46 protein-coding genes (2 of these 46 cut by a window edge) are annotated in these 57671 nt (G+C 54.1%); 15 read left to right on the top strand and 31 right to left on the bottom strand.

All coding sequences use genetic code 11. The features are described 5' to 3' along the window. The 3 genes in view from ppk1 to tehB are tightly spaced (at most 23 nt apart) and all read left to right on the top strand, a layout consistent with a single transcriptional unit that may run on beyond the window. Positions 1-1295: the 3' portion of a polyphosphate kinase 1 gene (ppk1, locus tag FY046_RS18110; protein WP_133845893.1), read on the top strand. The gene continues 766 nt to the left of window position 1, outside the view; the window shows 1295 of its 2061 coding nt (coding positions 767-2061); its start codon lies beyond the left edge, outside the window; its stop codon occupies positions 1293-1295. Positions 1296-1300: 5 nt separating this feature from the next. After that, positions 1301-2827, top strand: a complete 1527-nt coding sequence (gene ppx / locus FY046_RS18105; protein ID WP_133845892.1) for an exopolyphosphatase — start codon at positions 1301-1303, stop codon at positions 2825-2827. A 23-nt stretch (positions 2828-2850) separates the two neighbouring features. Then, a complete protein-coding gene (gene tehB / locus FY046_RS18100) occupies positions 2851-3537 on the top strand; it encodes a tellurite resistance methyltransferase TehB (RefSeq protein ID WP_133845891.1) in 687 nt (228 codons plus the stop codon). On the opposite strand, the gene FY046_RS18095 is transcribed toward tehB, so the two are convergent. Next, positions 3527-5773 (bottom strand): EAL domain-containing protein, encoded by a 2247-nt coding sequence (locus tag FY046_RS18095; protein WP_133845890.1) that lies wholly within the window; start codon positions 5771-5773, stop codon positions 3527-3529. The genes tehB and FY046_RS18095 overlap by 11 nt on opposite strands. A 314-nt stretch (positions 5774-6087) precedes the next feature. On the opposite strand from FY046_RS18095, the gene FY046_RS18090 reads away from it, so the two are divergent. The 4 genes from FY046_RS18090 (at position 6088) to denD (ending at position 10376) form a co-directional block, all read left to right on the top strand. Continuing rightward, positions 6088-6270 carry a YfgG family protein gene (locus FY046_RS18090; protein WP_133845889.1) on the top strand — a complete coding sequence of 61 codons (183 nt, stop codon included), beginning with the start codon at positions 6088-6090 and terminating at the stop codon, positions 6268-6270. 123 nt (positions 6271-6393) lie between these two features. Continuing rightward, positions 6394-7830, top strand: a complete 1437-nt coding sequence (gene mgtE, locus FY046_RS18085; RefSeq protein ID WP_133845888.1) for a magnesium transporter — start codon at positions 6394-6396, stop codon at positions 7828-7830. 222 nt (positions 7831-8052) lie between these two features. Further along, positions 8053-9372 carry an MFS transporter gene (locus FY046_RS18080; protein ID WP_133845887.1) on the top strand — a complete coding sequence of 440 codons (1320 nt, stop codon included), beginning with the start codon at positions 8053-8055 and terminating at the stop codon, positions 9370-9372. A gap of 17 nt (positions 9373-9389) precedes the next feature. Then, complete coding sequence (gene denD, locus FY046_RS18075) at positions 9390-10376, top strand: D-erythronate dehydrogenase (RefSeq protein WP_167864718.1); 987 nt, start codon at positions 9390-9392, stop codon at positions 10374-10376. On the opposite strand, the gene FY046_RS18070 is transcribed toward denD, so the two are convergent. Then, on the bottom strand, positions 10330-10839 hold the full coding sequence (locus tag FY046_RS18070; protein ID WP_159338048.1) for a helix-turn-helix transcriptional regulator: 510 nt from the start codon (positions 10837-10839) through the stop codon (positions 10330-10332). The genes denD and FY046_RS18070 overlap by 47 nt on opposite strands. Before the next feature lie 485 nt (positions 10840-11324). Next, on the bottom strand, positions 11325-12101 hold the full coding sequence (locus FY046_RS18065; RefSeq protein ID WP_167864717.1) for a DUF3750 domain-containing protein: 777 nt from the start codon (positions 12099-12101) through the stop codon (positions 11325-11327). 139 nt (positions 12102-12240) lie between these two features. Between FY046_RS18065 and FY046_RS18060 the strand changes: the two genes are divergently transcribed. From FY046_RS18060 to FY046_RS18050, 3 genes are read left to right on the top strand one after another with little or no spacing between them, the layout of a single operon-like run. Next, positions 12241-13173 (top strand): hypothetical protein, encoded by a 933-nt coding sequence (locus FY046_RS18060; RefSeq protein ID WP_446186338.1) that lies wholly within the window; start codon positions 12241-12243, stop codon positions 13171-13173. Continuing rightward, positions 13170-13742, top strand: a complete 573-nt coding sequence (locus FY046_RS18055; protein ID WP_446186337.1) for a hypothetical protein — start codon at positions 13170-13172, stop codon at positions 13740-13742. Before FY046_RS18060 ends, FY046_RS18055 begins: the two co-directional genes overlap by 4 nt. 22 nt (positions 13743-13764) lie before the next feature. Next, the gene (locus tag FY046_RS18050; RefSeq protein ID WP_167864714.1) at positions 13765-14391 is read left to right on the top strand and encodes an SMI1/KNR4 family protein; all 627 of its coding nucleotides are present in this window, start codon (positions 13765-13767) and stop codon (positions 14389-14391) included. Between the two features lie 96 nt (positions 14392-14487). On the opposite strand, the gene guaA is transcribed toward FY046_RS18050, so the two are convergent. After that, positions 14488-16068 carry a glutamine-hydrolyzing GMP synthase gene (guaA, locus tag FY046_RS18045; RefSeq protein ID WP_133845877.1) on the bottom strand — a complete coding sequence of 527 codons (1581 nt, stop codon included), beginning with the start codon at positions 16066-16068 and terminating at the stop codon, positions 14488-14490. An 84-nt stretch (positions 16069-16152) separates the two neighbouring features. Continuing rightward, a complete protein-coding gene (guaB, locus tag FY046_RS18040) occupies positions 16153-17619 on the bottom strand; it encodes an IMP dehydrogenase (RefSeq protein WP_133845876.1) in 1467 nt (488 codons plus the stop codon). Positions 17620-17789: 170 nt separating this feature from the next. On the opposite strand from guaB, the gene xseA reads away from it, so the two are divergent. After that, the gene (gene xseA / locus FY046_RS18035; RefSeq protein WP_446186336.1) at positions 17790-19175 is read left to right on the top strand and encodes an exodeoxyribonuclease VII large subunit; all 1386 of its coding nucleotides are present in this window, start codon (positions 17790-17792) and stop codon (positions 19173-19175) included. Positions 19176-19236: 61 nt separating this feature from the next. Here the strand turns inward: xseA and FY046_RS18030 are convergent, their stop codons facing one another. The 14 genes from FY046_RS18030 to FY046_RS17965 form a co-directional block, all read right to left on the bottom strand. Beyond that, a complete protein-coding gene (locus FY046_RS18030) occupies positions 19237-19770 on the bottom strand; it encodes a hypothetical protein (RefSeq protein ID WP_167864711.1) in 534 nt (177 codons plus the stop codon). A 224-nt stretch (positions 19771-19994) separates the two neighbouring features. Beyond that, the gene (locus tag FY046_RS18025; protein WP_167864710.1) at positions 19995-22421 is read right to left on the bottom strand and encodes a glucose/quinate/shikimate family membrane-bound PQQ-dependent dehydrogenase; all 2427 of its coding nucleotides are present in this window, start codon (positions 22419-22421) and stop codon (positions 19995-19997) included. Between the two features lie 261 nt (positions 22422-22682). After that, on the bottom strand, positions 22683-22901 hold the full coding sequence (locus tag FY046_RS18020; RefSeq protein ID WP_133845872.1) for a zinc ribbon domain-containing protein: 219 nt from the start codon (positions 22899-22901) through the stop codon (positions 22683-22685). A gap of 65 nt (positions 22902-22966) precedes the next feature. Further along, positions 22967-24466, bottom strand: coding sequence for a ribosome biogenesis GTPase Der (gene der / locus FY046_RS18015; RefSeq protein WP_133845871.1), 1500 nt, complete (start codon positions 24464-24466; stop codon positions 22967-22969). 219 nt (positions 24467-24685) lie between these two features. Beyond that, the gene (gene bamB, locus FY046_RS18010; protein ID WP_133845870.1) at positions 24686-25867 is read right to left on the bottom strand and encodes an outer membrane protein assembly factor BamB; all 1182 of its coding nucleotides are present in this window, start codon (positions 25865-25867) and stop codon (positions 24686-24688) included. A gap of 44 nt (positions 25868-25911) precedes the next feature. Beyond that, on the bottom strand, positions 25912-26532 hold the full coding sequence (locus tag FY046_RS18005; RefSeq protein ID WP_133845869.1) for a YfgM family protein: 621 nt from the start codon (positions 26530-26532) through the stop codon (positions 25912-25914). Positions 26533-26569: 37 nt separating this feature from the next. After that, a complete protein-coding gene (gene hisS / locus FY046_RS18000) occupies positions 26570-27847 on the bottom strand; it encodes a histidine--tRNA ligase (protein WP_446186335.1) in 1278 nt (425 codons plus the stop codon). 64 nt (positions 27848-27911) lie between these two features. Beyond that, positions 27912-29033, bottom strand: a complete 1122-nt coding sequence (ispG, locus tag FY046_RS17995; protein WP_133845867.1) for a flavodoxin-dependent (E)-4-hydroxy-3-methylbut-2-enyl-diphosphate synthase — start codon at positions 29031-29033, stop codon at positions 27912-27914. Positions 29034-29073: 40 nt separating this feature from the next. Then, entirely contained in the window at positions 29074-30057 is a 984-nt protein-coding gene (gene rodZ / locus FY046_RS17990; protein WP_133845866.1) for a cytoskeleton protein RodZ, read from the bottom strand. After that, a complete protein-coding gene (gene pilW, locus FY046_RS17985; RefSeq protein WP_133845865.1) occupies positions 30047-30778 on the bottom strand; it encodes a type IV pilus biogenesis/stability protein PilW in 732 nt (243 codons plus the stop codon). Before pilW ends, rodZ begins: the two co-directional genes overlap by 11 nt. An 87-nt stretch (positions 30779-30865) precedes the next feature. Next, positions 30866-32035: a bifunctional tRNA (adenosine(37)-C2)-methyltransferase TrmG/ribosomal RNA large subunit methyltransferase RlmN gene (locus tag FY046_RS17980; RefSeq protein ID WP_133845864.1), complete on the bottom strand. Its 1170-nt coding sequence runs from the start codon at positions 32033-32035 to the stop codon at positions 30866-30868. A 169-nt stretch (positions 32036-32204) separates the two neighbouring features. Then, positions 32205-32636, bottom strand: a complete 432-nt coding sequence (gene ndk, locus FY046_RS17975; RefSeq protein ID WP_062744669.1) for a nucleoside-diphosphate kinase — start codon at positions 32634-32636, stop codon at positions 32205-32207. Between the two features lie 219 nt (positions 32637-32855). Next, positions 32856-35171: a penicillin-binding protein 1C gene (gene pbpC / locus FY046_RS17970; protein WP_167864708.1), complete on the bottom strand. Its 2316-nt coding sequence runs from the start codon at positions 35169-35171 to the stop codon at positions 32856-32858. 24 nt (positions 35172-35195) lie between these two features. Further along, the gene (locus FY046_RS17965; RefSeq protein WP_167864707.1) at positions 35196-41150 is read right to left on the bottom strand and encodes an alpha-2-macroglobulin family protein; all 5955 of its coding nucleotides are present in this window, start codon (positions 41148-41150) and stop codon (positions 35196-35198) included. 182 nt (positions 41151-41332) lie between these two features. On the opposite strand from FY046_RS17965, the gene sseA reads away from it, so the two are divergent. Beyond that, a complete protein-coding gene (gene sseA, locus FY046_RS17960) occupies positions 41333-42187 on the top strand; it encodes a 3-mercaptopyruvate sulfurtransferase (protein WP_133845861.1) in 855 nt (284 codons plus the stop codon). Between the two features lie 86 nt (positions 42188-42273). On the opposite strand, the gene sseB is transcribed toward sseA, so the two are convergent. From sseB to trmJ, 5 genes are all read right to left on the bottom strand, one after another. Beyond that, a complete protein-coding gene (gene sseB, locus FY046_RS17955) occupies positions 42274-43053 on the bottom strand; it encodes an enhanced serine sensitivity protein SseB (RefSeq protein WP_133845860.1) in 780 nt (259 codons plus the stop codon). An 86-nt stretch (positions 43054-43139) separates the two neighbouring features. Next, entirely contained in the window at positions 43140-44429 is a 1290-nt protein-coding gene (gene pepB, locus FY046_RS17950) for an aminopeptidase PepB (RefSeq protein ID WP_133845859.1), read from the bottom strand. Positions 44430-44612: 183 nt separating this feature from the next. Next, on the bottom strand, positions 44613-45812 hold the full coding sequence (locus tag FY046_RS17945) for an IscS subfamily cysteine desulfurase (RefSeq protein ID WP_167864706.1): 1200 nt from the start codon (positions 45810-45812) through the stop codon (positions 44613-44615). A 141-nt stretch (positions 45813-45953) separates the two neighbouring features. Continuing rightward, positions 45954-46451, bottom strand: a complete 498-nt coding sequence (gene iscR / locus FY046_RS17940) for a Fe-S cluster assembly transcriptional regulator IscR (protein WP_133845857.1) — start codon at positions 46449-46451, stop codon at positions 45954-45956. A 168-nt stretch (positions 46452-46619) separates the two neighbouring features. Further along, positions 46620-47345: a tRNA (cytosine(32)/uridine(32)-2'-O)-methyltransferase TrmJ gene (gene trmJ, locus FY046_RS17935; RefSeq protein ID WP_133845856.1), complete on the bottom strand. Its 726-nt coding sequence runs from the start codon at positions 47343-47345 to the stop codon at positions 46620-46622. A 268-nt stretch (positions 47346-47613) separates the two neighbouring features. Between trmJ and suhB the strand changes: the two genes are divergently transcribed. Further along, positions 47614-48417: an inositol-1-monophosphatase gene (suhB, locus tag FY046_RS17930; RefSeq protein ID WP_133845855.1), complete on the top strand. Its 804-nt coding sequence runs from the start codon at positions 47614-47616 to the stop codon at positions 48415-48417. A 62-nt stretch (positions 48418-48479) separates the two neighbouring features. Here the strand turns inward: suhB and FY046_RS17925 are convergent, their stop codons facing one another. Beyond that, positions 48480-49481, bottom strand: a complete 1002-nt coding sequence (locus tag FY046_RS17925) for a nickel/cobalt transporter (RefSeq protein ID WP_446186334.1) — start codon at positions 49479-49481, stop codon at positions 48480-48482. Next, complete coding sequence (locus FY046_RS17920) at positions 49472-50050, bottom strand: DUF1007 family protein (RefSeq protein ID WP_446186333.1); 579 nt, start codon at positions 50048-50050, stop codon at positions 49472-49474. The genes FY046_RS17925 and FY046_RS17920 overlap by 10 nt, the downstream gene beginning before the upstream one ends. A gap of 201 nt (positions 50051-50251) precedes the next feature. On the opposite strand from FY046_RS17920, the gene csiE reads away from it, so the two are divergent. Further along, positions 50252-51520, top strand: coding sequence for a stationary phase inducible protein CsiE (gene csiE / locus FY046_RS17915; protein ID WP_133845852.1), 1269 nt, complete (start codon positions 50252-50254; stop codon positions 51518-51520). Here csiE and FY046_RS17910 read toward each other — a convergent pair whose 3' ends face one another. Beyond that, complete coding sequence (locus FY046_RS17910) at positions 51521-52657, bottom strand: 3-phenylpropionate MFS transporter (protein ID WP_133845851.1); 1137 nt, start codon at positions 52655-52657, stop codon at positions 51521-51523. A gap of 121 nt (positions 52658-52778) precedes the next feature. Then, the gene (gene glyA, locus FY046_RS17905; RefSeq protein WP_133845850.1) at positions 52779-54032 is read right to left on the bottom strand and encodes a serine hydroxymethyltransferase; all 1254 of its coding nucleotides are present in this window, start codon (positions 54030-54032) and stop codon (positions 52779-52781) included. A 332-nt stretch (positions 54033-54364) separates the two neighbouring features. Between glyA and hmpA the strand changes: the two genes are divergently transcribed. Beyond that, positions 54365-55549: an NO-inducible flavohemoprotein gene (gene hmpA, locus FY046_RS17900; RefSeq protein ID WP_446186332.1), complete on the top strand. Its 1185-nt coding sequence runs from the start codon at positions 54365-54367 to the stop codon at positions 55547-55549. 57 nt (positions 55550-55606) lie between these two features. On the opposite strand, the gene glnB is transcribed toward hmpA, so the two are convergent. The 3 genes from glnB to qseG form a co-directional block, all read right to left on the bottom strand. Then, entirely contained in the window at positions 55607-55945 is a 339-nt protein-coding gene (glnB, locus tag FY046_RS17895; protein ID WP_062744629.1) for a nitrogen regulatory protein P-II, read from the bottom strand. 176 nt (positions 55946-56121) lie between these two features. Beyond that, positions 56122-57456 (bottom strand): two-component system response regulator GlrR, encoded by a 1335-nt coding sequence (gene glrR, locus FY046_RS17890; protein WP_133845848.1) that lies wholly within the window; start codon positions 57454-57456, stop codon positions 56122-56124. Then, positions 57453-57671: the end of a two-component system QseEF-associated lipoprotein QseG gene (gene qseG / locus FY046_RS17885; RefSeq protein ID WP_133845847.1), read on the bottom strand. Its footprint extends 513 nt past the window's final position; 219 of the gene's 732 nt are visible here — the last part of the coding sequence; its start codon lies beyond the right edge, outside the window — the gene reads right to left on this strand; its stop codon occupies positions 57453-57455. The genes glrR and qseG overlap by 4 nt, the downstream gene beginning before the upstream one ends.

Genomic DNA, 57671 nt, shown 5'->3' with positions numbered 1-57671 from the left:
ATGCCGAGCCGGTACGGTTTGTTTATCAGCGCGATATGCCTGATGCCATGGTTGAACTGCTGCGTAAAAAGCTGAACATTTCCAATTACGACTCCATTGTGCCCGGCGGTCGTTACCATAACTTCAAAGACTTCATCAGCTTCCCGAACGTGGGCAAAGCGAATCTGGTCAACAAACCTCTGCCGCAGCTGCGCCATATCTGGTTTGATCGCTTCCGCAACGGCTTTGATGCGATCCGCAACCGTGACGTGCTGCTCTATTATCCGTATCACACCTTCGAGCATGTGCTTGAACTGCTGCGCCAGGCGTCATTTGACCCGGCGGTACTGGCAATAAAAATCAATATTTACCGCGTGGCGAAGAATTCACGCATCATCGATGCGATGATCCATGCCGCCTATAACGGTAAGAAAGTTACCGTGGTCGTCGAGCTGCAGGCGCGTTTCGATGAAGAAGCCAATATTCACTGGGCGAAACGCCTGACGGAAGCCGGCGTGCATGTAATTTTCTCCGCTCCCGGACTGAAGATTCACGCCAAGCTGTTCCTGATTTCGCGCCGTGAAAACGGAGAGATTGCCCGCTATGCGCACATCGGCACCGGTAACTTTAACGAGAAAACCGCGCGTATCTACACCGACTACTCGTTGCTGACCGCCGATGCGCGTATCACTAACGAAGTGCGCCGGGTGTTTAACTTTATCGAAAACCCGTATCGCCCGGTCAGCTTTGAGCACCTGATGGTGTCACCGCAGAACTCGCGCAAAATGCTGTACCAACTGATTGATGCCGAGATTGCCAATGCGCAAAAAGGAATTTCGGCGGGTATTACGCTGAAGATCAATAACCTGGTGGATAAGGGGCTGGTCGATCGGCTGTATACCGCCTCCAGCGTTGGCGTTAAGGTTAATCTGCTGGTGCGCGGCATGTGCTCCCTGATCCCCAATCTGGAAGGGATCAGCGATAATATTCGTGTGATCAGCATTGTTGACCGTTATCTTGAGCATGACAGGGTCTATATTTTTGATAACGGCGGCGACAAAAAAGTCTTCCTCTCCTCCGCAGACTGGATGACACGCAACATCGATTATCGTATCGAAGTGGCTGTCTCCATACTTGACCCCATTCTTAAACAGCGTGTGCTGGATATTATTGCCATCCTGTTAAGTGATACGCTGAAAGCACGTTACGTCGATAAAGAGTTAAGCAACCGATATGTTCCGCGCGGTAACCGCCGCAAGGTCCGGGCCCAGCTTGCAATTTACGATTACATTAAATCTCTCGAGCAACCTGATTAATCACTATGCCAATTTCCCATAAAAGTACGCCCAAACCGCAGGAATTTGCTGCCATTGACTTGGGTTCGAACAGTTTTCACATGGTGATTGCCCGCGTAGTTGACGGGGCGATGCAGGTGCTCGGACGCCTGAAACAACGCGTGCATCTGGCTGACGGGCTGGACAGCAATAACGTCCTGAGCGAAGAGGCTATTCAGCGCGGTTTAGGCTGTCTGGCGCTGTTTGCCGAACGTTTACAGGGTTTCAGCCCGGCCAACGTTACGATTGTCGGTACGCATACCCTGCGCCAGGCAATTAACGCGGAAGACTTCCTCCAGCGTGCAGCCGATGTGATCCCTTACCCGATTGAAGTGATTTCCGGCCATGAAGAAGCCCGTTTAATCTTTATGGGCGTAGAACATACCCAACCGGAAAAAGGCCGCAAGCTGGTAATTGACATCGGTGGCGGATCCACCGAGCTCGTTATAGGTGAAGACTTTGAACCCAAGCTGGTTGAAAGCCGCCGCATGGGCTGTGTGAGCTTTGCCAATATGTACTTCCCTGGCGGCGCCATCAGTAAAGAGAACTTTAACCGCGCCCGGCTGGCAGCAGTGCAAAAACTGGAAACCCTGGCGTGGCAGTATCGTCTGATGGGCTGGCAGTTTGCGCTGGGTGCTTCTGGCACGATTAAAGCAGCCTGCGAAGTACTGCTGGCGATGGGGGAGAAAGAAAAGCTGATCACCCCGGAGCGCCTTGAGTTGCTGTACAACGAGGTTATCAAGCACAAGTCGTTTGATGCACTCAGCCTGCCAGGCCTCTCTGACGAGCGTAAAGGCGTCTTTGTGCCTGGCCTTGCCATTCTCTGTGGCGTGTTTGATGCCCTGGCGATCCGCGAACTGCGCCTGTCAGACGGCGCACTGCGTGAAGGTGTGTTGTATGAAATGGAAGGCCGCTTCCGTCATCAGGATATTCGCAGCCGCACAGCCCAGAGCCTGGCGAACCATTATGCTATCGACAGCGATCAGGCGCGCAGAGTTCTGGAAACGACAGAGTTACTCTACGAGCAGTGGCGCGCACAGAATACCCGGCAGGCGAACCCGCAGCTTGCCGCTCTGTTGAAGTGGGCGGCGATGCTGCATGAGGTTGGGCTGACGATCAACCACAGCGGTATGCAGCGGCATTCCGCTTATATCCTGCAAAATACCAATCTCCCGGGGTTTAATCAGGATCAACAAACGCTGTTGGCCACGCTGGTACGCTACCACCGTAAAGGCGTGAAAGTGGAAGATATGCCGCGCCTTACGCTGTTTAAACGTAAGCAGTTCCTGCCGCTGGTTTTCCTGTTGCGTTTAGGGACATTGCTCAATAATCAGCGCCAGGCGACGACTAAACCGAGCGATCTTCAACTGCAAACCGATGATGGCAACTGGACCCTGACGTTCCCAGCCGGCTACTTCAGCCAGAACAACCTGGTTCAGCTGGATTTAGAACGTGAGCAGACGTACTGGAAAGATGTCACGGGCTGGCAACTGACCATTCAGGAAGAAAGCTAAGCGTTATCGGTAAACGGCCACTCATGCGCTTATCATCGCGCAGAGTGGCCTTATTTTTGGTCAGCCACCGGCATGACCCACTGGAAAATGATGAACTGATAATCATGACTCAACACCTGGAAAGAGATTTCAGCAAGCAATACGGGCTGACCGCGCCCCATTCTGAAGTGGTGGAAGCCTCACGTTATTTTGACGGCGGTAAAGCGCTGGATGTCGGCTGCGGCAGTGGACGAAATACGCTGTATCTGAACAGCAAAGGCTTTGATGTGACGGCATGGGACAAAAACCCGGCCAGCCTGGCACGGCTTGACCAGATTATCTCCGCAGAAAACCTGAGCGGTATTCATACCGCCGAGCAGGACCTCAACCAGCTGCGCTTTAACGGGGCTTATGACCTGGTGCTGTCCACGGTAGTGATGATGTTCCTGCAGCCCGAAACCATCCCACAGCTGATTGCGGATATGCAAGCCAGCACGGTGCGGGACGGTTATAACCTGATCGTCGCCGCCATGGACACCACCGACTATCCTTGCAACCAGGGCTTTCCGTTCGCCTTTAAATCAGGTGAACTGAGCCACTATTACCGTAACTGGCATATTGTTAAATACAATGAAGATGTCGGCCAACTGCACCGAATCGATGAAAATGGCCAACGTATTTCCCTGCGTTTTGCCACGTTGCTGGCACAGAAGTCGATGGTTAAAGTCTGACAGCCAGACTGGCCGCTGTCTGTGCAGAGGCCAGATCATATAATGGTATCGGCGGACCCACGATAGCCCCCTGCAAGTAATCCACGCCCAACTTACGCAGTGCTTCGGCAGTGTCATCGTTATCAACGCACTCAGCCACCACCTGCATCCGTTTCAGCCGTGCGACGGCGCAAATCGATTGTATAATCTGATAATCCAGGCTGTTATCCAGCATATTGTTCACAAAGCTGCCATCGATTTTCAGTATATCGGCCTGTATCAGTTTCAGGCGCGAATAGCTGGAATAACCTTTACCAAAATCGTCAATCGCCACCCGGCAGCCAAGCTGGCGCAGTTGAGCAATGGAACGATTTCCCCAGCTGTGATCGCTGAGAATCGGTGACTCTTCCACTTCAACAATCAACTGCCACGGCTCGATGTCATGCACTTTAAGACGTGATGCAATGTCTTCCACAAACTGTGGACGACACAACGTTGCCGCAAAAAAATTGACCGCAAGACGGATCCCCGGCAATTGTTCCCGATGGCGATGGATAAATGCCAGGGCCTGGTCAAGCATCATACTGTCCACTTCCCAGGTCAGACCGAACTCACGCACCACCGGCAGAAAATGCCAGGGTTTAATATGTTCACCCTGTGCATTTACCATAAACAGCAGGATTTCATAGTAATCGTCGCCGCGAATACCCTTTATCCTTTGCGCCATCAGATGAAAACCCCCGCTCTGTAACGCCTGCTGGATAGTGTGCAGCATCACCAGTTTTTCCGCGATGTGCCTTTGTACCGGCACATTTTGTGCCTGCTGCATATTTTCTGCGTGGCCGCTGCGCAATGACATTTGTGCCATGGCACTCATCTCACCCAAAAGCTCATACAGATGAAGTACTGGCGGAATAACCGAGCAATAGCTGATCCCGACATCAGGATGAATAGGCAGGCCATCCCAGCTCAAATGGTAATCCTTCAGGCGGGCTTCAATCCCTTCGATCCGTGACTGATGCCCTGCATGCTCAAGACGTAAAACCAGATCGAAACCGGGAAGTTGATAAACATCTTCTCCGGGAAGCAGACAGGGCTGGAGATGTACGGCAAGGCTGCGCTTATACTGGATACGCAGTTGCAGGCCATAGGTCCGGCTCAGTCGATCCAGATCGGGAATACACAAAAAACAGAGCACAGAGCTGGAGCTGACCGCCAGATCCTTACTGAGCGCACGCAAGTTCGGCAAACCGATGACCGGATCGGTGAGCGCCATTTCTCGGGCTTTAGCCAGCAGTCGACGCTGCCGGGTACTGATGGCGGACATCAGTAAAATCGTCAAGGTGAAAACCAGGAGATTAGCAGAAACAACCGCAAGGTCATGGGGTTTCACTGACGTATTCATAAATCGATCGTGATACTGGTAAAGCACCACCAGCAATATTCCCCAACTGAGGGAGGTAAAAAGATAACCAAAACGCAGGGCAGCCCAGAGCATCAGCGGCAATAAAAAAGGCACCCCGTACTCGGTGGTCAGCAAATTTTCCGGGCTGGATCGGAGCTGTGTCAGCATCATGAGTGACGTCATCAGCATCACCAGCCATATCAACCACTCATGGCGCGTTACCGAAGGGGAACATTGTCGTTTACAGCGGTCGATAAAAATGAATAAAAACCGGGGTGTACGCAAAATGCGAATCAAAAAATAGAACAGCTGCACCAGGGCAAGCGAGGCCAGCAGTGTCGATTGATAGTTGAGCAGGGTATGCACTGAAAAAGGGTCAGGGGCAAAAACAGAGTTACTTTTCGGTAAAATACCCAACGGCATCATCAGCTGATTCAGTAAAATAAATACCGTCGGCATAGCAAATGCCAGCCAGAAAAGACGCACCGTAGCCAGATGCAGTTCACCAAAACTGACACCCCAGCGCACTTTCTCTTGATTGCGATATCCCCACCAGCAGAACGTCAAAGTGACAAGGAAAATAGAGATGATCAACACTGCCTGCAAGTGGGTATAACGGAAAAAATAGTGGAAACATAACGCGATAAAAATGCCTGGCAGTGCCGCCCAGTCAAAAACCATTAACATTGCAATCATCATCGCCAGAGGCAGATAGATAAGATAGACATAGCCGCCAGGGATCCAGAGCCTGACGGATAGCGAGGACGACAATGGCATAAGCAACAAGGCCAGTATCAGAGGTAATCCCCACCAACGGTTGATGAAGCGCTTCAGAAGAGCCGCTTTTTTCATTGAGTCAGGATATTTTTTAAGTGGTGTTGTTACGTTTTTATTCAAAAATGCCAGCCATGGCGATACTTATGAACGAAAGTATCTTATGAAATGTTGCGATATTGTAGGAGTAACATCTCATGTTAAATTGATTCAAATCAATTTAATGGCAATTAATGCGCACGTAAAAGCACTGTATTTATCCGTATGTTAACTAAATGAATCTATTTACCGTATCCACGTTGTCATCGCGATCGCCTTCTCCCATTGACCTCAGTAGCCCGCTGTGCGTAAATTACTCATCGCCCTTTTGGGTTAATAACAGGAAATTTTGCGTGAATAGCGCTATGTCATTCAGAAAACGTCAGAAAACCGGACGCATGACCCGGGTCATTTTGCTGGTCAGCTTTATCATTCTATTAGGACGACTGATCTATGTCGTTCCCGGTGCTATCGAACATCACCAGCAGAAAAAGAACGCTCCTGCGATCCCCACAACCGTCGTAAACGATAAGTAGCCACAACCCGGTGGCGATGATAAGCAGACGCTTTTCGGAGCTTTTGCAGATTAGTTATGTCTGAAATCCGCTAGACTATAACCTCATTTCGTCTTCTTCGTTAGCCAGACAAAAGGATGTTGTATGTCTGTAGCACCTTCTCATGTTCAGCAGCTGGCCGAAATTCGTAGCCGTATCCTTAATCTCCTGCTGAATGATAGCGATCTTGTTGACACGTTACATGAACGCCCACTGCGTGAATCTCCCGCCGAAGCCGAAGCGCATCGTGAGCAGGTTGATGAGATTAAACGCACCCTTCCCCTGCTGCATGCTGCCGACATTGCTGACCTGCTGGAAGCGCTGCCGGAAGATGAACGCCTGGCACTGTGGCGACTGATTGGCAATGACCGCCGTGGTCAGGTGCTGGTAGAGGCGTCAGAAAACGTCTGGGAAAGCCTGATTGAGGAGATGAGTGACCGCGACCTGCTGCGCGCTATCGCACCGCTGGACATTGATGAACAGGCCTACCTTGCTAAATATCTGTCGCGCGACTTAACTGGCCGGCTGCTGACCTCCCTTGATCCGGAATTGCGTTCACGCGTACTGGACGTGATGCATTTCGACCGCGACCGCGTTGGTCGCATTATGGACTTCAAGCTGGTCACCGTGCGGGCCGATGTCACTCTGGCTACCGTGCAACGTTTCCTGCGCCGGAAAAAGTCCATTCCCGATGGCACCGATAAACTGTTTATCACCGATAAGAATAATCGCCTGCTTGGCGAACTGCCGTTGACGGAAATTCTGCTGAATACGCCGGACAAAAGGGTGCATGAGGTGATGAACGATCGCCCGACCACTTTTTTGATCGATGATAAAGCCGAAGATGCGGCCGGTTCCTTCGAACGTTATAACCTGATTTCTGCTGCCGTTATTGATGCCAAAGGCAAGCTGATGGGGCGCGTGACCATTGAGGATGTGATCGACCTGGTCAACGATGAGAACGACAGTAACATTCGTAAAATGGGGGGGGTGAACCCGGAGGAAGATGTCTTCGCGCCGGTAAGAAAATCAGTCCGCACTCGCTGGGCCTGGCTGGCGATCAATCTGTGCACAGCGTTTATCGCGTCACGCGTTATTGGCCTGTTTGAGCACACAATTTCACAACTGGTGGCACTGGCCGCACTCATGCCGATTGTCGCCGGGATTGGTGGCAACACCGGTAATCAGACCATCACCATGATTGTGCGCGCACTGGCGCTTCACCAGGTGGAACCGGGGAACTTTACGTTTCTTATTGGCCGTGAGCTTGGCGTGGCGCTGATTAACGGCCTGTTCTGGGGCGGCATTATGGGAGGGGTAACCTGGGCGATGTACGGCAACCCGGCGTTGGGTGGTGTGATGATGCTGGCGATGTTGCTTAACCTGCTGCTGGCCGCTCTGATGGGCGTCCTGATCCCGCTACTGATGATCAAAATGAAACGCGATCCGGCGGTCGGTTCCAGCGTGCTGATCACCGCGCTGACAGATACCGGCGGCTTCTTTATCTTCCTCGGTCTGGCGACGCTGTTCCTGTTGCACTGATGAATAAGATATTACGTATTTTGTTATAAAATGATAATTAATGGTTAATTATGTGATTCATTGCGCAGAAAATTTCCCCCCCACCGCCTAATCTAACAAAAAATAACAAACATTCTCGTCAATTCACCTTTCCGGGTCACAGGCTAGCCCTGTGCACCGGGAACAGGATGACTATTGCCTGAATAAAGCACATCTCCTACTCTATCCGACAAAGGAAACCCAATGAATTCATCGATATCGGCTCTCCCGCCACCCTCTGCGGTCAGCGATTTGGAAGAGAATGCCTGGAAACGCGCCGTCTGGCGTATCCTGCCGATTTTGACTGTCAGTTATATTTTCGCCTATCTCGACAGAATCAACGTCGGCATTGCCAAACTTCAAATGTCCAGCGATCTCGCCTTTTCCGAAACGGTTTACGGTCTCGGTGCTGGGATCTTCTTTATCGGCTTCTTCTTTTTTCAGGTGCCAAGCAATATGGCGCTGCACCGCTTTGGTGCCCGCCGTCTGCTGGCCGCACTGCTCGCCTCCTGGGCAGTGATTGCACCGCTTACCGCGCTGGTGTCGACACCTTTTCAGTTTTACGCCGTGCGTTTCCTGCTTGGCCTGACGGAATCCGGTTTTTACCCCGGGGTCATCCTTTATCTTTCGCTGTGGTTCCCCTCCTATCGGCGTGGGAAAATGTTTGCCCTGTTTGCAGCAGCGGTTCCCTTGTCAGGACTGATTGGCGGGCCACTATCCGGCTGGATTATGGACTATTTCCATAATGCCCACGGGATGGCAGGCTGGAAGTGGCTGTTTATCATTCAGGGAACCCCTTCTCTGCTGATCGGCATACTGGTGTTCTTTTTACTCCCCGACCGCATTGAAAATGCAAACTGGCTGAGTGCGGAAGAAAAGACCCTGCTGAATATCCGCCTGAAAGAAGATGCAGTGCAAGATTCCCCTGGTGCGCAGGCGACACTGGGTAGTGTATTGCGTAACGGCAAGCTGTGGTTGCTGACGTTTATCTACTTCTGCCTGATTGCCGGTTTTTATACCGTCAGCTTTTGGCTGCCGACGCTGGTACGCAATGCCGGGGTCGAGGATGTCTTCACCGTGGGCCTGCTGACGACCATCCCTTATGCCGCGGCGATTGTCACCATGATCGTGGCTTCGCGCAGCGCAGACCGTCACCGCGAACGCCGCTGGCACCTCGCCGTCATTGCCGTTATCAGCGGCGTGGGCATGGTGATTTCCGCTCTCTACAGCGACAACCTGTGGATCGCCATGTTCGGCCTGACACTGGGGGCGGCAGGTGGACTGAGTACTCTGCCACTGTTCTGGAGCCTGCCGACAGCCTTCCTGGGAGGCACGATGGCAGCCGTAGGTATCGCACTGATTAACTCCTTCGGTAACCTTGCCGGCTTTGTTGCGCCTTATCTGATGGGAATACTGACCGACCTCACGCACTCCACCCTGACCGGCATGATGATCATCTCCTGCACCCTGTTCGTGGGCGCTGCGGCTATCTTTTTGATCCCTGGTCGCATCGTCAACCGCTAACCTCAATGAGGCATATTATGAATATCGTTGTTACCGGCGCTGCCGGATTCCTGGGAAAAAAACTGGTTCAGGCACTGCTGGCAAAAGGTTCACTGCACGATGCAAACGGACAGCCACAGCCGATTAAACAGATTACGGCCATTGATATTGCGCCCCTCAGTGGCATTGATGACCGACGCCTGATCGTCCGCTGTGGGGATATCAGCAACCGTACCGAGCTGGAAACGCTGATTGATGCGCAAACAGACAGTGTTTTTCATCTGGCGGCGATCGTTTCAGGTCAGGCCGAACAGGATTTCGATCTGGGGATGAAAATCAACGTTGACGCTGCCCGTCAGGTTATGGAGCGACTGCGTGCATTGCCACAGTGCGTACGCCTGGTCACCACCAGTTCGGTGGCGGTGTTCGGCGGCAAGCTCCCCGAGAAAGTCCCTGACGACCAGGTCTGGATGCCGCAAAGTTCCTATGGCACTCAGAAAGCCATGAACGACCTGTTGCTGTCCGACTACAGCCGTAAGGGCTTCCTCGATGGGCGCAGCCTGCGTATGCCCACTATCGTTGTACGCCCGGGTAAGCCGAATGCAGCCGCCTCCAGCTTTGCCAGCGGTATTATTCGCGAACCCATCAACGGAGAGCGTGCGAACTGCCCGGTCAGCCTGGCCACGCGTCTGTGGTTAATGTCTCCAGCCCGGGCTGTACAGGCGCTGCTCCTTGGGCACGAACTGAACGGTGAAGATTTGGATCAGGGCCGCGTCATTAATCTGTGCGGCCTGTCGGTGACGGTAGAAGAGATGCTGGCTTCACTCAGGCGTATCAGCGGTGATGGAGTCTTATCACGAATCAGCCATCAGCCCGACCCGGCTATCGTTAAGATCGTTAACTCCTGGCCCGGTGATTTCCATGCCCACTATGCCAACCGCCTGGGTTTCCAGGCCAATGCCTCATTTGATGAAATGGTCAGAGAATATCTGGCTGAGAGCGATGCCGCTGAATCTCTTTGCTGAGATTGAGGTTTAGCGCAGCGGCAGCCGCTTCCTGAACATTCTCAGGAACGCGGTAACCGCCGCGTTTTTCCAGCCATGTCAGCACCTCGGCAAGGTGCCAGATCGTCGCAGTGCCTTCATGGATCGGTGCCGGAAAGGTATGATAATGCGCCAGCATCAGCTTGCGCATATTTTGCCGGGTAACACCTATCAGATCAGCGACATCCGTCAGGCCTACGTAATCCGGTGAAACTTCAAACAGTCGGGCATCCGGCAGTACGCTCCGGACCTGCTCCAGTGCGCTCTCCATCGCCTGCTGCGCTGACGATGCTTCACGGATAAACTCCAGCGCGATACGCCCTGGGATGCCCAGGCCAATCAGGGCATCATCACAACCCGCCTCAGCCAGCCGTTCAACGAGTGCATCGCCGTCTTCTTCTGTCTGGCCAACTAACTGATATTTTAGTGTAAAGGTGTATTCCATGGCGTCTTATTCCTTCCATTGCGTTCAAATCGTTGGCTCATCGTGCAGTGATCCACAACGCGCTTAAGCTGCCTGGCGTGATTCACTGCATTTTTTGGCGTACTCCATACACAACTGATGCAGAACTCTCCGCAACGGCACTGTGCGCTATTCCAGGGACAATATATTTTCCCCCAGGCATGACTGCCACCACAGACCACCCGCCAGCCTTGCTGCTCGGCATGTTTGAGGACTATTTCGATTTCCTTGATAGCATGAGTACGACGCGCCATATTTCCCCTCCAGTATCTATCGCCATATACCGGTTGTCAACTGACAACCTTAATGGAATGATGAGATAATGTCTCCGATAAAGGGAAAGTACCAGTGGTGTGGTAACTGACTGCGAAGCATGTCGGGAACTATTGCTTCGGGTTGCAGGCAGGGAAAAATATTTGCGTATCTGTTCGCAAATCGCGCCGTCTGCGAACAGGAAAATAACCGACTCAGATCCCCGAATTTTCTTTTTGCAAATTATCGTCACCCAGCCCGCCGATAAAAGGCAGGCGGAGCTGTAGCGGTGAGAAACCCAGTCCGAGGTTCAGCCCCAGTACGTTGATTTCAAATCCTTCTTCTGCGCCCAGTGTGACCGCTGCCACACCCAACACCGACACCTGTAATCCACGCCCGGAAGGCGGCAACCCGATCGGATTCAGCAGCGAACGATAATCTTTGCCAATCGCATTCGCGGGGAGATTCAGTTTCAATGCCGGGACTTCACGGCCAATATGGGCGAGAAAAGTGTTGCTGTTGGGTCCCGGCCAGGCGTGATAGGTTTGCGGCCAGGGATAAGAACCAATCGCCGCCACGATCCCAGGGATCATCGCTTCAGCTTCTGCTCCGCGATGATCCACCAGCAAGCGAGGACGCGAGCCATACCAGTACGCATCCGGAAGATTGCGGTTACGCCGCACTTTATCGTCGCTTCCCCAACTGATGACTTCATACCGGCTGTAGCGGGTTTCCCCTGCACGTTTAAAAATAATCCACGGATGCACTGCCACTGCCCCTTTCCAGCCGTAGGTGGGGGCCGCATAGACCTGCACAATCGCCATGTTGGCAAAACGCTGAGGATCGGGTGCCTGCCCGGAAGAATCACTCCGCGCCGTCGCCCAGCCCTGTGCACCCGCATCATTATGGCGCGTGGCCTGTGCCAGGCTTGCTCCCAGCGACAACAGCGTAATACAGAGCAAAATCAGGCTCAGGGCTTTCAGTGAGAACATAGCGGGGATTCCTGACAGGAGTGGATTTATCAGCATACCTGATTGCCCGGGGTTGCACAGCGCCGGGGCGTATCATCCCGTCGGGGTTTACACACATTTTCACTGCGCTAAGATAATTGGCATTCACAGGGAGGACAGAATGAATATCACCGTATCTGACTGTGTGGCGTTTGCGGCATTGGTTGTCTCGATGGTCAGTATGCGTTATGCAAAGCAACAGAATCAGCATTCCCGGATAGCCGCGCATAATGATTACCGTTCCTATCTCTCTGAACAGCACGCCCCCTATCGTAAAGCGTTAAAACAGATCCGCGATCGCCACAAAGACGACATTTCGCAGCTCAGCAGGCTGGCAGGGGAAACGCTGACCAACGTCGTGCATCAGTTCGATCGCTTTGATCTCAAGAACCACACGCCGCGTTATTTACGCCATCTGCTGCATGAAAGTTCCGAAATGGTTTTTTGGGCATTTCGCGAGCAGTTAGCCTGGCAAACCGCAGAAAATTTGACATGGAGACTGGCAGCGTTTATTCACATTGAAGACCACCTGAACGCCCTGGACAGCCACTCAGGTGATGCCGATTTCAGAGCGGTTTCACAACAAAAATATCTGGCCGATCCCAACCGTCTTCTTGAAAGCGATCTGAAGAACGATATCTATTTTTGCCATCTGGTATCCGAACTGAAATCACGCATCAACCCGGAACAAAATGCAGAGCTGTTATTAACCATGCAGCGCGAAATCGCCCCTTTCCGCGCTGAGCTGGAAAGGCTGCAACCTCAGTTTCAGGCAAGTGCAACGGTGCTGGATGACCTGATCGTCGAGGGCGTTACCGAGCACTTTTCACTGAAGGAGTCCGCGGAACTCTATCAGGCAATGAAAAAGAACAGGGCGATACTGAACACGTTAGGCCGACTTTATTTCCAGCCGATCAGTGAAAATTATGCCAGTAAATACTCAAATGCCGTTTCCCTGAGTATTCATACCTGCGCCATACTGCAGATGATCCAGGGCGTTTCAATGTGGGGCGTTGAGTTTAACAAGGGTAAAAATAACGGAGCAGCTGATTGATGCGCTATGAATTCGTTGAAGTCCTTAACGACCTGATTGATTACTTTTTGATTGGCGACCTTCGTCTGCTGAAAAAATTCAAGGACGACAACCTACTCAGTGACGATCTGGCCTCGGAATTTGCCAGCAATGACAGCGGTGACAGGGCTGTGCAGAACGGCATCGTCATCCCTTTAGCGGGCATTGAAAATTACCCGTACACGATTATTTTCAACCTTTCGAATGAGATGCCGGAGCTGCTTAAGCCGGAGAGCCGTTTACAGCATCGGCGCGGCGGCTACTTCCTGCGGATTGAAAACCAGCAGCTCCTGCTCTTCACATGGCGGATTCTGCAAAACTTCACCGATGCCGATATCCACTCACTGCAGGAACGCTATCGCCAGCCGGGACGGCCACAGATCGCGCTTGAGAATGGCCTGTATAATGTTGAAATCCTCGGCGGTGAAGTGCTCAGAGGTGAGGACTACGAACCCGCTTTTGAGTTCGTTTTAACGAAAACTGAACGCGCCGATATTACGTCTAAGGTCGATATCAACTATCGTTTCACCATCGACAGCAGCACTTATTAATTATCCTGAGGCAACGTCAGCTATGAATTCAGACACCCACTCGCCAGCCCCGGCCAGCGACCTTCCCCCTCTGGCCTGGCCAGAATTTGCCGATGATAACGCCCGGCTGGACTGGTGGCGTGTCTGCGCACTGGCCTGGCTCGACCAGTGGGATAATCCGTCTCCGCTGACGCCTGTTAAACCAGAAGATGTGGTCGCACTTGAACAGCGCCTGGGCTGCACCCTCCCTCCGTTACTGCGCACGTATCATGAGCAGATTGGCACGCTGGACCTGGCCGAAACGCTGTGTAGCGTGACACCTGCCAAATACGCCAGCATTGAACCACTGCATAACGCCTACCCCGGCATCAGTGACATTCTGGAAGATGCACCCGATGCCGACGCGCTTTGGGCGCTGGTCAGGCAACTGGTCGTCTTCGGTGACTATCTGGGCAACGGCAATATGTGGTGCTTTCATGTTGAGACCGGCGAGGTGTGGTATTTCGATCACGACAGCTCGCCGATGCTGACGCAAATCTTCAGCGACGTGGGCCAGTACCTCGACGTGCTGATGTTTATGTGCCTGCTGGCCGTTCACGGTGAGGAGGACAATGAGGAGCTGCTGCGTGAGCATCTGGGCGATGCTATCGTGGAGAAGTGGATGTATTGAGGTGACGGAAAATGCTGCCGGAATCCAATAAAAAAGCCCGCGAATGCGGGCTTCGTTCATTCAGTTATCTGTTAGTGATAACGAGAGGGAGAAAAATCATTCCCACTCAATCGTCGCCGGTGGTTTACCTGAAATATCGTAAACCACACGGGAAATCCCGTCGACTTCGTTGATGATGCGGTTGGATACGCGGCCGAGGAAATCATACGGCAGATGCGCCCAGTGTGCGGTCATAAAGTCGATGGTCTCGACAGCACGCAGGGAAACCACCCAGTCGTACTTACGGCCATCGCCCATCACGCCGACAGAACGGACGGGCAGGAAGACGGTAAAGGCCTGGCTGACTTTGTTGTACAGGTCGGCTTTATGCAGCTCTTCAATGAAGATCGCATCGGCACGACGCAGCAGGTCACAGTACTCTTTCTTCACTTCACCCAGTACGCGCACACCCAGGCCCGGGCCCGGGAACGGGTGACGGAACAGCATTGCGTGCGGCAGGCCCAGTTCCAGGCCGATTTTACGCACTTCGTCTTTAAACAGCTCACGCAGTGGTTCAACCAGGCCCATCTTCATTTCTTTCGGCAGACCACCCACGTTGTGGTGCGATTTGATCACGTGCGCTTTGCCAGTAGCAGAAGCGGCTGATTCAATCACATCAGGGTAGATAGTTCCCTGGGCCAGCCACTTCACGTCTTCCAGCTTCAGAGCTTGTTCATCGAAGACTTCAACGAAGACGCGGCCGATGATTTTACGCTTGGCTTCCGGCTCATCTGTGCCTGCCAGTGCGTCGAGGAAGCGTTTTTCGCCTTCCACATGAATGATGTTCAGACCGAAATGGTCACCAAACATCTCCATCACCTGCTCTGCTTCGTTCAGGCGCAGCAGGCCGTTGTCGACAAAGACGCAGGTCAGACGGTCGCCAATCGCACGGTGCAGCAGCATTGCGGTCACAGAGGAGTCAACGCCGCCGGACAGGCCGAGAATCACTTTATCGTTGCCGACCTGCACACGCAGACGTTCAACGGCATCTTCAATGATTTTAGCCGGGGTCCACAGGGCTTCACACTGGCAGATATCCAGCACGAAACGCTCCAGCAGACGCAGACCCTGACGGGTGTGTGTCACTTCCGGGTGGAACTGTACGCCGTAGAAGCGCTTCTCTTCGTTGGCCATAATGGCAAACGGACAGGAGTCGGTGCTGGCAACGGTCACGAAGTCAGACGGGATCGCCGTCACTTTGTCGCCGTGGCTCATCCACACGTCCAGCAGCGGCTTACCGGCTGGGCTGATCGCATCTTCGATGTCACGGATCAGCGCGCTGTTGGTCTGTACTTCAACCTGAGCATAACCAAATTCACGCTCGCTGGAGCCTTCAACTTTGCCGCCCAGCTGCATCGCCATCGTCTGCATGCCGTAGCACACGCCCAGAACCGGAACGCCTGCGTTAAACACATAGTCAGGTGCGCGAGGGCTGTCGTTTTCAGTGGTGCTTTCAGGGCCGCCGGAGAGGATGATGCCGTTCGGGTTAAAACCACGAATCTGCTCTTCGGTCACGTCCCACGCCCACAGTTCACAGTAGACACCCAGTTCACGCACGCGGCGGGCAACCAGTTGCGTATACTGCGAACCGAAATCGAGGATCAGGATGCGATGTTTATGAATATTTTCCGTCGTCATTGGGCTATTCCAGGCGATGTAGTACAAATTCGGGATTACGAGTAAAACGCCCGGCAGTGAAGCCGGGCGTGCAGTACAGGGTTATCAGGAACCCATGCGGTAGTTCGGCGACTCTTTGGTGATGGTCACGTCATGAACGTGGCTTTCCTGAATACCCGCACCGCTGATACGCACAAATTCAGCCTTGGTGCGCAGGTCGTCGATGGTAGCACAGCCGGTCAGGCCCATACAGGAGCGCAGGCCACCCATTTGCTGGTGTACGATCGCTTTCAGGTAGCCTTTGTAGGCTACGCGGCCTTCGATACCTTCCGGCACCAGTTTGTCAGCGGCATTGTCGGTCTGGAAGTAACGGTCAGACGAACCTTTCGACATCGCGCCCAGGGAGCCCATACCGCGATAGGATTTGAATGAACGGCCCTGGTAGAGTTCGATTTCGCCCGGAGATTCATCGGTCCCGGCCAGCATGGAACCGACCATCACGGCAGCAGCGCCCGCGGCAATCGCTTTGGCGATATCACCGGAGAAGCGGATACCGCCATCGGCGATAACCGGGATCCCGGTGCCTTCCAGCGCTTCTACCGCGTCAGAAACAGCGGTAATCTGCGGCACACCTACGCCCGTTACGATACGGGTGGTACAAATTGAGCCAGGGCCGATACCGACTTTCACCGCGCTCACGCCTGCTTCAGCCAGCGCCAGTGCACCAGCGCCTGTCGCGACGTTACCGCCCACGATTTGCAGGTCAGGGTATTTTGCACGGGTATCACGGATACGTTGCAGTACGCCTTCAGAATGGCCGTGTGAGGAGTCGATCAGCAGCACGTCAACACCGGCCGCGACCAGCGCATCCACACGCTCTTCGTTACCGGCACCGGCACCCACAGCAGCGCCTACGCGCAGGCGGCCGTGCTCGTCTTTACAGGCGTTAGGTTTACGTTCGGCTTTCTGGAAGTCTTTTACGGTGATCATGCCCAGCAGGTGGAAGCTGTCATCCACAACCAGCGCTTTCTCAACGCGTTTTTCGTGCATTTTATGCAGCACAACTTCACGCGCTTCGCCTTCTTTCACCGTCACGAGACGTTCTTTCGGCGTCATCACGGCAGAAACAGGCAGGCTCAAATCCGTCACGAAGCGGACGTCACGGCCGGTGATGATCCCCACCAGTTCGTTTTCGCCGTTCACCACCGGGTAACCGGCAAAGCCGTTACGTTCGGTCAGAATTTTTACTTCGCTCAGGGCAGTGGTGGGCAACACGGTCTGCGGGTCAGTAACCACGCCACTTTCGTGTTTCTTCACTTTGCGCACTTCTTCAGCCTGGCGCTCAATGGACATGTTTTTGTGAATAAAGCCCAGACCACCTTCCTGTGCTAGTGCAATAGCCAGACCCGCTTCGGTCACGGTATCCATAGCAGCGGACAACATAGGAATGTTTAAACGGATGGTTTTGGTAAGTTGGGTGCTGAGGTCAGCCGTGTTTGGCAGTACAGTTGAATGTGCAGGAACGAGCAAAACGTCGTCAAATGTCAGGGCTTCTTTAGCGATTCTTAGCATGGCAATATCTCAACCTCAGGGTGAATGAGAACTTGTAAAATATTGCCGCGGCATTATACAGGGCGTAATCGATTGCCTCCAGCATTATTTACGAAAAACTCTTGATCCCCTGACTGAGCCATGTAGTATCGGTTAATTAACCCTCTGATTTAAAGTTTGATCTTCATCACATGTCGCTACCTCCAACCGCCAATATTTTTACCGTCAGCCGTCTCAATACGACAGTGCGCAAGCTACTGGAGATGGAAATGGGCCAGGTCTGGTTGAGCGCGGAGATCTCAAATTTCTCCCAGCCCTCTTCCGGTCACTGGTACTTCACGTTGAAGGATGATGGCGCCCAGGTTCGCTGTGCGATGTTCCGCAACAGCAACCGCCGTGTCATCTTCCGTCCGCAAAATGGCCAGCAGGTTTTGGTGCGCGCCACCATTACGCTGTATGAGCCACGCGGCGACTACCAGTTGATTGCCGAAAGTATGCAACCCGCCGGAGATGGCCTGTTGCAGCAACAGTTCGAGCAACTGAAGCAGCGGCTGATGTCAGAAGGACTGTTTGAGCAGAGCCATAAACAGGCACTGCCGGACCCGGCACGCCAGGTTGGGGTGATCACCTCTGCCAGCGGTGCCGCGCTACACGACGTGCTACGCGTGCTACAGCGACGCGACCCGTCACTGCCCGTGGTTATCTACCCGACCCAGGTACAGGGCGCAGAAGCGCCCTCAGGCATCGTACGGGCCATTGAGCTGGCCAATGCGCGCAATGAGTGCGATGTATTGATTGTGGGACGCGGCGGCGGCTCGCTGGAAGACCTCTGGAGTTTTAACGATGAGCGTGTGGCGCGGGCAATTTATGCCAGCCGCATTCCGATTGTCAGCGCCGTCGGGCATGAAACCGATGTGACCATCGCCGACTTTGTGGCCGACCTGCGCGCGCCCACGCCTTCTGCGGCAGCGGAGCTGGTCAGTCGTAATCAGTTCGAACTGCTGCGCCAGCTCCAGTCACAACAGCAGCGGCTGGAAATGGCGATGGATTATTACCTCGCGCAGCAGCAGCGGACTTTCACCCGCATTCAACATCGTCTGCAACAACAGCACCCGCAACTGCGTCTGGCACGCCAGCAGACGGCGCTGATGAAGCTACAGCGCCGACTGGATGATGCCATGCAGCTCAGGCTTCGCCAGGCAGTACGCCAGCAGGAGCGCGTGGGGCAGCGTCTGAGTGCCATTCGCCCGGAAATGCGCGTCCAGCGCGCCGGACAGCAGCTCCAGCAGTGGCATCACCGCCTGCAACAGGCCATGCAGCAGCAGCTCAACGCCAATAAACAGCGCTTCGGCAATCTTGCGGCCCAGTTGGAAGGGGTCAGCCCGCTGGCCACGCTGGCACGTGGTTTCAGTGTCACCACAGCGGCAGACGGCCAGGTCGTGAAAAAGACGCAACAGCTACACCCTGGTGACGTGCTGAAAACCCGCCTGGATGACGGTTGGGTGGAGAGTGAAGTCACCGCTATTACGCCGCTGAAGAAAGCGCGTAAACGCAGCGAGTCTTTGTCACGCAAATGAGTCTGGCGGCCGTTGAGACCGACTGACTCATTTCACCCCGGCAAATGTCTGTTGCCGGTCGTTATTGAGAAATCAGCTGTTCGATGTCCGCTAATACCTGTTGTTGATCCATTGGCTGCCGGTCATGGATGCCCATGTCAAAAGCTTGCAGGCTTGCCTCCAGTTTTTGCAGTAAGACTTCATCATCCCGCACACAGAAAATATAGGCATTTTCAAATGGCAGCAGGGTGATTAACCTTAATGCGTGCGGCTTTAAATAAAAATTAATATGCTCGAGCCACGGCACGAAATAGGCTATCTCATAGGGATCAATACTGGCTGTTGACCAATCTATTTTCTCGATAGCTGAAAAAATAAAGTCCGCGGGTGCTTCAGGCATAGATAAATCAGACAGCGTTTTTAATGCGGGAATATCACCGGTGTATTCTTTCCATTCCTCATAGACCATGAGGTTTTGCGCGCTAAGGTGCTTATACAGCCACTCTAAGAGCGTAAACTGCTCATCATTAAGTGGTTTTTCGCTCTGTAATGGCGCGGTATCCAATGCTGGAATGCACTGTTTCAGTGTTATTATCAGGTTTTCTATCTTTTCCATTAATCTCTCCTTTTATTCATTATCAGAGGGGATAAACGTTATGACTCAATTATAACAGCGCGCTTAGTGTTTCCCGCCCTGGCTCAAAAGATCCGATAATTGCATGATTTTACCCCCTCATCCAGGACGGATAGTGTTAACTCCACAAAGTGACCGACAAAAAAAGCCCCTTCAGCGATGAAGGGGCTTTTTTGACATCAGGTTAGCGAGTGAGTCGCTGCGCCTTATTTGTCCAGTGCGTAAGCGATCACATAGTCACCACGATCGGGGGACTGACGCGCACCGCCCGCAGAGATGATGATGTACTGCTTACCGGTTTTCGGTGATTTGTAGCTCATCGGGCCACCCTGGCTGCCCACTGGCAGACGGGCTTTCCATACTTCTTTACCGGTTGAGGTATCGAATGCACGCAGGTAGTAATCCTGCGTTCCTGCGATAAACACCAGGCCGCCCTGTGTTGCCAGCGTACCGCCCAGTGTCGGCATACCTACCGGCATCGGTGCATGCATTTTCACGCCTAGCGGACCGGTGTCCTGCACGGTGCCAACCGGAACCTGCCATACCACTTTCTGTGTTTTCAGGTCGATAGCCGAAAGCGTACCAAATGGTGGCTTCTGGCAAGGGATACCCATTGGCGACATAAAGCGGTTTTTGTTCACGGCATACGGCGTGCCTTTCAGCGGAACGGCCCCCATACCAGTGTTAACCGCTTCACCGCCATCGCTGGCTTTCGCATCGGCTTTCACCGGCACCATCTGCACCCACAGGCCCAGACGCATGTCATTGGCGAAGATGTAGTGGTTATTCGGATCGGTCGACAGGCTGCCCCAATTCATGCCACCCAGCGATCCCGGGAAGCTAAGAGAGAGGTCAGTCCCCGGTACAGTGTACAGGCCATCGTAACGCATGGATTTGAAACCAATACGGCAAGCCAGCTGATCAAATGGCGTCGCGCCCCACATGTCAGACTCTTTCAGCGTACCCGCACCAATCTCCGGCATACCTACGGATTTCGGCTGCGTTGGGGTGTACTGCTCGTTCGGGATGTTACCTGGTTTAACCGGCACTTCCTTCACTTCCGTCAGAGGCTGCCCCGTCAGACGGTCCAGCACAAAGATCTGGCCCGCTTTCGTACCAAACACCACCGCTGGCTTCGTGCTGCCATCTTTCTGTGGGAAGTCGATCAGGCTTGGTTGCATCGGAATATCGAAGTCCCACAGATCGTTATGCACGGTCTGATAAACCCACTTCTCTTTACCGGTGGTCGCATCCAGTGCCAGAATCGAAGCACCGTATTTATGATCCAGCGCGTTACGGTTCGCACCCCACAGGTCAACAGACGAGCTTCCCATCGGCAGGAACACGGTGTTCATGCCCGCGTCATAGGACATCGGTGCCCAGGAGTTCGGCGTGCTGCGAACGAAGGTTTTACCCTCTTCCAGTTTCGCATTTGGATCCTGGTTGCCCGGGTCAAAGGCCCAACGCATTTCACCGGTGATCACATCAAAGCCGCGCAGTACGCCGCCAGGCATATCAGTCTGCACGTTATCCGCCACACGGCCACCGACGACAACAGTCGTACCGGCCAGAGTTGGCGCTGAGGTTAACTGATATTTCGGATCGCTGGCATCGCCCAGGCCGGCTTTCAGGTCAACAAAACCTTTGTCACCGAAGTTCTGGCACATTTCACCATTGTCGGCGTTGATCGCGACCAGACGCGCATCGATGGTGTTCATCAGAATACGGCGCTGACAGGTATCGCCCGCAGCCAGCGTCACAGGTGTGACAGGCGTTGAGTTAGGAACGGTAGGCTGTTCCAGCGGTTTGCTGACATCGAAATAGGCCAGGCCACGGCAGCGGTTCCAGACCTGAGACTGTGCGTTAATCTCGGTTTTCCAGAGCTGCTTACCGGTATCAGCATCCAGAGCAATCACGTTGTTATGCGGAGTACAGAGGAATACGCGATCACCAATCTGCAATGGTGTTTGCTGATCTTCAGCGCCGCTGCCGGTCGGGCTTTCCGGGATATCACCGGTGTGGTAGGTCCAGACAGGTTTCAGATCTTTCACGTTATCGCGGGTGATCTGGTCCAGAGCCACAAAGCGGCTACCGCCTGCGGTGTTACCGTAGTTATCCCAGTTTTTCTGCTCCGTTGACTTATCAACGGGCACCAGCGGCAGCTCCTGACCATTTGCGACGGTCGGATGCGGCTGGAACATGCCATAAAGGGTTGCCAGCAGGCCAACCACGGTCACCACGCCAAGGCCATAAGCCCCTTTCGCGCAGGCAGGTTTGCCTTCATGTTTGCGCAGAGACGGCCAGGTGATCAACGCTAGCAGCAGCATACCTGCCAGGAACATCAGGCGGGAAACCAGCGGCCAGAAGTCGATACCGGCATCCAGCACAGCCCAGATGGCGGAACCAATAAACACCAGAGCAAAAATCACCACTGCGGAAGCCCGGCGACGGAAGAACTGGATGGCGGACAGCACGGTGACAATACCGGCAATCACGAAATACCAGCTCCCACCGAGTGAAACTAATTTTCCCCCACCAATGACAAAGTAAAGGCCTGTTGCCAGTAAAATTAATCCCAGCAAGAAACACCACAGGCCCAGCCATTTAGATGACCCGGCATTTATTTGAGGCATAGCAGAAATACTCCTGGAGAAAATAAGGCAGCTTTTTATGAATACCTTATTTTTATTAACATGTTACACGGAAGCGATCCCGTCCTGCTTTCACCGCTGATGCTCTGACCTCACGGCTGGCGTGGCTGAGCACCGGTAGCAAGCGGCAGGATTGTACCACCAGGTTCATAATCTGATAAACAGAAAATTAACAACCCGTCTATCTTCGATAACTATAGACGGGAAATCGCACAAAATGATTATCGTGATTATTTCCGGGGTTTATGGATTATCAACGGGGAGTAATAGCAGGTGTTTTTTGGACATCAAGCCGTGCCCATGCTCACAGAAGTAGTCCACTGCGCCACAGGCTTTCAGGACAGTCAGAGGAAGATGGCAATCAGGGCAACAGGCAACGAAATGATGCTGGCAGTGCGGGCAGAAAACACCGCTGTCCGTGGTCGTGAGGGGGTGCTGGCAATGCGGGCAAAGTCTGTCCATCGGGTTTCTCCATCGTCTTTGCTTTTCAGCATAAAACAAAGGGGGCCATCAGGCCCCCTTGTGGATCAACGTTTGTTCTTTTTCAGATGGCTCATTAAGCGCTGGCGCTTACGCTGCTGATTTGGCGTCAGCAGGTTACGTTTGCCTTCATAAGGGTTCTCACCCTCTTTGAACTGAATACGGATTGGCGTACCCATGATTTCCAGTGAACGACGGAAGTAGTTCATCAGATAACGTTTGTAGGAGTCCGGCAGGTCTTTCACCTGGTTTCCGTGGATGACCACAATCGGTGGGTTATATCCCCCGGCGTGGGCATATTTCAGCTTCACGCGGCGGCTACGCACCAGCGGCGGCTGATGGTCATCGGCAGCCATGTTCATAATACGCGTCAACATGGAGGTGTTAACACGACGTGTTGAACAGTCGTAAGCTTCGGTCACCGATTCAAACAGGTTACCCACGCCACTGCCGTGCAGAGCAGAGATAAAGTGAATACGGGCGAAGTCGATAAAGCCCAGACGGTAGTCCAGTTGCTCTTTCACTTCATCACGGATTTCCTGTGACAGACCATCCCACTTGTTGACCACAATCACCAGTGAGCGCCCACTATTGAGGATAAAGCCCAGCAGTGAGAGGTCCTGATCGGAAATGCCTTCGTGCGCATCAATGACCAGCAGAACAACGTTGGCATCTTCAATCGCTTTCAGGGTTTTGATCACCGAGAACTTTTCAACGGTTTCAGTGATTTTTCCGCGTTTACGCACCCCGGCCGTATCGATCAGGACATATTCACGCCCGTCACGCTCCATCGGGATATAAATACTGTCACGCGTGGTACCCGGCATGTCGTAAACCACCACGCGCTCTTCACCGAGAATACGGTTAGTGAGCGTTGACTTACCTACGTTCGGACGACCGACAATCGCCAGCTTGATCGGCAGATCCAGCGGGTTGAAATCATCTTCTTCGTCTTCCGGCATTTCGCCGTTGGCTTTGGCTTCTTTTGCCGCAAACTCCGCCCAGTAGGCTTCGTTTTCTTCTTCTTCCGTCAGCTCACGTTCTGGCGCAACAACATCCATCCATGGCAGCAATACCAGTTCCAGCAGGCTGGTGACACCACGCCCGTGGGAAGCAGCAATCGGATGGATTTCGCCCAGACCGAGTGACCAGAAATCGACCACGGCAGAGTCGGCATCCAGGCCATCGGTTTTGTTGGCAACGATAAAGGTTGGCTTATCGCGCGAACGCAGGTGCTTGGCAATAGCGGTGTCAGCAGGCATCAGCCCGGCACGCGCATCGACCATAAACAGCACAACATCGGCTTCTTCAATCGCCAACAGCGACTGTTCCGCCATGCGTGTTTCCACGCCCTCTTCGTTGCCGTCGATACCACCGGTATCGATACAAATAAACTCACGCCCTTCTATTTCGGCGCGACCATATTTGCGATCTCGAGTCAGCCCTGGAAAATCCGCCACCAGCGCATCTCGTGTACGCGTTAAACGGTTAAACAGGGTGGATTTTCCCACATTGGGACGCCCGACAAGCGCGACCACAGGTACCATAGTGAAGCCTCATAACTAAAAAATAAGCGCCTGGCTGCGATATTATTCGCTGTTCCGGCAGATAAACTGCCGCTGTACTCAGGCCGATGGCGCCTAGAATAACACGCCTTGGATAAAACAAAACGGCCCCTGAACAATCAGGAGCCGCTTACCCTTCAACTTTCAGCCCGCTGCAGTCGCGGCAGGCTGAATTCTGTGGGGCACAGACTTGCTGAGGAATTAACGCGTAATCGCGTAAACCTCACCGTCTTTAGACTGAATAAGCAGCTTGTCGCTGGCAACAACCGGTTCGGTCTGGAAACCGGAGCTGTCCAGTTTCTGTTGAGCAACAAAACGGCCATCGTCAGTATTGATCCAGTGCAGATAACCTTCGCTGTCACCGACGACCAGATAGCCATTATACAGAACGGGTGATGTCAGGTTACGGTGCAGCAGATCGCTCTGGCGCCACAGGCTCACGCCACCGTCGGTATTCAGTGCAATCACACGGTCATCCTGGTCTACCAGGAAGATGCGGCCACCGTCGACGATCATGTCGTGAACGGAACCGATTTCGCGTTTCCACAGAATCTGGCCTGAACGCAGGTCCAGCGCGGTCAAATTACCGTTATAGGCTAAGGCATACACGACACCGTTAACGATAACCGGCGTTGTGTCTACGTCGGCCAGGCGATCGATTTCCGTCGCACCACTTGGCTGGGAGATACGTTGCTGCCAGATAATCTGGCCCTGGTTCATAATCACCGCGCTGACGCGGCCGTTATCACCACCAACAATGGCAGCACCAAAGGCCGTCGCAGGTGCAGACTCACCGCGCAGACTCAGGGCTGGCACGTCGAGGTTAACGGTCCACTTGATGTTACCGCTGGTCTGATCCAGACCTTGCAGCATGCCGTTGCTGGTATGAACCAGCACCAGGCCATCGCTGACAACCGGACGGGACAACACTTCACCGGCCGCTTTAGTCTGCCAGGCGATAGAGCCATCGCTGGTGTTCAGCGCATAAACCTGACCACGCTCACTACCGACATAGACATGACCCGCATCAACGGTCAGGCCACCGGAAAGCAGCGCGGGAATATTGCTGGATAACCAACCGGTTTTTTCTGCCAGGTCGACTTTCCACTGTTCTTTGCCATCGCCTGAATTCAGCGCTTTGACCACACCGTGGCGGTCAGCGGCATAGACGGTATTCTCAGACCAGGCCGGGTGCAGGTTGGAGTAGAAATCACCTACGCCATTGCCCACTGAGGTGCTCCAGACTTTTTCTGGTTCGAACTGATTCTGCACTGTCGGCAACGGTGACATTTTGACAACATCTTCTTCACCGCTGAACCATGAACATCCGCTGAGCAAGGTGACTGACATCAGTCCCGGCAGAAGTAACTTACGCAATTCCATGAAATCCCTCTTGTGCCTGTAAGGCCAAATGTACAAGGAGCTATTTAGCCCGGCAGATTATTCACTTTCATTTGCAGCATCTCTTTCAGCGTCGAAGACGCATCAGAAGCGATTCCTTTGCTCCACGCATCGCGTGCGCCTTTGACATCGCCTTTGCTGAGTAACGCTTCACCGCGTACATCAGCCACGATAGCTGCCCAGCCGTCACCTTTAACGCTTTCCAGTGTTTTCAACACGGCGTCAGGCTGCTTCTGCTGTAACTGGATGCGTGCAAGGCGCAGGTTCAGAACCGACTGCAAGTTAGCATCTTTGGTGCTCTTGAGGCCGCTCTGCAACTGGTCTACCGCTTTATCCAACTGATTGTTGTCAATATAGCGTTTTGCCAAATCCAGAGAAGCCAGTGCACCGTAGGTATTGCTGTTTTCGCTGGCAAATTTAGCTACTGCGTCAAGCGAAGCGGGTTTCGTGGCGTCCAGCGCCGACGTCACCTGCTGATAAGACGCGGACACTTCACGCGATCCGCTGTCCTGATGATTACTCCAGTAACGCCAGCCCAGTAATGCGCCGACGCCCAGAACAACGCCAACCACTAACGCTTTGCCATTCTGAGCAAAGAAGTTCTTCAGCGCATCTACCTGTTCGTTCTCGTTGCTATACACTTCCACGCAATCCTACTCCTTTAAATCGTGCCGCCGCAGAGGCTTAACGCTGTAACATCGATGCCAGCGTAGCTGCCGCAGCACTTTGTGCCAGCGTTTGTTGCTCGCCGTTACGCAAATCTTTAATCACCAGTTGGCCATTGGCCACTTCATCTTCACCGAGTACCAGTGCAATGCGGGCGCCCCACTTGTCTGCACGGGCAAACTGCTTCTTGAAGTTACCGCCACCAAAGTTAGTCATTAGCTTCAGTTCCGGAAGCGCGTCACGCAGCTGTTCTGCCAGCAGCATCGCCGCGCTCTGTACGCCCTGACCCGAAGCGATAACATAGACATCAACAATACGCGTCGGTTCAAATTCTGGATTAACCGCCTGCACCAGCAGGACCAGACGTTCCAGGCCCATCGCAAAACCGACCGCCGGGGTTGCACGTCCACCCAACTGTTCAACCAGGCCATCATAACGTCCACCGGCACAGACGGTGCCCTGTGAACCGAGGCTGCTGGTCACCCATTCAAACACGGTCCGGTTGTAATAGTCGAGGCCACGCACCAGACGCTGGTTGACGGTATAAGCAATACCGGCTGCATCGAGCAGGCTGCACAGCCCGGCGAAATGCTCGCGGGACTCGTCATCCAAATAATCACCGAGCGTTGGTGCATCATTCAGCAGTGCCTGAACATCCGGTTTTTTGCTATCCAGCACGCGCAGCGGGTTAGTATACATGCGGCGTTTGCAGTCTTCATCCAGCACGTCAATATGCTGTTCGAGGAAGGCCACCAGCGCATCACGGTAATTGGCACGGGCTTCCAGTGAACCGATGGAGTTCAGCTCCAGGCTGACATGCTCAGAGATACCCAGTGCTTTCCACCAGCGGGCCGTCATCATGATCAGTTCCGCATCGATGTCCGGGCCTTGCAGACCAAACACTTCAGCACCAATCTGATGGAACTGACGATAACGCCCTTTTTGTGGACGCTCATAGCGGAACATCGGGCCGATATACCACAGACGCTGTTCCTGATTGTACAGCAGACCGTGTTCAATGCCCGCGCGTACACAACCCGCGGTACCTTCAGGACGCAGCGTCAGGCTTTCACCGTTGCGGTCATCAAAGGTGTACATCTCTTTTTCAACCACATCGGTCACTTCACCGATAGCGCGTTTGAATAACGGGGTCTGCTCTACAATCGGCAGGCGAATTTCGCTGAATCCATAGCTGCCCAGCACCTGCTTGAGGATCTGTTCGATACGCTGCCATACCACGGTATCAGCAGGTAAATAGTCGTTCATGCCGCGAATGGCCTGGATATTCTTCGCCACTAGTTTTCTCTCATCAATTTGATTCAGCAAGGGGCGACCGAAATAAAAGGCCGCCCCTTGCAGTTTATTTTTCGACCTGCTGGACATCAATCCGGCGCGATGCGTCCAGTATGGTGGCTTTCGCACGAATGCGGGCTTCCAACTGATCGATCATATTGTCGTTATCCAGACGCTCGCGCAGACGCACGCCATCTTCGTAGAAACCGCTTTTCTTGCTGCCGCCAGTGACGCCCATCGTGGAAACGGTGGCTTCACCCGGGCCGTTCACCACACAGCCGATAATCGAAATATCCATCGGTGTGATGATATCTTCCAGCCGCTCTTCTAACGCATTCACCGTGCCGATCACGTCAAATTCCTGACGTGAACAGGTTGGGCAGGCGATAAAGTTGATACCGCGCGCGCGAATACGCAGCGACTTAAGGATATCGAAGCCGACTTTTACTTCTTCAATCGGGTCGGCCGCCAGCGAGATACGCAACGTATCGCCGATGCCTTCCGACAGTAGCAACCCCAGGCCAATGGCCGATTTGACGGCACCCGCACGTGCACCACCCGCTTCGGTGATGCCCAAATGCAGCGGCTGGTCGATCTGCTTCGCCAGAAGTCGATAGGACTCAACGGCCAGGAACACGTCGGAGGCTTTCACACTGACTTTGAACATATCAAAGTTGAGGCGATCGAGGATGTCCACATGACGCATCGCGGATTCCAGCAGCGCCTGCGGAGTGGGCTCACCGTACTTTTCCTGCAAATCTTTTTCCAGCGATCCGCCGTTAACACCAATGCGGATGGGAATATTGTAATGACGCGCGCAATCCACCACAGAGCGAATACGCTCTTCATTACCAATGTTGCCGGGGTTGATGCGCAGACAGTCCACGCCATATTCGGCAACTTTAAGGGCAATACGGTAGTCAAAATGGATATCAGCGACCAGCGGGACATTTACCTGCTGTTTGATAAGACGGAAAGCTTCTGCGGCATCCATCGTTGGTACGGACACACGCACGATATCGACACCAACGCGCTCCAGAGCTTTGATCTGAGCGACCGTAGCGGCAACGTCGGTAGTGCGGGTATTGGTCATGGACTGGACGGCAATAGGTGCACCGTCACCCACGGGCACCTTGCCGACGTAAATGCGCTTTGATTTGCGACGGGTAATGGGTGCTTCGTTATGCATATTCTTTCTCCACAATCACTCGCGACCAGAGGAAGATGCGTTATTGCGCACCGATAGTCAGGCGAGCAACCTGGTTAGTACGGATGAAACGACTCAGATCGACAGGTTTACCCTGATATTCGATCTGTACTGCGGCCGGCGCACCAATCTTCAAACGATAGGGGGCGGTGCCGGCAAGGCTGAGTTTACCACCACTACGCTGAATACCGCTGAACAGTTTCTTGCCTGCTGCATCGGTTACTTCCAGCCAGCAATCGCTGGAAAAAGTCATCACTACGGCGTTTGGGTCAACAGCAGGCTGGCTGACGCCGGCGCTGCTGGTAGGCAGTTGCCCACTGACACCGGCCTCAGCCGGTGCCTGACTTGGTGAAACCACAGCAGGCTGAGAATTATCAGCCTGAGTATTTGCCGCAGGTACCTGCGCCGTGGCAGCTGGAGTGCTGCCCGTGTTCGCAGAATCTGCTGCTGGTGTGGTATCCAGTGGAATGGCCGTTTGCCCACTGCTATCAGTGGCGCTGTTGGCATTACTGTCGGTCAAAGGGATCGACTGACTGTTATCCCCTTCGGACGACGCGTTTTGATCGGCCATTGAAACCAGATCATCCTGAGCGGCTTTGTGATTCTGCCACCACCAGGCTCCCGTCAATCCCACCACCACAAACAACACCAGCCAGGTGAAAATCATCAACCAGCCGTCGCGTTTTTTGCGGCGTTTACCGAGGGAAAAACTTTGCATCGGTTCAACTTTCGCGGCTCTGACCGGGGCCTGCTTGGCCATCATCGGTAGCAGCTCTTCTTCCGGCACGCGAACCAAACGCGCGTAAGAACGGATATAGCCACGCAAAAAGGTCGATGCCAGGTCGGCAGGCGACTTGTCCTCTTCAATATCACGAACAGTGGAAAGTTTCAGGCAGAGGCGTTCAGCAACATTCTGCTGAGTCAGGCCCATGAGTTCACGGGCACCACGCAGGCGCTCGCCTGTTGAATTTACGTTAGGTTTGTCTTGAGTGGCTTCAGTATTCATTAGCTAAGAAATGCTGGTACTGTATCGATTGTGGAAAAATTCGCGCAAGTTGAGCCCCATAATAATGAACTTCATCGGGCTGATTGACCTGCGCGGCGAAGCGAATCTCTAACCACAGGCTTTCTGCCGAAACAGGAAAGTTGTGTTGATAAACATCTAACAGGAGCCGTGAATCTGCACGACTCCCCTTTCCAAATCGCCTTTCGGCTTCTGCCAGCATTAGCATTCCTTTGGTCGGATCGATTTTCACCGCATCCTTCAGCGCTTCTCGCGCTTTTTCATGCTGGCCGGCATTCAAAAAACAATAGCCGGAATTTTCAACACTGTCGGCACGAAGCCCATTTGCTGAATCATCCATTGCCCTGCTGAACAGCCGTTGTGCCGCATCATACTGCCCTAATCCGCAGAGAAACGCACCGTAATTATTAAGCACATAGCTGTTTTGCGCTGCTAATTTCAGGGCGTGACGATAATGTTGCTGCGCCATGCTGTTGTTGCCTGTCTGCTGCTGGTAGCGAGCCATCGCCAGTTGGGTACGGTAATCGCCTGGTGCAATGGCGATTGCACGCTGCAAATTCCTGCGTGCAGCATCATTGTTACCGCGCGCCAACCAGGCCATTCCCAACTGAATCCGTGTTTCAACCAGTGCATCTGGCTGTGGCGAAGTCTGACATCCCGCCAGCAACATTATCAGCACAAAGGCGATTATCCCTGCCCGCATCCCTGTCTCTCCCTGTTTTTATCAGCCACTTATCGTACGCCAATATTGCCAGGTTCAATACGGAATTAGGCAGGAAAACACCGGGTTTCAGATCGCCTTCACAGAGATGGCTTCTCCAGCCAATTTCTTTTTCAACGTGCGCTTAGTACGGTCAATAACATCACCTGCCAACTGACCACACGCAGCATCAATATCATCACCACGGGTTTTACGCACAATAGTAGTAAAACCGTAATCCATCAACACTTTAGAGAAGCGATCGATGCGACTGTTCGAACTGCGACCATAAGGTGCTGCCGGGAAGGGGTTCCACGGGATCAGGTTAATTTTGCACGGCGTATCTTTTAACAACGCGGCCAATTCATGCGCATTATCAGTGCTGTCATTGATGTGATCGAGCATCACGTACTCGATGGTCACACGCCCTTGATTAGCATTAGACTTGCCGATATAACGGCTGACGGATGCCAGGAACGTCGCAATATTGTACTTTTTGTTGATCGGTACAATTTCGTCACGAATTGTGTCATTAGGCGCATGCAGCGAGATCGCCAGCGCCACATCGATCATATCGCCCAGCTTATCCAGCGCAGGAACTACACCCGACGTGGATAGCGTCACGCGGCGTTTTGACAGGCCAAAGCCAAAATCATCCAGCATAATTTCCATTGCCGGAACCACATTGGTCAGGTTGAGCAATGGCTCACCCATCCCCATCATCACCACGTTGGTGATAGGGCGCTGGCCAGTGACTTTGGCGGCACCGATTATTTTAGCTGCACGCCATACCTGACCAATAATTTCGGATACACGCAGGTTACGGTTAAAGCCCTGCTGCGCCGTTGAACAGAATTTGCATTCCAGCGCACAGCCCACCTGGGAAGAGACACACAGCGTGGCGCGATCTTTTTCTGGAATGTAGACGGTTTCTACCTGCTGCCCACCCACCTGAATGGCCCATTTAATGGTGCCATCGGCTGAGCGTTGTTCTTCCGCGACTTCTGGTGCGCGTATTTCAGCGACCTCTTTCAGCCTGTTACGGAAAACCTTGTTGATGTCGGTCATCTCATCGAAATCATCACAGCAGTAGTGATAGATCCATTTCATCACCTGATCGGCACGAAACGGTTTTTCACCCATGCTGGCAAAAAACTCACGCATCTGCTGACGATTGAGATCGAGCAGGTTGATTTTGTCTTTTTTAGGGATGGCAATTGCAGGAGATTCGGACGACGGCGTCACAATAAGTTCTGACATAATATTCTCTGGCCTCGTTGTTACACGTTATGGCTCTGGGTTTGGAGTGAATAAAATAGAAGCGCCCCTGAACACAACGTCAGGGGCGCATTATTGTACTCATGACTTCGTAAGGGTTAAAGCAGCAAACACACTTTTTTTGTAAACCCTTTTCCGTCAGGCAACCGAATTAACGGGTACGCGGGCAGATTTCGCCTTCGCCGAAGAAGTAAGCGATTTCACGGGCAGCAGATTCAGCAGAATCAGAACCGTGAGTCGCGTTCTCGGTGAAGCTGTCTGCGTAGTCAGCACGCAGCGTACCCGCCAGCGCGTTCGCCGGGTTAGTTGCACCCATCAGGTCACGGTGACGCTGTACGGCATTTTCGCCTTCCAGTACGGAAACAACAACCGGACCAGAGGTCATGAATTCAACCAGGCCATCAAAGAAAGGTTTACCCTGGTGTTCAGCGTAGAAACCTTCAGCCTGCTCTTTGCTCAGGTGCAGCATTTTGCTGCCAACGATTTTGAAGCCAGCGCTTTCAAAACGGTTGAAGATGGCACCGATAACATTCTTTGCCACAGCGTTTGGTTTTACGATGGAAAATGTACGCTCAATAGTCATTGTTGACCCCTGTATTATCTTTCGAGTTTAGCCGCGAAAACGGTTCCCGGCCGGGAAAATGGCCGCAGATTATAGGGGGCATCGCGAGAGATGCCTATCGGAGATTCAATAATTTAATGAAAAACCCGATCCTCATCGCGACATTTTTTCCCCACCTGCGGCTATTTTACGCAGCCCGTGGATTGATGACCAGAAAAGCGCCTGGGGATCCGTCTGAAATTAGTTGATCAACGCCACATTAATCAGACGACTGTCGGCACGGCCACGGTCGTCTACCGCACGAATACGATATTTCCCCGGGCGGGAGGGCCGCCAGTCGAGGGGCGTTTTACTGGCACTGCTACCAAGATAAACATCATCAACAAACCAGTAAACAGTGGCACTGTCCGCATCGGTCACCGCGCTGAAACTGATATTGTCCCGCCCTTTCTGCGACTGACGCAGCTGGTAAGTGGTGTTCTTCAACGGCGACGTTATGCGTGGTGCATCTCCTCCCACTGCGCCCTGCTGGCAGGTAACCGCTGGCGGCTGGCGCTTGGGCAACCCGGCTTGCATAAAGACGTTGGCAAGATCGGAGGGCCAGAACTCAAACACTTCAATATGGCTGGTCTCTGTATCCCAGGGGGCACAGACGGGTTGCCCACTCTGATTATCAATACGTAAGGGGCGGTAAACCGTATCCACTTTAATCGGGGATTTACCCGGAATAAACCAGCTTTTGCCGCGCTGCTGGCACCACTGCGTGGGCAGATCGCCACTCGGCAGGCAGATTTCCACACGTTTCAGATGCACCGGGAAGCGATGCTTAGGCTCACTCAGTCCCGGATAGCTGGCAATCACACTGTCGATAATATTGAAAAACAACGGTGCGGCAGCCTCAACGCCGACAAACGCGTTATTGCCCTGCCCGTTAAAGTTCCCCTGCCACACCACCAGCACATAAGGACCAAAAATACCGACGCTCCATGCGTCGCGAAAGCCCCAGGAGGTGCCGGTTTTCCAGTAAACAGGAAGCGATGACGGGCGCTGCGCTAATGTATCGCCAGGGCGGCGGTGCTGACGCAGAATATCCAGCGTCATAAAACTGGCCTCTTCACTCAGCAGGCGAAATGCCGGCGACTGAGGGTCCTGCTGACGCAGCCGCAGCGCGCGAACTTCGCCCCGGTTAGCCAGCATCGCATAGAGTTTCGCCAGTTCCTGGGCAGTCACCTCTCCCCCCCCCAGCACCAGCGACAGTCCATAATGTTTTTCGCTGGCAAGATTACTGATACCCGCCAACTGTAAAAACTGATAGAAACCCGGCTGGCGCAGCCGTGAAGCAATGGTCACCGCCGGAATATTTCGGCTGAAATTGAGGGCGTCGGTCGCAGTCACCGGCCCGAGGAAGCGGCGGTCAAAGTTCTCGGGCGCATAGCTGCCGAAGGAGTAAGGCACATCTTTCAGAACGGTCATCGGATGCAGCACGCCCTGCTCCATCCCCAGTGCATAAATAAAGGGCTTCAACGCGGAACCCGGGGAACGTTTAGCGTTTGTGCCATTCACCTGCCCCTGAATCTGGCGGTTGTAATAGTCGGCCGAGCCGACCATAGCACGTACTCCCATATCGCGGCTGTCCACCAGCAGCACGGCGGTATTATGAATCCCCCGGCTCTGATTACGACGAATAAACGCGTTGACCTGTCTTTCAACCAGCCGTTGCAGACTGGCATCCAGCGTGGTGTCCACACGGGGTTGACGCTCTCCGATCTGCAACTGTTCAATGAAGTGCGGTGCGATAAAAGGCAAATCCTGCGGCTGACGCAGGGCTAACGGCAGCTGAAACAGCGCTTGCTGGCTGTGGTCGGTGGGATAATGCTGCTGCCAGCGCAGGAACAAGCGGTTGCGCGCCTGCATCAGCGGCGGGCTGACTTCATCACTGCGAGGATTAATACGCAAACTGGGTGACTGAGGCAGTACCGCCAGCGTCAACGCCTCTGCCAGCGTCAACTGTGCAGGGGGTTTGGCAAAGTAGATCAGGCTGGCTGCACCAATACTTTCGATGTTACGCCCATACGGAGCGTAATTCAGATAGGCTTCCAGGATATCGTGTTTGGAGTAACTGAGTTCAAGCTGAAGGGCGCGCAACACCTGAACTATCTTGCCTTTTGGCGATCGGGTATTCAGTTGCCACACCATGCGCGCCAGTTGCATGGTGATGGTCGATCCGCCCTGCTTATTGCCGCCCAGCACATAGCTGCGCCAGAAGCCCCGCGCCAGGCTTAGCGGGTTTACGCCGGGGTTGTACCAGAACCAGCGATCTTCATGCAGCAACAGTCCGTCCACCGCCAACGGCGAAATCGCCTCCAGAGGCGTCCACTGACGATAGCGATCGTCGCTGGCCAGCGACAGCCGTAGCAATGTGCCATGACGGTCATACCATGCCGTGGACAGCGGGACACCTTGTGATAACGGCGGATGTGGCCACAAACGAAAGCCTGTCACCAGCAGCGCCAGTAATCCCAGCGCCACTGCCAGATTTTGCAACAGACGTTTCATGTGTTCATGCTACCCGAAGCCCGGCTATTCAGCCGGTACCACATCAATCTTGCCTGCGCTGGCTGACATCGCCTGAATTTCACGGTCATACATCGCTTCACCGTACGCCGGAGGAATGACAAAACTTCCGGTGTTGGTGGCTTTGATTTGGTAAACAAACTCCTGCAGTTCCGTGGTGGCACTGCCATAGATGATCACACGATCTTCACGAATATCGCTGAAGTCAGGTGCCCAGGTTGATCCGCTTGCCGCCAGCGGCGACTGCCAGCCTGCAGAAGATGCATCCTGCTGTTCCTCATCATCCGTCTCTGGCGGTGGAGGCGTTTGCTGGACCACTTCAAATCCACCCGGCAACAGGTCAACTATCGCCAGATTACTCAGCGCTGCTTTTGAATTCGCACGGATTTTCAGATGCACGTTAATGGTCTGACCGAGTGAGACCTTGTCGACCGTTTTACCTGCGGCATCGGTGTAATCGCGGCTGATTTCCAGCCCACGGCTGATCGCTTTCTCTGGTGCAGCCAGGTCATAACCGGCCTGTGTGACCACATACCAGGCGGGTGCGTTTCCTGCATTGCGGAACTGAACAGAAGCCGCATCCCCACTGAAGTTACCCTGTGCAAACCGCCCCTTTAGCGCAGAAATCAGCTGAGGAACTTTATTGTCACGCCCCAGTTGGTTAATCGTCAGCGCCTGCGGATCGTTTTGTTGTGCCACCTGTTCTGAGTAACTTTCCAGCGCCAGAATGCTCATCGCCGCGGAGAAGGTCGTGTAACGCTCTTCCCTCAGTGCCTGCACCATATTTTCCAGCAGTTGTGGCGGGATAGCCGATACTTTTTCCGGGAAGTGACGGGTAATCAGGTACAACCGGGTCGCATCCTGCACCAGCGGATCGTAGTAGTTTTGCGTCCACCAGCTTTTGTTATAGGCCTTGTCCAGCGCCTTCCAACCCGGCGCCAGCAACCGTTCAGCTTCATCATCGGCCTTGAGTAAGCGCCATGAGGAAGCGAGATACAGCGCACTGAGATCGGTTTGCCAGCTGTCCGGGTAGCGTTTTTTCAGTGTCTCCTGCACTGAGGCCAGCGCATTCGTGGTGATTTCGCCCTGCCGCGTAAGCAGATAAACGGCCCAGGCGCGCAGGCGAAGGTGGTAGAGGTCTTCATAACCGTTGGCCGCCAGTGCGCGCAGTGCAACATTGGCATCGTCCAGCATACCGGCAGGCAGCGGATAACCGGCGGCTTTCGCCTCCAGCAGGTACTGCACCACATACGGTGTGATAAACGGATCGGCCTGTGGTGACGCCATCCACAGCCCGACAGCACCGTCAGCGTTCTGGCGTGAACGCAACACGTCGAGAATGCCTTTCAGCTGCTGACGCACTTTATCCGCATCCAGATTGCCACGCAGTTCCGGGTGTTCACTCTGCAGCAACAGCGGGATCGACTGGCTGACAATCTGTTCAGAGCAGTAGTACGGGTAGTCCGCCAGATAACTTGCCAGCCCGCTGGTTAACACCAGCGGTGAGTTCGAGACCGCAGCCTGACGCTGTGCATAAGCACCGAACATCTGGCGTAAATTATCCACCTGCTGCTGATTCCCATTCATCCGTCCCATCACCGTCTGGATTCGGAACGGCATTGCCGGGCGTACCGATGTACTGATCGTCCGGCGGCTGGTTTTATCACTGTATTGCGCACTAAAGACCAGTGGCGCATCACCCAATTCAGATTTAGCACGCAGACGGAAGTTGACCACACCCTCATGCTTAGCCGCCAGTTCAAGCGACTGTTCCGGCTGCCCGACCACTTCCAGCTGCGGCGGAGGCGTCACCTTGATTGCCACCGGCAGTTTGCCATCACCCAGGCCTTCCAGGTTATTACTCACGCCCACGCTGACGTCAAATTCATCCCCCGGAGCGACCATTGAGGGGACGTTCGGCGTCAGAATAAAGTTGTCACGCACGGTGGTGCCGGTTTGCGCTTTACCTATTTTTTCTGGCGTGACCGAAATCGCCATCACCCGAATTTTACCGTTGAAATAGTCCGGCACCGGATAAGTAAACTGTGCGTGGCCGTTCACTTCGGTGATCCCCGACCAGTACGCCACCGGCTTGTCCCGTTTACGTTTGAACGGGTTGAGGTGTAGATCGAGGCCTTCACCGCCATCACCGCCTGGGGCTGAAGTCAGCGACATCAGCTTGCTGAACTCTGGCAGGATCAGATCAAGAATCTGCGAGCTCTCAACGTTCAGTTCACGCTTACGGAAGAAGTAATCCAGGGGATCGGTCAGACGATAACGCGCCACCTGCAAGATCCCTTCATCTACGGCAAAAACGGCCACCTGCTGCGGGGCATCCGTGGTGACGTTAATGGTGAGATCTTCACCTGGCTTAATCACCTCTGGCACATCGAGTTTCAGGGTGTTTTTCCGCGCTTCATTACTGATTTTAAACGGCATCACACCATAGCTGAGCGGGCTCATGAAGATCTCATCCGAGTTAATATCACGGACGAACTGCACGTTAATATAGGCATTGCCCTCAAGCTCTGCCGGAATGCGGATCTTCTGTACCGAGTTAGTGGTGGTGGTGTGGAACCACTGCCAGCTGTAGACACGATCTTTTTCAATGGTGATCAGGCCGCTGCCGGTATAGGGTGCGTTGATCGCCACTTCAATTTCACTGCCCGGCTGATACTTGTCGCTGTTTAGCTTTAGTTTCAGTTCGGCATTACGATCGAGCGAACGGGTCAGGTTGGCTTCACCCGCCACGCTATAAGCGATGCGGTTCAGCACCTCACCTTTGGCATTTTCTACCACCAGCACGAAATCACCGGGCTTATTGGTCGCCAGTGCCATCGAGTGACCGCTGGCAGGCAAGTCAAATGCAGCATCGGAAACCGGGATCTCTTTCAGCCTGGATTGATATTTATAGACACCGGACTCCTGACGCGTCAGCACCGACAGATATTTTTGCTCTAACAGGCGCAGCGTCAGGCCGTTAAGCGCAATGGTATCCAGCGACGGATTAATCGCGATCAGATTCACGTTGCGCTGGGCATTTTGATGAATGTAACCCAACTCTCCATCGGCTTTCACACCAATCAGATAATCATACGGAGAGACCAGCGTACGGGCGGTAGCTGCCACTGAACGACCGCCGCCAGCGACAAAGGCTTCCGACAGTAATTGCAGCTGATAGGTCGACTCACCGAAACCGCTCAGATCCAGTTTAATCGCTGCCGCACCGTTATCATCCGTGGTGCTGTCTTCCAGTTCAGTTTCATAACCGTCACTGGCCGAACGCGCTTCATAGAAGGCGTAATCTGCATAGCGATCGAACGCCGGGTAGACGGGACGCAGCGTCATTTTGGACGCCACACGGCGCCCCTGTGCCGGGGTGCCGAACAGGTTCTGGACATCAATATTGGCTTTCAGTGCATCCGGCTTGACCCAGCCTTGCTGATGGTCGGGGGTCAGGGTCAGCTTGACCTTGAGCTGATCCGGTTCGAACTCTTTGACGTTAACCGCCGTGCTGCCGAGCAGGCGTGTTGAGTCGTCGTCTTTACCCGGCAGATAGAGATAGATATTCCATTCGCCCGTAGGCGAGCTTTCTTCCGTGGTAAAACTCAGTTCGTTAAATCCGCTGGCGCTGAGGGTCAACGGAACGGTACGCATCAGTTTATCGCGTGGGTCGCGAATTTCAGCGCGAACCGGTATGCCGCCTACCGGCACGGACCAGTCGGCGGCGCGGGTGATCAGACCAATATGGAAGGTATCGCCCGGGCGATAGACACCACGATCAGAGAACAGATAGCTTCCGAGAGTGCGGGTATCGTCCGGTGTGGTTTCGCCATACACATCAAAACGGGAGAAATCGAGGCCACGATCGTTGTCACGGCCGGTCGGCAGGAAGGAGACATCCCCCTCTTTTTCCACCAGGAACATCACCGGTTCACGTTCGTTGGTATACACCTCCAACGACGGGAAACTGACGTGACCATCGCTGCCCGTCTGACGGGTCAGCAGTTTTTCACCGTTCTTCGCCACGACCGAGACCTGCGCACCCGCCACTGGCTGACCGCCGCTGATCGACTGCACAAACAGGTCACGCGTTTTATCCTGCGAACGTTTGGCAATGATGCCCAGATCGGTCACCACCACAAAGCGTGAATCCCCGGTGATCGCCTGCTGCGATTCCTCTTCCTGATACTCCTCTTCCTGAGGCTGGGCCTCTTTCTGCTGTGGAGACCATTCAGACAGGGTCAGCAGGAAGATGCCGCGATGGGAATCGGGACGGGTTGAGAGATAGCGCGACAGGTCGATGCCCTGATAGCTGACCTCACCGGGTTTATCATTATTCACCGGCGTCTGATAACGAAAGCGCTCGGTGAAGTATTCGTCGTTCAGGCGATTGAAATCAGCCGAAGCGAACTGGCGGCTTTTAAATGAGACGATATGCTGCAACTGGCTGGGAATAACACGTTTGATGTCCACGCGCAGCCCCGGCACGTTACGTGCGGCCACGCTAATGCGTTTATCGCCGTTAACTGACAGTAGCGCCCCCTGAGCGGCAAACTGCAGCAGCTTCGGATAGTCTGGCACCTGAACCACGCGCCACTGTTTTTCCGGCATTTTGTAGCCACCATTGGACGTCATCGCAGCATCCACCGACACCAGCAAATAACGTTTTGCCGGGGCATCAAATTTGAAGCTGAACTGCGGTTGCCAGGTTTCTTCTGCTTCGTTCAGGCTGAGCGACACGACCGGAGAGCGGTTAATCACGCTCTGATCGATATTGCTCACATCCCAGGGAATGAATTCCTCTTCTGTTTGCTCACTGGCCGGACGACGTGGGTCCTTCTGTGGCAACAGCCAGGCTTTCACCCCTTTGCGAACATCGTTGTCACGTACGGCATCGCTAAAGCCAACAATCAGTGCGCGTTCGCCCTGGCTGCCGGGTTTATCGACCACTTCCGCACTGACATCACTCAGGCTAAGGCTGTAAAGATTCGGGACCGTCACCCATCCATCACTTTTACGCGTCACCGGATTGCCAGGACGTGAGGATTTCACCCCGCTGCTCACCTGCAAATGCACAGCTCCGCCGTGATCCATTGGCTGTAGCGCAGTGGAACGCACCCAGGCATTCAGTTTCTTTTCATCCCAGGTTACGCTGAACTTAAGCGGCTGTTCTGGCTGCCCCTGCGCGGCGCTCAGGCCGAGCGACAACTGTTTTTCCACGCTCTGCACATCGGCCGGCGCGTTGAATTTGATATTGAAAATAGCGCTGTGCTGGCTGCTGTCCTGCGGGTCCTGATAGTACTCGCTGCTGCCAATTTGATAGTCAAAAGCAGGCACAATGAAGCGGTGGCGCGTCTGTTCAATACGGATTTGCGGGGCCAGCAAAGTGTCAGGCTCAAGAGTCGCCTCATAGCTCGCCCCCATTGGCAGCGGCTGCTGCGGGGTGAAAATCAGCGTCCAGGCATTCTGCCACTGCCATTCCCCGGCTAAGGCGGGCTTCAGGCTAATCCCTGCGCTGACCTTTTTTCCGACCAGCGTGACCGGGGCAACCGACTGATTGAACCTCAGGGTGAGCACCTGCACGGCAGGTTTTGCGGCGGTGTAGTCAATCCCTTCCGGGTTGACGACCTCTACCCTGCTGTTCTGGATGGCCAGCGGGGCAACGTCAATCGGTTTAGGTCGGTTCTGCCACCACTGCCAGCCATACACGCTGGCAACACCTGCAGCCGCCAGCAGCAGCACACTCAGGGCAATGGTCTTCGGATGTCGGTCAATCCCCTGCTCAAGCCGGGCGAAGCCTGCTTTAAGGGGTGAAACCCAGCCTGGGCCGCGCCAGTTGATCTCACCCAGCAGCGGGCGCAGCAACAGTCCCAGCACGCGAAAAAGGCGCGAGAGCAGCCAGCACAGTGCTTTCAGCACGGTGAACGGTAAGCGCAGGAGAAATTTGAGCACATCCATCAGATAGAACCTTCCCTGTTACAAAATTGGTCAAAGAGTAATAGTTTATCTGCGCAATTTCTATCTGCGAATGCAAACAATTTGCAGGAATCCAGAGGTGGCTCTGAATAGTGTCATTTCGCCTTGTGATAGCTAACAAAATCGCTGACACTCAGCTAAACGTTACTGACAATGAGGCCGCGATGACGACTCCCTCTCTTTTTGTTTCTGCTGACTGGCTGGCAGAGCATCTGACCAATGACAACATCCAGGTTCTGGACGCACGTATGCTGCCGCCAGGACAGGAGAAAACCCGCAACATCCAGGAAGAGTATCTGGCAGAGCATCTGCCAAATGCGCCCTTCTTCGATATTGAGGCCCTGTCGGACCATACCAGTGCTTACCCGCATATGTTGCCGCGAGCGGAAACGTTCGCAGTGGCAATGCGTGAACTGGGGATCAGCGATGACAAACATCTGGTTATCTACGATGAGGGCAATCTGTTCTCGGCTCCCCGCGCCTGGTGGATGCTGCGTCACTTTGGTGTGAAGCAAATTTCCATTCTGGCTGGCGGGCTGGCGGGCTGGAAACAGGCGCAACTGCCGCTGGAAAGTGGTGCCCTGGACATCGCGGAAGGCGAGTTCGAGGCCGAACAGGGTGAAGGCGAAGTCAAACGCGTCACTGATGTCCTGCTGGTTAGTCATGAAGGTGGCGCGCAGATTATTGATGCCCGTGCTGCTAACCGTTTTCACGGAGAAGTGGATGAACCGCGTCCTGGACTGCGCCGTGGACGCATTCCAGGCAGCCTGAACGTTCCCTGGAACTCGCTGGTCACCGAAGGGCGTTTGAAACCCTCTGCGGAATTACAGGCAATATTCAGTCAGCAGGGTGTGGATTTGTCGCAGCCTGTGATTGCCAGCTGTGGTTCTGGCGTCACCGCGGTGGTGGTGATTCTGGCGTTAACCAGCCTCGGCGTGAAAAACGTCGCGTTATACGACGGTTCCTGGGGCGAATGGGGAGCCCGTAACGACCTGCCGATCGTTAACGATTCACTGTAGCGGCGGATCGTCTTCGATCCGCCAGCAGCAACGGGGATCGCCCGTGGGACGACTAAAAAAGGGTCGTCCCATGCAGCAAACGATCGTTAATCGATGTTTTTGACTTTGAAATCTCGCAGGAAACTTCCCCAACGCCGTTCATAGAATGGCGTGATATGGGCAATAAAGAAGTGGCTGATACCTTTCTCCCCTTCCACGACCTGGCAAATATCAATTGGGCTATCGTCCAGCAGCGTATCCGTTGCCACACTGCCGGCCGCCTGAATCACTGCTTCAAGATCGCCATCGCCTTCAATGCCAATCAGCAGATTAGCGGGCTGGTCAGCATGTTCTTTGATCTCCGCCACGTAGGCGCGGCGCACGGTTTTATACTTGGCAAAAAGCTGGGTCAGCGAATCGATCATCTGTGCCGGAGGCTCAGCAATTTCCGACAGCAACAGCGAGGTTCCGCCTTCCAGCACCGTCTGCTGGCTGAGAGCACTGCTGCCCTCATCTAACAGGTGGGCAATTTCACGCGGAGAAAACTCTTTGCCGTTAGGCAATTTGGGGTTCAGAAACAGGGCTTCGCCCAGAGTCATTTCGAACAAAGTGCGCACCGGCATCACCAGATAAGCCTGCTCGCCACTCACGGCCTGTTGCAGTGCTTCCGCTGAGGTGAAGAACGGAATAATGCTGGTGCCGTCTTCTTTTTCCCAGTGCTGTAAATCAACTGGAGTGCTGGCATCGATCGCCTGCTCAGGCTGGGCGCTTTCGCCGGGGACCACAACGCTGGCATCCATCAGCAGGGCAAAAAACTCCGGACGGTGCGCCGGCTCTACTGCTGCCAGTTTCAGCACCTCTTCCAGCCGCGGGTTAAGATCGTTCATGAATGTGTTCCAGACAAGACTGCGGGTGGACCGGAAAAAGGGTCCGTCCCTACAAGGGCCGATCGTGTTGCGATCGGCCCGTTATATTACGCTTTGTTTAACAGCAGGTTCGCAACGGCACGCACACCCAGCCCGGTGGCACCCGCAGACCACTGATCCACGGCACCTTTACGGTAGGTAGCAGAACAGTCGATATGCAGCCAGCCCTGCTTGTATTCACTCACGAAATGCGACAAGAACGCAGCGGCGGTGCTGGCCCCGGCAGAGTGCGACGGGCTGGCAATGTTGTTCAAATCAGCAAAATTTGACGGCAGATGACTGCGGTGGAACTCCGCCAGCGGCAGACGCCAGAACGGCTCGTTCTCCCCGGCAGCACTTTCCAGCAACGACTGCGCCAGTGCATCGTCAAAGCTGAACAACGCGTGGTAATCGTTACCTAATGCGGTTTTTGCTGCACCCGTCAGGGTCGCCGCATCAATAATCAGTTCAGGGTTAAGCGCACTGGCATCAATCAGCCCATCGGCCAGTACCAGACGGCCTTCAGCATCGGTATTCATCACCTCAACGGTTTTGCCATTGCGGTAACGAATAATGTCGCCCAGTTTAAAGGCATTGCCGCTGACCATATTATCCGCGCAGCACAGGATCAGTTTCACACGTTTGTTCAGACCACGGCTGATTGCCAGCGCCAGTGCACCGGTCAGCGTTGCCGCCCCTCCCATATCCGACTTCATGGAGTCCATAAAGCCGCTCTGTTTCAGGCTGTATCCGCCGGTATCAAAGGTGATTCCTTTGCCGACCAGGCAGGCGTATACCGGGGTTTCATCGTTGCCACCGGGATTATAATCCAGCGTCAACAGTACCGGACTGCGCGATGAACCGCGCCCGACAGTATGCAGCCCCAGATAGTTTTGCTTTTTAAGGTCATCACCTTTCGTAATGCGGTAACTGACCGCATCACAGGCCACATCACACAGCAGGTCAATGGCACGGGTGGCTAACTGTTCCGGCCCCAGCTCTTCAGCGGGCAGGTTAATAGTGTCACGCACCCAGTCGATAATTTTCAGACGGTTGTTCAGTTCAGCCTGTTCGGCATCTGCCAACGCGGCCCACTGCACTTCGCGCTCGCCTTTTGGACCACGGTAACCCTGCCAGAACGCCCAGCTGTTCTCCAGATCCCAGCCATCGCCGCTCAGGCTGACATGACGGATACCCTGGCTATCAATTTTGCGCGCAGCGCGCTGGATAGTGGCCAGCGGTTCACTGCCGGTAAGATGGATAGTCAGGCCGCTGTCGTTGCTGCTCAGGATCGCTTTTTCGCCCCAACGCAGATCGGCCGCAGCCGTTGACAGGGTAATATTCATAGAGGTGGTCATCGCATGGCTCCTTTTCATTATTTCATCTTTCAGACCGGGGTTTGACCGGCCGCTGCGATTTTTCCGCAGGAGGATTGTACAACCAGACTAACAGAAATGTGACAGGGATGTTTTCGCGGGATGCGGCGTACTACGCAGAACGGGCCAGAATCTGGCCCGTTACTGTTTGTGCGGGAGTGAGGATCAACCTGCCTGAACAGCACCGCTGGCTTTAAACGCTTTCCATTGAGGGGAGAGCTCACGCAGACGGCTAAGGGATTTTTGCACCAGCTGAATGGTGTAGTCGATCTCTTCTTCGGTGGTAAAACGCCCGAGAGAGAAGCGGATCGAACTGTGTGCCAACTCATCGTTGAGACCAATGGCCCGCAGCACGTAAGACGGCTCCATACTGGCAGAGGTACAGGCTGAGCCGGTTGAGACCGCCAGATCCTTCAGCGCCATAATCAGTGATTCACCATCAACGTAATTAAAACTGACGTTGAGAATATTCGCCGCACCTTGCTCCAGTGAACCATTGAGGTACACCTCCTCGATATGGCCAATACCCGCCCACAGGCGGCTACGCAGCGCACCCAGGCGTGCCATCTCGCTGGCCATTTCTTCTTTGGCGATGCGATAGGCTTCACCCATTCCCACAATCTGATGCACCGGCAGCGTACCGGAACGCATACCGCGTTCGTGACCGCCACCGTGGATCTGGGCTTCCAGACGGATACGCGGTGCACGGCTGACATAGAGCGCACCGATGCCTTTCGGTCCGTAAATTTTATGCGCAGAGAAAGACATCAGATCGACTTTCAGCATACTCAGATCGATAGGTAATTTACCCACACTCTGCGTGGCATCAACATGGAAAATCACCCCGCGCTCACGGCAAAGTTCGCCGATAGTGGCAATATCCTGCACCACCCCGATCTCATTATTGACGTGCATAATTGACACCAGCACCGTGTCATCACGCAGCGCCGCGGTCAGCTGTTGCAGATCCAACGTGCCATCAGGGCGCGGGTTCAGATAAGTGACGCTGAATCCCTCACGCTCTAACTGAGCACAGGTATCCAGGACCGCTTTATGCTCCGTGGTACAAGTGATGATGTGACGACCCTTTTCCTGATGGAAAGTGGCTGCACCTTTGATGGCGAGGTTGTTGGCTTCTGTTGCACCGGAGGTAAAGACGATTTCACGTGGGTCAGCGCCCACTAACTCTGCAATCTGGTTGCGGGCAACATCCACCGCTTCTTCTGACTGCCAGCCATAACGATGCGATCGCGAGGCCGGATTACCGAAGGTTCCGTCCAGAGTCAGATACTGCATCATTTTTGCGGCCACACGAGGGTCGGCGGGTGTGGTGGCGGAATAATCCAGATAAATCGGTAATTTCATTGCTCGTTAAGCTCCGGGAGGTTTCTTGATTGCCGCCCTTCTGCGCCCTGAAATCTTTGCTGGAAGCAGAAATGAATAAAAGGCCCGTCAGGCCTTTTATTCATTTCCGGGGGCGAAGAACAAACCCCGCCCAGACTGCGATCAGGCGCGCAGATTGACGTTAATTGTTTCCTGCATGCGGCCGTTTGGCGCACGACGGATTTCATTGCTGTTCTGACGGTCAGCCACTTCCAGGATTTCCTGGTTATTGACCAGTTCTGCCAGTGTAATATTGTTGAGGAAGTCGCTGATGCGCTCACTCAGATCACGCCACAGCACGTGAGTCAGGCAACGCTCGCCGCCCTGGCAGCCTTCTTTACCCTGACATTTAGTGGCATCGACAGATTCGTCAACGGCAGTAATCACTGCGCCCACTGCGATGGCATCAGAGCCTTTGCCCAACAGATAACCGCCACCCGGACCACGTACGCTGGCCACCAGACCATTCTTACGCAGACGGGAGAACAGCTGCTCAAGATAAGAAAGGGAAATGCCCTGACGCTCTGAAATATCCGCTAAAGGCACCGGGCCTTCATGGGAATGCAGTGCAACATCAAGCATAGCGGTAACAGCATAACGGCCTTTGGATGTCAGTCTCATGGCGTTTACAACCTCGGTTATAACCCTGGATGGGTGTTAACAAAATATGGACGCAAGTCTGACATTCCTGACTAAATTGGTCAAGTATTTAACCTACTAAAACACTCAACTATTTAACCAAGTAAAATACTCAACTATTATGCTGTTATTTTATTCACCGATACACCCTTACTCGCCCCGTGGCTTCTCCAGTGAAGAGAGCATCCCACGCAGGATATTCAGCTCGTCACGTTCAGGGCGAGCACGGGTAAACAGGCGACGCATTTTACTCATCACCTGCCCCGGGCTGGCTTCACGGATAAAACCGCTGCCGATCATCATTTTCTCCATATGCTGATAGAAGCGCTCAAGCTCATCGACCAGTGGATAAGGTGACTCAACCGGCGCTTCTTGCTCCGCTTCCAGCGACTGCAGCCAGGCCATACGCACTTCATAGGTAATGACCTGCACAGCCATCGCCAGGTTCAGCGAGCTGTAGTCCGGGTTAGCAGCAATGGCGACGTGGTAGTGGCACTTCTGCAACTCTTCGTTGGTCAGGCCAACGCGTTCGCGACCAAATACCAGCGCAACAGGCGCCTGTTGGCCCTCTTCCACACTTTTTAAACCGCACTCGCGTGGGTCGAGCATCGGCCACGGCAGAGAGCGCGAGCGCGCACTGGTGCCGACCACCAGGCCACACCCGGCAATCGCTTCATCGAAAGTGTCGACAATTTTCGCATCGCCAATCACATCGCTGGCACCGGCCGCCAGGGCAATAGCCTGTGAGTCCGGTTTGACCAGAGGATTGACCAGATAAAGGTTCGTTAAACCCATGGTTTTCATCGCACGAGCGACAGAGCCCATGTTGCCAGTGTGAGAGGTCTCCACCAGCACAATTCGGATATTTTGCAGCATAAGGATTCTGGGGTCTGAGAGTTAATTCGACGATGCTAACATATTTCCAGGACATTTGCCGTTCTGCCCTGCTATACTACGCGCCGTTTTCTATCAGATTATGATATTTATCCAAAGTGATTGATGCTGTAGCAAGGCAGCAAGAGAGCGAATCCCACTGAGCTTACTTAAGTAAGTGATTCGGGTGAGTGAGTGCAGCTAACACAGCGACAGCTTCAAGCATGAAGGGTAAACCGTTCTTTAACATCCAGCGAGACGAAACTTAACTATGCATCCAATGCTCAACATTGCCGTGCGCGCTGCGCGCAAGGCCGGAAACGTAATTGCCAAGCACTATGAAACCCCGGACTCCGTCGAAGCCAGCCAGAAAGGCAGCAATGACTTTGTCACCAATGTTGACCGTGAAGCGGAACGCCAGATTATTGAAGTGATCCGCAAGTCTTACCCACAGCACACCATCATCTCTGAAGAGTGCGGTGAACTGCCAGGCGAAGACCAGGATGTGCAATGGGTTATCGATCCACTGGATGGCACCACCAACTACATCAAACGCCTTCCCCACTTCTGTATTTCTATTGCCGTTCGCATCAAAGGCCGTACTGAAGTTGCCGTTGTTTACGATCCAATGCGTAATGAGCTGTTCAGCGCCGTACGCGGCCAGGGCACCCAGCTTAACGGCTATCGTCTGCGCGGCGGCACCGCCCGCGATCTGGATGGCACCATTCTGGCCACCGGCTTCCCGTTCAAACTGAAGCAGCACGCCACTCCGTATATCAATATCCTCGGCAAACTGTTCACCCAGTGTGCTGACTTCCGTCGCACCGGATCTGCTGCGCTGGATCTGGCTTATGTGGCTGCGGGTCGCGTGGACGGTTACTTCGAGATTGGTCTGAAGCCATGGGATTTCGCCGCGGGTGAGCTGCTGGTGCGTGAAGCTGGCGGTCTGGTGACTGACTTTGTTGGCGCGCATGGTTATATGCATTCAGGTAACATCGTTGCAGGTAACCCACGCGTCGTGAAAGCGATGCTGGCCAACATGCGTGATGAACTGAGTGAAGCGCTGAAGCGTTAATTCGTCCCAGGGGCGCGGCATGCCGCGCCCTGAGTCAGGCATGCCTGCCCCCTGCGCAAGATTTACTGCAGGAACATCGGTCGGATACCGCCTGACATCGCGGGTTGCGCACTCAGCCACAGCATGGCTCCAGCGGCAATCAGCAGCACGCCACCGGTCAGAGCCAGACAGTTCAATGCCACTACATGCCAGGCAGCAGATCCTGAATGGCGCGTTAAACGCTGTGCCAGGGAACGCGAGAGCTGTACCACCAGCGCCATGCCCGATACCGTTAGCGCCGTGCCCAGTGCCATGACCAGCGCGGATAGCACCCCCCAGAAGTAAACACCGATCACCTTTGAAAACAGCAACATCATAATGGCCCCCGAGCAGGGTCGTAACCCCATCGACAGTACCACCGCGACCTTCGTTTTCCATCCCGTCGCCTGTGACAACATCGCACTGTCCGGCACATGCTGATGCCCACAACCACAGTGTTCACTGTGCTGATGCCCCGCAGGCAAAATACGGGTGATGGTCATTCGGACAGGTGCCGGGCGCAGCTGCAGCCACAATTTTTTCAGGGCTCGCCAGCACAGCCACAGGCCCAGGCCGATCACCAGTAGATAGCTCCCTTTTTCCAGCCAATAGCTGCTGAGATGCATCTGGCGCGAAGAGAGTTGCAACACGCCCAGCATTATCGTCACCAGCGCAATCGCCACTGCCCCTTGCACTACAGCCGCGGCCAGCGTCAGTTGCAGGCTGGTTTTCATTTTCGTCGGGTGGGTAGCAAGAAAGGTGGCTATCACCACTTTGCCATGGCCGGGGCCGAGCGCATGTAATACGCCATAAAGCAGGCTGAAACCCATTAGCGCCAGCCCGGCCTGATGAGGATTGCTGGCAACCTGTTGTAACAGCCCGGTCATCTGCTGATGCAGACTCTTCTGCCACATAATGCTTTGCAACAGGATTTGCGGCCAGTGCTGCCAAATCCACAGCCCTCCCAGGAGCATCCCTGACATCAACAGCGCGAACGGCCATATCGCCCCTCTACGCGGAGCGCGGCTGAGGCCACTTACTGACATATCAGCGTCACCGTCTGGGCAAACTGGCGACCAAGATCCATCTCTTCCGCTGGCGCATCTGCTTTATCCAGTGACAGCGCATAGGCTTGCATGGAGGCATCCGGTTTGGGGGTTTGCAGCTCGAAATGACATTGTGATACCAGTTCTGCCGGGACTGTCAGTGCTTTTTCAGAGTCGTAATACATATCTACAAAGTAAGTGGGATCAAAAGTGGAAAACGTATATCGCTGGCCTTTTAGCGCCTGCGGATGTGCCAGCGGCAGAATAAACTCCAGCACCGCCTGATGGCCCTGCCGCGAAAGATGGTATTCCGGCGGCAGATTATCGAATTTTACCGGCTGCTTCTGGTGCCAGAATTCGCTGAAGTAATGCTGGCCTAACACATTGGCCATCACTTCTGCCGCCAGTTTTTTCCAAACCACTGAATCCGGTTTTGCCGTTCCTGCATCGTATAACAGATCGGCAGAGGTGATTTCATCCATCACCCAGCGCATTTTCAGCCCGGTGAGCCGATCGCCCTGATGAACCAGCGTGGTCTGCATATCGATAAAGCTGTGCGGATGCGCCATGGCAACCGGGGACAAAACGATTATCAGCCCTGCGGCCCCCACTGCACACCTGTTATAATGTAACAAATTAAACTCCACTCCAGTTTTTGTCGATTATTTTTGTGACCTGTCTTAAAAGCTCTGAATAAAACTGACTCGATTGACCACAACGTGGCTGGCTAAGGCTATTCTTAGCATAATCAATCGCTACTGGGATCACAGATGATGAGTACACACTCACCTGAAATGTCTGTCCTCTCCAGTCCACAGCGCCGTTGCCACCTGCTTTTAATGCTCTGCCTGCCTGAATCCTTCGTCACTGTGGAATCGGTTTGCCAGCTTAACGGTGTGGATCACGCCGTAACCCGGCAAGATATAGCGGAGGTGGCAGAGGAAATCCAGCGCTATCACCATCTTGCCATTGAGCTGGATGAGCTGGGCGCGTTGCGCCTTCGTGGAACGCATTTAGATCAGCGTCTGTGCCTGCTACATAACTTACGGCGGGCTCTGCGGCTGTCTCCGGCGTTTATCCATAACGACTTTTCCTCCGTCATTAAGCAACAACTTCAGACGCTGCCAGTGGATAAGGCCTTGTACGATGAGCATAACCTGGCAGCACTGGTCCAGTATTGTTCACTTCATCTGGACCGCGAGTTCAGCGCTCGCGATACCCAATTTTTACAGGTCTGGCTGCGCTATGCTCTCGCCTGGCACTGCCAGCCGGACTTTACCGCACAGCAACTGCACTGGATCGAAGGTAAACCGGAGTTTTCACTGGCACAGGCGATTGCCCGCTGCTGGAGTAAACGTGGCTATCAGGCGGCGGTTAATGAGGTTGCGTTACTCGCCCTGCTCTTCAGCCAACTGCATGTTCCCCAGAGACAACACACCCTCAGCGCTCATGAACGCCAACTTCTCCAGTCCGTGGAGCTGTTAATTCAGCGCTTTCAGGCGTTGTCTGGCATGGTATTCAGTAATGACGCGGGCCTAAGCGCACAACTTTATACGCATCTGGCGCAGGCGCTGGAGCGTACTCTGTTTTCCATCGGCATCGATCACAATCTGGTTGACGATATCGCCCAGCAGTACCCGCGTCTGCTGCGTACTACGCGTGAGGCTATCGCCGCGCTGGAACAACAATACAGCGTGCAGTTCACCGATGAAGAGATGGGTCTGATTGCGATTATTTTTGGCGCATGGCTGATGCAGGAAAGCGCCTTGCAAGAGAAGCAGGTGTTGTTATTGATTGGTCGTGATAGCGAACTGGAGCAGCAGGTTGAGCAGCAGCTGCGTGAACTGACGCTGCTGCCGCTGACGATTAAGTACCAGGATGTTGCCGACTTTCAGCGCCACAGCGCACCGAAAGGGATCGCGCTGGTGATCACGCCTTATGCCACGCCGCTGCCGCTCTACTCACCACCGCTGATCCATGCTGAACTGCCGCTGGGCGAACACCAGCAGCGCAGTATCCGCCTGCTGCTGGAGTCATAATCAGGTCACTTTTGGCCGCAGGAACAGCACTGGCACAACCAGCAGAGCCATCACCCAGAACACGCCGCCTTGCAGGTGCTGGAACAGCACACCACACACCATGGTCATCAGAGCAATGCCACCACCCATTGCCAGTGCGGAATAGACTGACTGCAGGCGGATCACCTCGCTCCCGTCGCGGGCAGCGATAAAGCGCATAGCCGCCAGATGACAAATAGTGAAACTGCCACAGTGCAGAATTTGTGCAACGACAAGCCAACCCAGTTCCGTGGACGACGCCATCATACTCCAGCGTAAAACAGCACAGACACAGGACAGCAACAGCAGATCGCGTGCGCTCCAGCGGCGGAACAGTCGGTTGCTGGCGGCAAACACCACAATTTCAGCCACGACGCCCAGCGACCATAAATAGCCCACAATGCTCGACGAGTAGCCTGCTTCTTGCCAGTAAATGGCACTGAAGCCGTAGTAGGCGGCATGCGCCCCCTGCATCAGCGTCACGCATAGCAGGAAGCGCCAGACGGCGGTTTCACTGAGCATCTGCTTCCACTGCGCCCATCCGCTATGTTCGGTTTGTTTTTCCATCCCCTGCGGCATCACCGCCGGGCGTAGCATCATACCTGCAATCATCGCCCCGCATCCCACACACAGCAGCATCAGGATGGCGTGATAGGAAAAATGTGTCACCAGCACACCGGTAAGCGCCGAGCTGATCACAAACGCCAGGGAACCCCACAACCGCACCGGACCGTAAGGCAGGGCGATCTGTCGCTGCCAGGTTGCGGCCAGCGCATCGCTCAACGGCACCAGCGGTGAGAAGAACAGATTGAATCCGACCATCACCAGCAGCAGCCACACCCACTGGGAACCTGCCCAGAAGCCCAGCGCAAATAACAGCGTCAGCGAAGCCAGCAGGCGCAGGACGCTAATCAGTCGTGAAGGGTTAGTGACGCGTGAGGCGATAAGCAGGCTACCGGCAAAGCGGGCAATCATGCCGCAGCCCAGCAGCAGGCCGATTTTTTCCGGTTGCAGGCCGCTGTCTTTTAGCCAGACGCCCCAGAACGGTAAATAGACGCCATAGGCGAAGAAATAGGTGAAGTAGCTCAGTCCAAGCCAGTACGTGGAACGTATCGTCATTTTCCCTCCGACAAAGTGGAGGCTAATGTACACCGCCGCACAGGATAAAAAAATAGCGGGACACTTTCGTGTCCCGCTATCTGTACTCAGGCTCCCATTAAATCAGGAGGTAAGGACGGATTTATGCATATACAGGGAAGCGTGCACAGATTTCCAGCACCTGCTTCTTCACACGCTCGCTCACGCCTTCATCATTGATATTGTCGAGAATATCGCTGATCCAGCCTGCCAGTTCGCGCACTTCTGCTTCTTTAAAACCACGACGGGTGACAGCCGGGGAACCGATACGAATACCTGAAGTCACAAACGGGCTTTTCGGATCGTTAGGTACGCTGTTTTTGTTCACGGTAATGTTGGCACGGCCCAGGGCTGCGTCAGCTTCTTTACCGGTCAGGTTTTTGTCTACCAGGTCCAGCAGGAACAGGTGGTTATGCGTACCGCCAGAAACCACGTTGTAGCCGCGTGCCAGGAACACTTCCACCATTGCTTTAGCGTTTTTAGCCACTTGCTGCTGGTAGGTTTTGAACTCAGGTTCCATCGCTTCTTTGAAGGCAACCGCTTTACCCGCGATAACGTGCATTAACGGGCCACCCTGGCCACCAGGGAAGACAGCAGAGTTCAGTTTTTTGTACAGGTCTTCGTCACCGCCAGCCGCGAGGATCAGGCCGCCACGTGGGCCTGCCAGGGTTTTGTGCGTGGTGGAGGTCACGATGTGCGCATGAGGTACCGGGTTAGGGTACACGTCAGCCGCAATCAGACCCGCCACGTGCGCCATATCAACGAACAGGTAAGCGCCAACGGTATCTGCGATTTCGCGCATTTTTGCCCAGTCGCACACGCCAGAGTAAGCAGAGAAACCACCAACGATCATTTTTGGCTGGTGCTTTTTCGCCAGTTCAGCCAGTTCGTTGTAATCAATCTGGCCGGTCTCATCGATGCCGTAAGGGATGACGTTATACAGCTTACCAGACAGGTTAACCGGGGAACCGTGAGTCAGGTGACCGCCGTGTGCCAGGTTCATACCCAGAATGGTATCGCCCGGCTGCAGCAGCGCAGTGTATACCGCGAAGTTAGCCTGGGAACCGGAGTGCGGCTGCACGTTGGCGTAGTCTGCACCAAACAGGGCTTTAGCACGGTCGATAGCCAGCTGCTCAACGATATCCACGTACTCACAACCACCGTAGTAGCGCTTGCCCGGATAACCTTCAGCGTACTTGTTGGTCAGCTGAGATCCCTGAGCCTGCATAACACGTGGGCTGGTGTAATTCTCTGAAGCAATCAGCTCGATGTGCTCTTCCTGGCGCACTTTCTCCTGCTCCATCGCCTGCCATAAATCGGCATCATAATCGGCAATGTTCATTTCACGTTTTAACATTTGCATCTCCTGACTCAACTGACTTGCAATAATGAATGCCCCCGCTGGGGAGCGATGGGCAATAGTTTAAACTGTTTATGCACCTGTTGAATAGCTTAACCACTGCCTTTTTACGCAAACGATTGGCTTCAGGTGTGGCAAGGGTTAGTTACTGTTCTTTGCAAGTCCCGGATAAGGAATTCTCCTCATCTGCCAGATGCTGTTTTTTCAACAAGACCGTACATCGCGTGCGGAAAAATACCCTCTCACTCTAAAGGTGTATTTACAGCGGAGTATGTTGCGAATAACATGCATTTTAAATACATGTTTAATTTCTTGCTAAGGAGCACACCATGCTGGACAGCCAAACCATTGCCATCGTCAAATCTACTATCCCCTCCGTTGCTGCACTCGGCCCTCGCCTGACCTCGCATTTCTATCAGCGGATGTTTGCCCACAACCCTGAGCTGAAAGACATCTTTAATATGAGCAACCAGAGCACAGGTAATCAGCCGGAAGCGCTGTTTAATGCCATCTGCGCCTACGCCAGCAATCTGGATAACCTCGCCGCGCTGGGCCCTGCCGTAGAGAAAATTGCGCAGAAACACACCAGTTTCGCTATTCGTCCCGATCACTATCCGATCGTCGGTGAGCACTTGCTGGCGAGTATTGATGAAATGCTGCATCCGGGTGAAGAGGTGCTGGCAGCATGGGGCAAAGCCTACGGCGTACTGGCCGGAATTTTTGTACAGCGTGAGGAGCAGATTTATGAAGAAACCGAAGAAAAAGTCGGCGGCTGGCGCGGTGGCCATCGTGAATTTGTTATCAGCGAGATCGTCCCGCAGAGTTCCGTGATCAAAAGTTTTATCCTGACTCCCGTCGATGGCCAACCGGTCGCAGATTATAAAGCCGGGCAGTATCTGGCGGTATGGGTGAAAGACCCGGGTTTTGAGAATCAGGAGATTCGCCAGTATTCCCTGACGCGCACGCCCAACGGTCGTGACTATCGTATTGCCGTGCGCCATGATGAAGGCGGTGTGATGTCCAGCTGGCTGCATCAGCAGCAGCCCGGCCAGCGCGTTCATCTGGCCCCCCCTGCCGGGGATTTCTTCCTTGATATCACGGCTGAGACGCCGGTGACACTGATGTCGGGTGGTGTCGGCCTGACGCCGATGCTGGCGATGCTAAACCAGCTGGCGAAAGATAAACATCCCGCCACAGTACAGTGGCTGCACGCCACCGAGAATGGCGCAACCCATGCTTTCGCTGAGGAAGTGACCGCGCTGGGGGCGCAGTTGCCGCAGTTCTGGCAACACATCTGGTACAACCATCCGCAGGCGCAGGATGAAGGGAAATATCACCAGCGTGGGCTGATGAACTTGCTGCCGCTGGAATCACGCGTCAGCGATCCGGCAATGCACTATTATCTCTGCGGCCCACTGGCCTTTATGGAAGCGGAAGAAAAGGGGCTGCTAGAGTTAGGGGTTAAAAAAGAGCACATCCACTACGAAGTGTTCGGGCCGCATAAAGCGTTATAAAAGCAAACGGGCTGGCCGCGCAATGCGGTCAGCCCGTTGGGACCCCGAAAACGACAATCAGATCGCTTCTTCGTCTTCCTCGCCAGTACGAATACGCACCACGCGCGCAACGTCGAACACGAAGATTTTACCATCGCCGATTTTACCGGTCTGCGCCGTACGCATGATGGTATCAACGCAGGTATCCACGATGTCGTCCGCAATCACGATTTCGATTTTCACTTTTGGCAGAAAATCGACCATGTACTCTGCGCCACGATACAGCTCGGTGTGGCCCTTCTGACGACCAAAGCCTTTCACTTCAGTCACGGTCATCCCGGTGATGCCGACTTCCGCCAGCGCTTCACGCACATCATCCAGTTTGAACGGTTTGATAATTGCATCAATCTTTTTCATGGCAGACCCTTTTCTCTCCCTCCGTGCCCGGACGGATAATCAGTTAACTATATACCCGTTACGCTCAGCCTGCCTGCGTACGGGCAGCAGACCGAACATGTCTGAGGTATACCGGACGTCCGTCTCTTTTCAGGCAGCTAAACTACCATAATCAGGCAGCGTTACCGCAGTGAAAATTATTCTTTAAAATCGGCAGCATCCAACTCATGACGCGATAACAGTTTATAGAACTCAGTACGGTTACGCCCCGCCAGCCTTGCCGCGTTAGTCACATTGCCTTTGGTCATTTGCAACAATTTACGCAGATAATTGAGTTCAAACTGGTTGCGGGCTTCAGCAAAAGTAGGCAGCGCGGTATTTTCTCCTGCCAGCGCCTGTTCCACCAGCGCCTCTCCAATCACTGGCGCGGAGGTCAGCGCGACACACTGTTCAATCACATTCACCAGTTGCCTGACGTTGCCCGGCCAGGCAGCGGCAATCAGACGTCGCATGGCATCGGTGGAAAAGCTACGTACAAAAGGTTTGTGCCGTTCAGCCGACTGCTTCAACAGATGATTGGCCAGCAGGGGAATATCTTCTGCCCGCTCATGCAGTGCAGGGATCTTCAGATTCACCACGTTAAGACGATAAAACAGATCTTCGCGAAACTCTTTCTTTTCCATCGCTTTTGGCAGATCGCGATGGGTGGCAGAGACAATACGCACATCAATGTCGAGGTCGCGGTTACTGCCAAGCGGGCGTACCTTACGCTCCTGCAAGACGCGCAGCAATTTCACCTGCAACGCCTGCGGCATGTCACCAATTTCATCGAGGAACAGCGTGCCGCCCTCTGCGGCCTGAAACAGCCCTTCACGACTGCTGACGGCACCGGTAAAGGCCCCTTTCGCATGACCAAACAGTTCTGATTCCAGCAGTTGTTCCGGTAACGCGCCGCAGTTAATAGCGATAAAGGCTTTACCTGCACGCGGGCTGGCCGCGTGGATAGCCTGCGCCAGCACTTCTTTGCCAGTTCCGCTCTGTCCGTTAATCAGTACACTGACATCCGACTGCGCCACCATGCGCGCCTGCTCCAGCAGGCGCAGCATCAGCGGGCTACGGGTGACAATGCTTTCGCGCCAGGCTTCATCGCTGGTCGGCGCCCGATGGACCAGGGCATCATCTATCGCTTTATACAGCGCATCACGATCGACCGGTTTAGTCAGGAAACTGAATACGCCCTGCTGAGTTGCCGCCACGGCATCCGGAATGGAACCGTGGGCGGTAAGAATAATGACCGGCATGCCTGGCTGGAGCTTCTGGATTTCAGCGAACAGCGCCATACCGTCCATTTCGTCCATACGCAGATCGCTGATCACCAGATCAAGCGTATCGCGGTTAAGCACGCGCAGCGCGTCCGGACCACTTTCAGCGGTAGTAACGCTGAACCCTTCACTGCTCAGACGCATCCCCAGCAGTTTCAGCAGGCTGGGGTCATCATCTACCAGCAGTAACCGTGCCGATTTTTTGATCATGGATTGTCATCATCCTGTGACGCGTTATCAGCCGGGTTGTTTTTGTCATTACCGTGGCTGTTGGTGTCAGTGGCATCCGGGGAGCGACGCGAAGAGAGTCGGCGTTCAATATCCGTCAGCGTATCAAGTTTGCGCCGGGTGACAGCGAGATCGTTCTTCAGGGCGATTTGCTGCTGACGCAGCCCATCCAGTTGACCATCACTGCTCTCCTGAAG

Source organism: Erwinia sp. 1181_3, from assembly GCF_052824965.1.
Note: the sequence above shows the minus strand (reverse complement) of the source record. Positions and strands in the feature narration are given on the sequence as shown.

What these genes read in the sequence shown, in the direction of transcription:
- FY046_RS18095 (WP_133845890.1), bottom strand. Translation starts at nt 5,773, where the DNA reads ATGAAAAAAGCGGCTCTTCTGAAGCGCTTCATCAACCGTTGGTGGGGA.
- pilW (WP_133845865.1), bottom strand. Translation starts at nt 30,778, where the DNA reads ATGCGGGCAGGGATAATCGCCTTTGTGCTGATAATGTTGCTGGCGGGA.
- FY046_RS18065 (WP_167864717.1), bottom strand. Translation starts at nt 12,101, where the DNA reads ATGTTCTCACTGAAAGCCCTGAGCCTGATTTTGCTCTGTATTACGCTG.
- hmpA (WP_446186332.1), top strand. Translation starts at nt 54,365, where the DNA reads ATGCTGGACAGCCAAACCATTGCCATCGTCAAATCTACTATCCCCTCC.
- guaA (WP_133845877.1), bottom strand. Translation starts at nt 16,068, where the DNA reads ATGACGACGGAAAATATTCATAAACATCGCATCCTGATCCTCGATTTC.
- bamB (WP_133845870.1), bottom strand. Translation starts at nt 25,867, where the DNA reads ATGGAATTGCGTAAGTTACTTCTGCCGGGACTGATGTCAGTCACCTTG.
- FY046_RS18050 (WP_167864714.1), top strand. Translation starts at nt 13,765, where the DNA reads ATGAATTCAGACACCCACTCGCCAGCCCCGGCCAGCGACCTTCCCCCT.
- csiE (WP_133845852.1), top strand. Translation starts at nt 50,252, where the DNA reads ATGATGAGTACACACTCACCTGAAATGTCTGTCCTCTCCAGTCCACAG.
- FY046_RS18025 (WP_167864710.1), bottom strand. Translation starts at nt 22,421, where the DNA reads ATGCCTCAAATAAATGCCGGGTCATCTAAATGGCTGGGCCTGTGGTGT.
- rodZ (WP_133845866.1), bottom strand. Translation starts at nt 30,057, where the DNA reads ATGAATACTGAAGCCACTCAAGACAAACCTAACGTAAATTCAACAGGC.
- FY046_RS17965 (WP_167864707.1), bottom strand. Translation starts at nt 41,150, where the DNA reads ATGGATGTGCTCAAATTTCTCCTGCGCTTACCGTTCACCGTGCTGAAA.
- guaB (WP_133845876.1), bottom strand. Translation starts at nt 17,619, where the DNA reads ATGCTAAGAATCGCTAAAGAAGCCCTGACATTTGACGACGTTTTGCTC.
- xseA (WP_446186336.1), top strand. Translation starts at nt 17,790, where the DNA reads ATGTCGCTACCTCCAACCGCCAATATTTTTACCGTCAGCCGTCTCAAT.
- glnB (WP_062744629.1), bottom strand. Translation starts at nt 55,945, where the DNA reads ATGAAAAAGATTGATGCAATTATCAAACCGTTCAAACTGGATGATGTG.
- denD (WP_167864718.1), top strand. Translation starts at nt 9,390, where the DNA reads ATGAATATCGTTGTTACCGGCGCTGCCGGATTCCTGGGAAAAAAACTG.
- FY046_RS17980 (WP_133845864.1), bottom strand. Translation starts at nt 32,035, where the DNA reads ATGTCAGAACTTATTGTGACGCCGTCGTCCGAATCTCCTGCAATTGCC.
- FY046_RS17910 (WP_133845851.1), bottom strand. Translation starts at nt 52,657, where the DNA reads ATGACGATACGTTCCACGTACTGGCTTGGACTGAGCTACTTCACCTAT.
- glrR (WP_133845848.1), bottom strand. Translation starts at nt 57,456, where the DNA reads ATGATCAAAAAATCGGCACGGTTACTGCTGGTAGATGATGACCCCAGC.
- FY046_RS18020 (WP_133845872.1), bottom strand. Translation starts at nt 22,901, where the DNA reads ATGGACAGACTTTGCCCGCATTGCCAGCACCCCCTCACGACCACGGAC.
- ndk (WP_062744669.1), bottom strand. Translation starts at nt 32,636, where the DNA reads ATGACTATTGAGCGTACATTTTCCATCGTAAAACCAAACGCTGTGGCA.
- ispG (WP_133845867.1), bottom strand. Translation starts at nt 29,033, where the DNA reads ATGCATAACGAAGCACCCATTACCCGTCGCAAATCAAAGCGCATTTAC.
- FY046_RS18030 (WP_167864711.1), bottom strand. Translation starts at nt 19,770, where the DNA reads ATGGAAAAGATAGAAAACCTGATAATAACACTGAAACAGTGCATTCCA.
- FY046_RS18080 (WP_133845887.1), top strand. Translation starts at nt 8,053, where the DNA reads ATGAATTCATCGATATCGGCTCTCCCGCCACCCTCTGCGGTCAGCGAT.
- FY046_RS18070 (WP_159338048.1), bottom strand. Translation starts at nt 10,839, where the DNA reads ATGGAATACACCTTTACACTAAAATATCAGTTAGTTGGCCAGACAGAA.
- glyA (WP_133845850.1), bottom strand. Translation starts at nt 54,032, where the DNA reads ATGTTAAAACGTGAAATGAACATTGCCGATTATGATGCCGATTTATGG.
- trmJ (WP_133845856.1), bottom strand. Translation starts at nt 47,345, where the DNA reads ATGCTGCAAAATATCCGAATTGTGCTGGTGGAGACCTCTCACACTGGC.
- pepB (WP_133845859.1), bottom strand. Translation starts at nt 44,429, where the DNA reads ATGACCACCTCTATGAATATTACCCTGTCAACGGCTGCGGCCGATCTG.
- ppx (WP_133845892.1), top strand. Translation starts at nt 1,301, where the DNA reads ATGCCAATTTCCCATAAAAGTACGCCCAAACCGCAGGAATTTGCTGCC.
- FY046_RS18060 (WP_446186338.1), top strand. Translation starts at nt 12,241, where the DNA reads ATGAATATCACCGTATCTGACTGTGTGGCGTTTGCGGCATTGGTTGTC.
- FY046_RS17920 (WP_446186333.1), bottom strand. Translation starts at nt 50,050, where the DNA reads ATGGCGCATCCGCACAGCTTTATCGATATGCAGACCACGCTGGTTCAT.
- FY046_RS17945 (WP_167864706.1), bottom strand. Translation starts at nt 45,812, where the DNA reads ATGAAATTACCGATTTATCTGGATTATTCCGCCACCACACCCGCCGAC.
- sseB (WP_133845860.1), bottom strand. Translation starts at nt 43,053, where the DNA reads ATGAACGATCTTAACCCGCGGCTGGAAGAGGTGCTGAAACTGGCAGCA.
- mgtE (WP_133845888.1), top strand. Translation starts at nt 6,394, where the DNA reads ATGTCTGTAGCACCTTCTCATGTTCAGCAGCTGGCCGAAATTCGTAGC.
- suhB (WP_133845855.1), top strand. Translation starts at nt 47,614, where the DNA reads ATGCATCCAATGCTCAACATTGCCGTGCGCGCTGCGCGCAAGGCCGGA.
- der (WP_133845871.1), bottom strand. Translation starts at nt 24,466, where the DNA reads ATGGTACCTGTGGTCGCGCTTGTCGGGCGTCCCAATGTGGGAAAATCC.
- pbpC (WP_167864708.1), bottom strand. Translation starts at nt 35,171, where the DNA reads ATGAAACGTCTGTTGCAAAATCTGGCAGTGGCGCTGGGATTACTGGCG.
- tehB (WP_133845891.1), top strand. Translation starts at nt 2,851, where the DNA reads ATGCGCTTATCATCGCGCAGAGTGGCCTTATTTTTGGTCAGCCACCGG.
- FY046_RS17925 (WP_446186334.1), bottom strand. Translation starts at nt 49,481, where the DNA reads ATGTCAGTAAGTGGCCTCAGCCGCGCTCCGCGTAGAGGGGCGATATGG.
- sseA (WP_133845861.1), top strand. Translation starts at nt 41,333, where the DNA reads ATGACGACTCCCTCTCTTTTTGTTTCTGCTGACTGGCTGGCAGAGCAT.
- iscR (WP_133845857.1), bottom strand. Translation starts at nt 46,451, where the DNA reads ATGAGACTGACATCCAAAGGCCGTTATGCTGTTACCGCTATGCTTGAT.